42 protein-coding genes, 1 tRNA gene and 1 pseudogene are annotated in these 57,166 nt (G+C 39.5%); 20 read left to right on the plus strand and 24 right to left on the minus strand.

The features are described 5' to 3' along the window. Positions 1-224 precede the first annotated feature (224 nt). The 7 genes and pseudogenes from QX565_RS00980 to QX565_RS01010 all read right to left on the minus strand — a co-directional run bounded on the left by QX565_RS00980 (position 225) and on the right by QX565_RS01010 (position 10,809). A complete protein-coding gene (locus QX565_RS00980; protein WP_289290728.1) occupies positions 225-485 on the minus strand; it encodes a hypothetical protein in 261 nt (86 codons plus the stop codon). Between the two features lie 815 nt (positions 486-1,300). After that, positions 1,301-1,603, minus strand: a pseudogene (locus QX565_RS20575) (DDE transposase); the annotation flags it as partial. Between the two features lie 260 nt (positions 1,604-1,863). Further along, positions 1,864-2,298, minus strand: a complete 435-nt coding sequence (locus QX565_RS00990; RefSeq protein ID WP_289290732.1) for a DUF5958 family protein — start codon at positions 2,296-2,298, stop codon at positions 1,864-1,866. 61 nt (positions 2,299-2,359) lie between these two features. After that, complete coding sequence (locus tag QX565_RS00995) at positions 2,360-2,896, minus strand: hypothetical protein (RefSeq protein WP_289290734.1); 537 nt, start codon at positions 2,894-2,896, stop codon at positions 2,360-2,362. A 27-nt stretch (positions 2,897-2,923) separates the two neighbouring features. Further along, entirely contained in the window at positions 2,924-6,091 is a 3,168-nt protein-coding gene (locus QX565_RS01000; protein ID WP_289290736.1) for a DUF6443 domain-containing protein, read from the minus strand. Between the two features lie 98 nt (positions 6,092-6,189). Continuing rightward, the gene (locus tag QX565_RS01005) at positions 6,190-7,374 is read right to left on the minus strand and encodes a T9SS type A sorting domain-containing protein (protein WP_289290737.1); all 1,185 of its coding nucleotides are present in this window, start codon (positions 7,372-7,374) and stop codon (positions 6,190-6,192) included. Positions 7,375-7,911: 537 nt separating this feature from the next. Then, positions 7,912-10,809, minus strand: coding sequence for a glycoside hydrolase family 38 C-terminal domain-containing protein (locus QX565_RS01010; protein WP_221649168.1), 2,898 nt, complete (start codon positions 10,807-10,809; stop codon positions 7,912-7,914). 752 nt (positions 10,810-11,561) lie between these two features. Between QX565_RS01010 and QX565_RS01015 the strand changes: the two genes are divergently transcribed. The 7 genes from QX565_RS01015 (at position 11,562) to QX565_RS01045 (ending at position 16,353) form a co-directional block, all read left to right on the plus strand. Beyond that, complete coding sequence (locus QX565_RS01015) at positions 11,562-12,713, plus strand: DUF4934 domain-containing protein (RefSeq protein ID WP_289290740.1); 1,152 nt, start codon at positions 11,562-11,564, stop codon at positions 12,711-12,713. A 264-nt stretch (positions 12,714-12,977) separates the two neighbouring features. Then, entirely contained in the window at positions 12,978-13,484 is a 507-nt protein-coding gene (locus QX565_RS01020) for a DUF3836 domain-containing protein (RefSeq protein ID WP_221649170.1), read from the plus strand. A 37-nt stretch (positions 13,485-13,521) separates the two neighbouring features. After that, positions 13,522-14,340: a CPBP family intramembrane glutamic endopeptidase gene (locus QX565_RS01025; RefSeq protein ID WP_289290743.1), complete on the plus strand. Its 819-nt coding sequence runs from the start codon at positions 13,522-13,524 to the stop codon at positions 14,338-14,340. A gap of 5 nt (positions 14,341-14,345) precedes the next feature. Continuing rightward, positions 14,346-14,996: a DUF2975 domain-containing protein gene (locus tag QX565_RS01030; protein WP_289290745.1), complete on the plus strand. Its 651-nt coding sequence runs from the start codon at positions 14,346-14,348 to the stop codon at positions 14,994-14,996. A 14-nt stretch (positions 14,997-15,010) separates the two neighbouring features. Then, positions 15,011-15,472, plus strand: coding sequence for a DUF2975 domain-containing protein (locus QX565_RS01035; RefSeq protein ID WP_002558175.1), 462 nt, complete (start codon positions 15,011-15,013; stop codon positions 15,470-15,472). Positions 15,473-15,496: 24 nt separating this feature from the next. Continuing rightward, a complete protein-coding gene (locus tag QX565_RS01040; protein ID WP_221649171.1) occupies positions 15,497-16,117 on the plus strand; it encodes a DUF2975 domain-containing protein in 621 nt (206 codons plus the stop codon). A gap of 23 nt (positions 16,118-16,140) precedes the next feature. Continuing rightward, entirely contained in the window at positions 16,141-16,353 is a 213-nt protein-coding gene (locus QX565_RS01045; protein WP_002558173.1) for a helix-turn-helix domain-containing protein, read from the plus strand. A gap of 3 nt (positions 16,354-16,356) precedes the next feature. Here the strand turns inward: QX565_RS01045 and QX565_RS01050 are convergent, their stop codons facing one another. Further along, positions 16,357-17,670, minus strand: a complete 1,314-nt coding sequence (locus tag QX565_RS01050; RefSeq protein WP_289290748.1) for a cytidylate kinase family protein — start codon at positions 17,668-17,670, stop codon at positions 16,357-16,359. A gap of 91 nt (positions 17,671-17,761) precedes the next feature. Between QX565_RS01050 and QX565_RS01055 the strand changes: the two genes are divergently transcribed. Further along, positions 17,762-18,622: a helix-turn-helix domain-containing protein gene (locus QX565_RS01055; RefSeq protein ID WP_289290750.1), complete on the plus strand. Its 861-nt coding sequence runs from the start codon at positions 17,762-17,764 to the stop codon at positions 18,620-18,622. A 171-nt stretch (positions 18,623-18,793) separates the two neighbouring features. On the opposite strand, the gene QX565_RS01060 is transcribed toward QX565_RS01055, so the two are convergent. The 8 genes from QX565_RS01060 to QX565_RS01095 form a co-directional block, all read right to left on the minus strand. Further along, positions 18,794-21,196: a glycoside hydrolase family 95 protein gene (locus tag QX565_RS01060; RefSeq protein ID WP_289290752.1), complete on the minus strand. Its 2,403-nt coding sequence runs from the start codon at positions 21,194-21,196 to the stop codon at positions 18,794-18,796. Positions 21,197-21,224: 28 nt separating this feature from the next. After that, on the minus strand, positions 21,225-22,991 hold the full coding sequence (locus QX565_RS01065; protein ID WP_289290753.1) for a right-handed parallel beta-helix repeat-containing protein: 1,767 nt from the start codon (positions 22,989-22,991) through the stop codon (positions 21,225-21,227). Between the two features lie 11 nt (positions 22,992-23,002). Then, a complete protein-coding gene (locus QX565_RS01070; RefSeq protein ID WP_289290755.1) occupies positions 23,003-25,207 on the minus strand; it encodes a GH92 family glycosyl hydrolase in 2,205 nt (734 codons plus the stop codon). 57 nt (positions 25,208-25,264) lie between these two features. Further along, a complete protein-coding gene (locus QX565_RS01075; RefSeq protein WP_289290757.1) occupies positions 25,265-27,421 on the minus strand; it encodes an alpha-galactosidase in 2,157 nt (718 codons plus the stop codon). Between the two features lie 113 nt (positions 27,422-27,534). After that, the gene (locus tag QX565_RS01080) at positions 27,535-29,484 is read right to left on the minus strand and encodes a sialate O-acetylesterase (RefSeq protein ID WP_289290759.1); all 1,950 of its coding nucleotides are present in this window, start codon (positions 29,482-29,484) and stop codon (positions 27,535-27,537) included. A 240-nt stretch (positions 29,485-29,724) separates the two neighbouring features. After that, positions 29,725-31,365, minus strand: a complete 1,641-nt coding sequence (locus tag QX565_RS01085) for a KGGVGR-motif variant AAA ATPase (RefSeq protein WP_289290762.1) — start codon at positions 31,363-31,365, stop codon at positions 29,725-29,727. A 2-nt stretch (positions 31,366-31,367) separates the two neighbouring features. Then, positions 31,368-31,886 carry a helix-turn-helix domain-containing protein gene (locus tag QX565_RS01090; protein ID WP_221649179.1) on the minus strand — a complete coding sequence of 173 codons (519 nt, stop codon included), beginning with the start codon at positions 31,884-31,886 and terminating at the stop codon, positions 31,368-31,370. A 5-nt stretch (positions 31,887-31,891) separates the two neighbouring features. After that, on the minus strand, positions 31,892-32,326 hold the full coding sequence (locus QX565_RS01095; protein WP_122201767.1) for a DUF6932 family protein: 435 nt from the start codon (positions 32,324-32,326) through the stop codon (positions 31,892-31,894). Positions 32,327-32,731: 405 nt separating this feature from the next. On the opposite strand from QX565_RS01095, the gene QX565_RS01100 reads away from it, so the two are divergent. Continuing rightward, positions 32,732-34,183, plus strand: a complete 1,452-nt coding sequence (locus tag QX565_RS01100; protein ID WP_289290766.1) for a hypothetical protein — start codon at positions 32,732-32,734, stop codon at positions 34,181-34,183. A gap of 9 nt (positions 34,184-34,192) precedes the next feature. Here the strand turns inward: QX565_RS01100 and QX565_RS01105 are convergent, their stop codons facing one another. The 4 genes from QX565_RS01105 to QX565_RS01120 form a co-directional block, all read right to left on the minus strand. Continuing rightward, positions 34,193-36,244 (minus strand): alpha-galactosidase, encoded by a 2,052-nt coding sequence (locus tag QX565_RS01105; RefSeq protein WP_255585449.1) that lies wholly within the window; start codon positions 36,242-36,244, stop codon positions 34,193-34,195. A gap of 59 nt (positions 36,245-36,303) precedes the next feature. Further along, positions 36,304-36,735 (minus strand): SufE family protein, encoded by a 432-nt coding sequence (locus QX565_RS01110; protein ID WP_221649182.1) that lies wholly within the window; start codon positions 36,733-36,735, stop codon positions 36,304-36,306. A gap of 35 nt (positions 36,736-36,770) precedes the next feature. Beyond that, positions 36,771-37,772, minus strand: coding sequence for a M20 family metallopeptidase (locus QX565_RS01115; RefSeq protein WP_221649183.1), 1,002 nt, complete (start codon positions 37,770-37,772; stop codon positions 36,771-36,773). A 74-nt stretch (positions 37,773-37,846) separates the two neighbouring features. Further along, positions 37,847-38,758, minus strand: coding sequence for a S66 peptidase family protein (locus QX565_RS01120; RefSeq protein WP_289290770.1), 912 nt, complete (start codon positions 38,756-38,758; stop codon positions 37,847-37,849). A 167-nt stretch (positions 38,759-38,925) separates the two neighbouring features. Here QX565_RS01120 and QX565_RS01125 point away from each other — a divergent pair, with 167 nt between their 5' ends. Continuing rightward, positions 38,926-39,834, plus strand: a complete 909-nt coding sequence (locus QX565_RS01125) for a phosphate acyltransferase (protein WP_221649185.1) — start codon at positions 38,926-38,928, stop codon at positions 39,832-39,834. A gap of 8 nt (positions 39,835-39,842) precedes the next feature. Beyond that, the gene (gene buk, locus QX565_RS01130; protein WP_289290773.1) at positions 39,843-40,904 is read left to right on the plus strand and encodes a butyrate kinase; all 1,062 of its coding nucleotides are present in this window, start codon (positions 39,843-39,845) and stop codon (positions 40,902-40,904) included. 968 nt (positions 40,905-41,872) lie between these two features. Here the strand turns inward: buk and pnp are convergent. Then, positions 41,873-43,999, minus strand: a complete 2,127-nt coding sequence (gene pnp / locus QX565_RS01135; protein ID WP_195350132.1) for a polyribonucleotide nucleotidyltransferase — start codon at positions 43,997-43,999, stop codon at positions 41,873-41,875. 196 nt (positions 44,000-44,195) lie between these two features. Here pnp and QX565_RS01140 point away from each other — a divergent pair, with 196 nt between their 5' ends. The 3 genes from QX565_RS01140 (at position 44,196) to QX565_RS01150 (ending at position 46,441) form a co-directional block, all read left to right on the plus strand. Beyond that, the gene (locus QX565_RS01140) at positions 44,196-45,347 is read left to right on the plus strand and encodes a thioredoxin-like domain-containing protein (protein WP_221649188.1); all 1,152 of its coding nucleotides are present in this window, start codon (positions 44,196-44,198) and stop codon (positions 45,345-45,347) included. A gap of 180 nt (positions 45,348-45,527) precedes the next feature. Further along, positions 45,528-45,992 carry a transcription elongation factor GreA gene (gene greA / locus QX565_RS01145; RefSeq protein ID WP_007487469.1) on the plus strand — a complete coding sequence of 155 codons (465 nt, stop codon included), beginning with the start codon at positions 45,528-45,530 and terminating at the stop codon, positions 45,990-45,992. A gap of 50 nt (positions 45,993-46,042) precedes the next feature. Continuing rightward, a complete protein-coding gene (locus tag QX565_RS01150) occupies positions 46,043-46,441 on the plus strand; it encodes an HIT family protein (protein WP_221649189.1) in 399 nt (132 codons plus the stop codon). 64 nt (positions 46,442-46,505) lie between these two features. Here the strand turns inward: QX565_RS01150 and QX565_RS01155 are convergent, their stop codons facing one another. Together QX565_RS01155 and QX565_RS01160 are read right to left on the minus strand one after the other, a co-directional pair. Continuing rightward, complete coding sequence (locus tag QX565_RS01155; RefSeq protein ID WP_289290777.1) at positions 46,506-47,681, minus strand: DUF418 domain-containing protein; 1,176 nt, start codon at positions 47,679-47,681, stop codon at positions 46,506-46,508. A 162-nt stretch (positions 47,682-47,843) separates the two neighbouring features. After that, complete coding sequence (locus QX565_RS01160; RefSeq protein ID WP_289290778.1) at positions 47,844-48,926, minus strand: mannose-1-phosphate guanylyltransferase; 1,083 nt, start codon at positions 48,924-48,926, stop codon at positions 47,844-47,846. Between the two features lie 158 nt (positions 48,927-49,084). Here QX565_RS01160 and QX565_RS01165 point away from each other — a divergent pair. Beyond that, positions 49,085-49,168 (plus strand) — tRNA-Leu (locus QX565_RS01165). 74 nt (positions 49,169-49,242) lie between these two features. After that, entirely contained in the window at positions 49,243-49,617 is a 375-nt protein-coding gene (locus QX565_RS01170) for an ASCH domain-containing protein (RefSeq protein ID WP_289290779.1), read from the plus strand. Positions 49,618-49,687: 70 nt separating this feature from the next. On the opposite strand, the gene QX565_RS01175 is transcribed toward QX565_RS01170, so the two are convergent. Further along, the gene (locus QX565_RS01175; RefSeq protein WP_255585459.1) at positions 49,688-51,238 is read right to left on the minus strand and encodes an alpha-galactosidase; all 1,551 of its coding nucleotides are present in this window, start codon (positions 51,236-51,238) and stop codon (positions 49,688-49,690) included. A 381-nt stretch (positions 51,239-51,619) separates the two neighbouring features. On the opposite strand from QX565_RS01175, the gene QX565_RS01180 reads away from it, so the two are divergent. The 4 genes from QX565_RS01180 (at position 51,620) to QX565_RS01195 (ending at position 56,987) form a co-directional block, all read left to right on the plus strand. Beyond that, positions 51,620-52,939 (plus strand): TolC family protein, encoded by a 1,320-nt coding sequence (locus QX565_RS01180; protein WP_221649193.1) that lies wholly within the window; start codon positions 51,620-51,622, stop codon positions 52,937-52,939. An 11-nt stretch (positions 52,940-52,950) separates the two neighbouring features. Further along, on the plus strand, positions 52,951-53,985 hold the full coding sequence (locus QX565_RS01185; RefSeq protein WP_221649194.1) for an HlyD family secretion protein: 1,035 nt from the start codon (positions 52,951-52,953) through the stop codon (positions 53,983-53,985). A gap of 3 nt (positions 53,986-53,988) precedes the next feature. After that, positions 53,989-55,575: an efflux MFS transporter permease gene (locus tag QX565_RS01190; RefSeq protein ID WP_289290782.1), complete on the plus strand. Its 1,587-nt coding sequence runs from the start codon at positions 53,989-53,991 to the stop codon at positions 55,573-55,575. Between the two features lie 401 nt (positions 55,576-55,976). Further along, positions 55,977-56,987 carry an IS110 family RNA-guided transposase gene (locus tag QX565_RS01195; protein WP_289290783.1) on the plus strand — a complete coding sequence of 337 codons (1,011 nt, stop codon included), beginning with the start codon at positions 55,977-55,979 and terminating at the stop codon, positions 56,985-56,987. The last annotated feature ends 179 nt before the right edge of the window (positions 56,988-57,166 follow it).

Raw genomic sequence — 57,166 nt, forward strand, 5'->3', positions numbered from 1 at the left:
CTGAAGGTGTAAAGTGAAACAGTAAAACAATCAAGAAACTGTGAAGGAAAACAGTAGATATTAACCAAAATGTGTAAAGTGAATACAGGCATAGTCAGAATGTACACTTTTGCATTGTAAGAGTGTACATTTTTGATACATAAGAATGTACATTCTTGTTATAGAGAAGTGTACACTCTTGCAATTCTTTATTATCGTATTCATTTTCTTGAATAAATATTCTCTTAAAGGAAACGTTTCACTACTCTTTCTCTGCATCGATATAGGCGGATCAGTTCTGTAACGGTACATATATAATGCTCTTGTTCGATAGAAAATAGAATACTGTCGAGTAGACACAGGCAGCATAGTAATTCTTGTTTGGGCAGCGCTTCAATGTATCCGGGAGATTCAATACCGGGGTAATACTCTTTAAGAAAGGAGATCTTATCAACCGATTGCTCCAGATCGGTTTTCATAAGACAAGGGCAGGAATAATCGTTCATATATTTGTGTGTTTTAACCGATTGAAAGGCTTCCGTGCATGTATAAAAAGGCGTGGAAGCTATATACTATAATTATCCTATTGAGGCTCTGGTAAGGCCGTTCCCGAATAATAAGCAATAGCTCCACGCCCAGATGATATATAACAAAGTTATATGTACCTTGGACGTGGAGAACCTCACCTATTATCTGCGAGAATAAAATTTACCAGATTTCAATAGCAGATAACAATAAGATTTCTCCGTCGTTTAACAAAAAAACGGTGCACCCATTTCTTGGTTGCATTGCAAAGATAGGAATAATTTGACAATCCGGTAGTTTTCCTTGATAAAAATAATTGTCTGCTTAATTATTCAGGGCTGAATACTAATGAGTTAAAAACTAAATTATTCAATATCTCTATCTTTACGCTTTTGTGTTTCTTGTCTCTTAATTCGTTTCCTGAATTAAAATATATCATATCGGGAATTATAATCAAAATACGGAACTGTACATAAGAAGATAAAATAACACCTTTATTAATAATTCCAAACTCTACTTATTGGGTAAATTTAGGCACTTTTTAATTATAAGGTATTGGATCTTTAATCTCATTTTTAAATCTTAAGATACAAATCTCCTGCATTCCTTCTGAATTATAGTACTGTGATTTTCGGCCATCCCAAATAGGAGCTTCCTTTAATGCATAGTCTACCTCTCTATTTCCATTAGGGATTATCCCATACTCTTCTTCATTTGAAAAAGTGCCATCTTGAAGTTCTATTACTATGGTTGATGTAGTTGTTAAATGATCAATATCTGAAACTGAATATTTATAAAGCTTAACAGGACATGGATCAGTAACTTCTTCATTACCGTTCAAATGTTCGATCAACTGTGAATCGGAAAAGTTGGTATAAGACTTCAGGACCATTAAAGCTATTTTACCTTCGGGAGAAAAATAACTTTTACGACCCAAGGGAGAGGACTTCAAATGCATTTGTCGGGCCAGTTCCGAGAAAGGGAATAGAGACGACCTAATTCACTCGTTGCAAAACTTTGACGATATTTTTTTAAGTATATCGAACTCAGTAAAACCTAAACAAGGTTCGATTTCGGAGATTTTTTGTATCTTTACCATGCGTTTTTATTTTTAATTACCCCCGTTTTGGCCGTCAAACCGTTTTTGGGGGGTATGCTTAAAGATACAAAAAAACAACTAGCTCGCAATGAGTTAGTTGCCTTAAATTTTGTTGTTTTAGGAATATCCCTATTTAAGGTACTAATATTTGATATATTTTATAAAAGTACGAAAAAACCAAGGGTGTTATTATTTATTTTGTAACTTTTTTAAACTGGTTAAATCAGCAAAACAATTTATACAAGTTTTTCCTGTTAGAATTATATTTCATACTGCTTCAGAATTAATTCTATATTTTTTTCATTTGACAAATCTGAATACCACCATTTACTATATTGATTTTTCTCTTTTTCAAGTCTCCTTTGGTAGGCGACTTTAAATAGATTTAGGAAAAGAACTAATGATTTTGATCGTTCAGAATAAGGCAAATCTGCGATTTTTTTTAAGTTATTATATTTAAGACCATTACGTAGTAATAATACACATGGAGTATATTTTGAACGTAATAGGCTATATTTTATAGCAATTTCAATATCACTCTCCTCTGGTTTGGACTGTAATATTAGTTCGATGAGATTTGATAAGTATTCTTTTTGTTGAATATCTGTCAAATTTCCAAAATAAATAGAAATTACGTTTTCATCCACCAAAGATTGCCCATATTGATTTATTAATATTTCTTCTTTGATCTGCATGAGTTATAACTTTTGAGGTACAGCGTAGGTTTGGATCTCTATTTTGGATAGATTCCTGTAGTTAATGTCCTCTAAGTTTAAATTCTCCGCGCTCAAAATGTTCAATCACAGTAGGCGTTGTATAACTGATACCAAAATTATCCGGTCCAAAGTCATATTTTACTAAGAAATGTTTTTTGAAATCCCGATAGATTTTCATAGCCCACTTTACATACTCTTCATCTTTCTTGATAAAATTCCAAGCAGGTCTATCAAAATATTGTTTGGTAAAATAAAAGCGAGATGGAGGGAGTAATTGGTCTTTTGTGATTTTCCTAAAATCAAATTGAATTATAAGTTCTTTATCACAGTTTGCATAGTATGTAAGTTCACCTGCAGAATCTAAATGGCCATTATATTCAAATAGTCCAACCCATTTAGGTAAGGTTAAAAAGACTTGGCCATGGTTTGATATATATTCAGCATTAAGCTTCACTATGATATGATCTAAATCAGAACTATATGCTTTTACACATACAATATCACGTTCTTCTAACCATTGCTGTATACCAGATAATTCTTCTGGTAATACATAAAAATTAATTTGTGATGATAACATGTTATATTTTTTATTATGAATATTATTTTAATTATAAGGAATAAATATAGGCCGTTGCTCCGTTGCCTTTTCAATATCATCAAGGGCTCTCTTTTCTCGCGCAACCGGAGTACCGTTTTTGTTCTGGCGCCCTACTTGTATATCTTTAACCTCACCAGTAGTAGGATTTATACCTCTTACATCCACAGCACGTCTACTTTTCTCTCCACCCGGAGTTTTAATAGTCTGTTCGGTTAAAATCTCTTTAAAACCATCACTAGTCAATTGTTTTATTGCTTCTGCAACTTTATCTTGATGTGCCTGACCTCCTTTTCTTCCAAATGGATTCGGAACAAATTTACCGACTTTTTCTCTGACTTCTGAGGTAACGGTTTTACGAACAATCTTTTCTACTGGCTCTTGTATAAAAACACGGGTAGAAACTGCTTCTATTTTTGCTCCGGGGATAAAATTAGAAAGCACACCTTCATTATAACTATTCCAGGCTGCTTCCATATTACGGGCATTACTTACCCTATTTAAGGTGGGAGCATTCACTGGTTGCGATTCAAATAGCAAGCTAAGAAAAATAGGAATGGCTGGCCAAGGGAACTTGCCATCTGGATCGATATGTCCCAACGGATTATTCAAACAATATGCATATGGACTGATTGAATAATATTTCTCACATAACGGGTCTACAGACATGAAGCGATCCAAAGCCGGGTCATAAAAGCGGGCGTGAGAATCATACAGATTCAATCTCATCAATGTCTCAAATTCTTTCCCTCCAAATCTGTATCTCTGCGGGGTTTCCTCCCATTTGCTATCTTTTATGGGCATTCCAAAAGGAAAATAGTCGTCCATCGCTTTCACCTGGCCGGTTGAATTAGTGGTAGCGCGGTTATTTCCTATATGGTCTTTGATATAAAAATAGTAATTCCCATCTTTGATATATCCATTGTCAATGAGTATTCTATCAAGGAGCATTGTTCCATCGCTTAACATTAATTTATATATGATATTTCCACAATAGAATGTCAGCTCTGATCGATCTGTAGATGTATCCATTGATGCTCCTCCGGCGATTTCGGATGGATTAAATGAATGCCTTAAGGATACAGAACTCAAACTCAATAATTTTTCTCCTGTTGCTAAGTATTGGTATTCGATTGACCCGGATACCAAAGGATTGTCAACCACTATTCGCTGAGGCAGATTGAGATAATTATTTTCAATGGTCGCGCACCTATAAGGGTCTTTGGTAACTGCCCCATTTAGATCATATTCATAAGATTGAAGTTTACCGACTCCTGCCATATCTCTGAAATCATATGAATTGTATTTATTTGATTCATATGAGTTATTATCTATCACTGTCTGTACTTGATTACCCAAATGGGCTATCGACAGCATATCATAAGTTTCAGTTGGGCTTTTTCTGAGTAAGGTTTTAATATTTCCATGCTTATCATACATAAATCGAGTATCCGGTGCTCCAGATTCCCCACCCTTATTTGCATACTCGGTTATTCGTGAAAGGGCATCATACCGTATTGATGCATCCCACTTACTTGAACCACTCCTTAAGGTGTTATAATCACTAATGGATGTAATATTTCCAATTTTATCATATCCAAGTTGTTCTTTATATACGCTATTATCTATATTTGTTTTCCAAGATCGAATATTGTATGAATAATTCGTTTTTAAAGCATTTTGATTGTTTATTTGTGTTGATATTAATTGTCCCAATTCATTATATGTGTTTTGGGATATAATAATTTCACTTCCTTCATTCAGCTTATGTCTTGTTTCTATTAGACGTCCTGCATGATCATAGTCATAGCTGTATATTTCATTAGTTTGATCTGAAGTAATGAATGAGTATTCATGTAACTTTTTCACGGGTTGTCCTTGGAAATTATAAGCAATATACTCATTGTCGAATCCAAGTTCATAGAATCTGCACTTTTTGGTTTGGACAATTCGGCCATGGTTATCATAATATAAAGCGGAATATTCATCAAACTCATTTTCATAACTCGGAATTGCTGTGTTTACATAAGTACCAGTAAGTAGTCCTTTCGCGGAATAACTATCAATATTATATTGTTTACCATATCCTTGGCGTTCCTCGTATTCAAGCATAGTACGCCTTTCCTGCTTCATGTCCAGAAGAAAGTCATAATTATCGTAATAATTTATGGTAAGTACTCTTGCATCTTCAGGGCTAAAGTTTGAAAAGGAGTAACCGGAGTTACCTTCATAAGTTCCGACAACCAGCTTGTCCTTATAATTATCATTTGATATGTTTGTGTTATGGCAGATACCGGTTTGTACAATACGTCCGAATTCATCAGGAACAGAGTATAGCCATTCACTGTTTTTACGTTGTTCTCCATTCTGGGTGAAGATTAATCGGTCGGCTTTATCATACACATAGTAAATCCATTCACATCCGGGTAGACGTTTTTTTACACATCGGTTTCGCTCGTCATACTTATAAATATATGCGTATTGTCTTATTTCCAGGCTGTTGTCTGTTGTTGACTTATTTTCTTTAAGAATTTTATCCGCCAATATGGGAGGAATGACATAGGATAAATTGCCAAAGTCATCATATACATAATAAGTATCGTATGCTTCGTTGAAATCCATTTGCCGGGTAAGAATTACTTGCCCTTGTTGGTTCTTGAATTCATAAGAAATACTGCCTGCTTCATTTTGTGTTTGAGTCACGTATAATACCCCTGGTTTAAATACTTCTGATTTTGCAAGCGAGGTATTCAAACCACTACCGTTAATTTTAAAATACATGCAAGCCAAATTACCAGTACTTTCATTGGTTAGATAACCTGTTTTAATTGAAGAGTTGCTGTTGTGCCAATTGGCTCCCGGACCATATTGTTCCAAAATTCTGTTTAATGGAGAAGCTTCGTAGATTGTTTTTGAATAGGGTTTGGAGTCATTTATGCTAGAAGCGATTGCTGCTGATTTCACTTCAGGACTTCCTATGAAAGCACCATCTTTTCCTGAAATTACCGCAGGAAGCCAAGTCGCAACATTTCTTCCGCACGCATCATATTCTTGTAGGGTCACCAAGCTATTGTGCTCGGGGGTGATACCGACTTGGACTGTTTGTACAGGACGTCCTAATCCATCGAAATATTGTATACTTTCTATAAATTTAGTTGGATCTGTCTCATCTGTCATCGTTTTGGTTCTTATATAATTTTGATCCTGACTTTGAGACATTGCACAGACGCAGTATACTATATAAGCTATAAATAATATAGAGTGTTTCATGGGAGTTATTTTTTCAAGACAATATTAGACACGGATTCATTTCTGACATCGAACTTAATAATGTATGCACCGGGGAAGAGAACGGAACAGTCTATTGCTTCCTTATACAACCCTTTCTCTCTATGTTTTGGAGCGATTACTTTCACAACTCCATATACAGAACTATATAAGGTAATGGCTACTATGGCTTCATCTTCCAATTTGTATTCTATGTTAAGTGGGGTAGATACAGGATTGGGCCAATAGTTATAAGAAAAGTTTTTGCTAATCCAACTTGTATTTGTATCTGTTTTATTGTTATTTAAACTATCCAAAACTGCCAGATTTTCAGGATCATCGTCAAGGTAATAATGGTCTATCGGTGGATAAAAATAGGCGGTTGTAAAAGTTTCGTTTTTGAGGCTATCTACCACTTCGAATGCTTGAACAGTTTCAAAGATAGGGTAACGATAACCTTTGGCATACCAACTATATGTGTTTGCTTCTATCTGCTTGTGGCATTTGACTGGATTTTGCTTTTGTTGCCTGCTAAGTAATATTTTAGCTATGTCACCAGGGCTGGGTTTGTTTTTTTTGATGTTAGAAGTATCATTTATAATTTGTACAGTTTTAATTCGGAGAATATTATTTAGTGTATCACCCGAAGGTAATATCATTTTTCCATAAGCGTCTGATTCAACGCTTATATTTCCATAAGTATTGGTTCTTTTTAATGAAGTATGCAATCCTTCTGATTCAAATTTTTGTTCAATTTTTCGTTTGTAATTAAAGGGAAAAACCATCAATGGAAGTGGAATCTTATGATGCATAAGCGTTACAGGATTTTCATGGCCCAAACAAAACATCGTGTCTCCTTTTATCTGATAATAATACATCGTGGAGTGTTCCTCACCAATGATCAAATGATTTATATCGGAGTCTTTTTTGAGTAGTGTATCTCGTCCCATGATATAAATGCTGTCATTGATAAGTTCCGGAGCACGAAAAGTCAATTTGTATTTAGGGTTGACAGCTTTCAGCATACTGAAATCCCATATTACATTTTCACCGGCTCTTCCCGGATCTTTATATTGCATCTGTTGTTTTATGATTTCGTCTCCATTACGGACGGAATTATTTTCACGGGTTATCTGTCCGGAGATTGATAAACAAAAAGAACCTGATAATAATAGCAGTAGTGTTTTTTTCATAGTGATTGTATTTGACTATAAGTTGATATGTTTAGTTGACTGTGTTTTTAGGTGTATCAGCAAATTTATATATTATTTAGTACTATTCCAAAGATAATGGTTCAATATTTCTTTTTTGTGAAAAATACTTTCTTAAAAAGTGTTTTAGAATCATTCAATCTGTATAATTTACCTATTTATACATTTAATATGTTTTTATATAAGCTTTAAATGTTTGAGATATCTATGAAAATATCAATGAATTTTTTGGTCCTCTAATAAAAATGATTGTTTTTTCTCGATCATATTGTAATGATAGACATGATTTTATTTGAAGTTTCCTTCTGATAAAACAGCTATTGATTTTTTATTTACACTTGAACAGAAAAGAATAAAATTCATCGCAACATAACACAGAGTATTGCGTTTTTTATTCTTGACAATAAACTCTGTGTTGTTGTGAGACCTATCTGTAACTACGTATAAATAAACCTTTTACGGCAACAGATATATGAAGCATATCTGTTACTGTAATTGTATAAAACAATTGATGTTCATTTATAACTCTAATTTCAATGTAACCTGCCCATAAGGTTTCATAACCAGATCTCCGCTAACCTCTTCACTGGCTATCTCTTCCAGATCGCAAAGAGAAACTCGTTTAGGACTTTTCTGAGGGAATGATAATTTCACACTCTCTTCTTTATCCGATAAAGAACGAAGGCGAACAACCATCATCTGATCTTTATCCAAAGACTTGAGGATGGTCGGATAGATTTTTGGATTGTCAATTGCAATCAGTGGTTTCACTTCCGGATCTTTATCTGCCGTTACATAAACCAATGGCTGAGACTGTTCCAATCCAAATCGGTTTGCTTCGACTACATCATATTTGCCGTGGGGCAGAATGCGGTACCGGAATGTAACAGGTCCATCCTGTGTTAATGGGAAATTTGTATGCCAATGATTGTTCATCACCCACGAAAAGATTGTAGAACTGGGTTCCAGCTTAGTGACCCAATTGCCTCTTCCTCCCCATCCCATTGAAATGTTGGCATATCTGTCACCATATTCAAACAGAGGAGCATCCAGAGAACACCAGGTGATGCCATGTGTCTCGTTGGAAACATCCAGCCATCTTTGCAATGCAAGCCAATTCCGGTTTCCCTGTGGCCATTGGTCTTTTTCTACTTCCATAATCCCCCAAGGAATATCGACACGGGTTTTAGAATCGGGGATATTGAAATTGAATCCAAAATGTATACCGTCTTTCTCCGTTAATGGTAACTTATCGACCACATTCGTTATTTCTGCCCAGGGCTGGTCGGCCAATAAACGGATGGAGCGGGATATGCTGCGGCATCCTTTTGCTTGGGATGTTATGCATATCTCGACAGCCAATGGTCCTTTTTCTGTGACAGTAATAGAAGTCACCGTATCTGCCAAAGGGCGATTTTCATTTGCAGGAAGCCAGGCGAAAGTATTGGCTCCCTCATTTTTTACATAATCATAGCCGGATTTCTTATTGATAAAACGGACTATATTACCGGTTGCAGGATCTATCCGAAGCTTTAAAAAGTCATTCTCCAGGTTTGTTCCGTCCGTCTTGCATCCTCCGTCCAAGGTGCAATTACCTTCAACCACCCGATAGTGGCAGGAACTTAGAGCCGGAACCTCTGCCGCAACAAATAATAACTCACCGGTAGATAGCCGTTGGGAAAGAACCTCTTTTCCATCGGGACCTATAACTTTATTTCCTTTCAGGCTTTCTGCTTCTGACAAAGTGATGATGCCGGTATGGGGCCATGTGTGTGTATTAATAACAGCAATGCCACCATTAGAGGGACCTTCTTTGGGGCCTAACGCTCCATTGGATTTATCTGTAATCGGAGCCAGAGACTCGGCCAACATGTCTATTGACCGGTTCTCGGCTTCATGAAAATAAGATTGTTTGACTTTCCATATGGCATCCTGAAAATAAGGCTCAGTAGGATTCTCAAAGCACCAGGTGTGTTCCGATCCTAAAAGAATATATCTCCATCCTTCGTCGAAATCTGTCCGGGGAGCTTTCTTTCCTTCTCCTAACAGTGACCAGATGGTTTCCGCCTGCACTAACCTCTCTTTGGCATTTCGGTTTTTCGATGTTAATCCTGCTGCTGTTCCTATACCATCTGTCCAGTATTCCGTATAATCTCCGGTTACTACAGGCAGTTGTTTACCGTATTTCTCTTCAATCATTGACATGATCTCGTGTCCTCCGCTGATAATGATTTTAGGATAAGCATACTTTTCATTCCAGGCTTTCACAGCGAAGGGTATGTCGGCATCTAACGGGCTATTATCCCACAAAGTCCAGGAAAGAACGGTAAAGTCATAGGGATAATTATTGTTTTCCAATTCAATCAGTTTATTTGTAAAATCTACATTTGCGCTTCCGGTTCTGATTTCCAAAGGAACTTTTTTCGGATCACGTTGTCCGAACCAGGGACGTCCCGTAGTGGCTCCCTTCTGCATACTCCCACTATTGGCATAGCATCCGGGCTGCAAGAATAATACTTTGGACTTTCCATCCGGACCAATCCACCAGAAAGGCTTACCGTCCATACCATGTGTATGTGCGTTTCCGGCACGGTCTGTATTGGGCCATGACATTACATACTTAATGCCTTCTTGTGCCATGACTGGAATAAGCCCCCAGGAAATGCCCGGTATATCGAATTGCTGAAAAACATCAGACGGTTGTCCGCTCAGTTTTTGTATGTTTCGTGTGAATTTGAACACATGAAATAATTCTTCATCAGAACAAATACTTGTATTCAGATTCAGGTAACTGGCATCCACACTTAGCTGTCCTTTTTTTATGGCATTGATAAGGTCTTCTCTTTTTTCCGGATTAGATTGCCACAGGCGTTCCAATGGCCAGCTAACCTCCGGGTTCCATACATATTGTGCTCCTTCCCGGAAATCTTTTGTCTCTTCCGCCAACTTGATACCTTCTATTATGTTGTTCTTATGAAGTTGCTCTATGTTTTTATGGGTATTCGTATAACCTATATCTACATGGGAGTGGTTGTATAAATAAACATTCCAGTGTCGCATAGGGCTTATACTTAGCTTTTTCTTATACTTTTCTCCTGCATAAGTAAGAGTTACAGTTACTTCTGATTTTTTCCCGACAGGAAGTGTTGAAGGTAACAGAAGTTCTATATGCGTGGAGTCTTTCGCGTTCAGTGCAAAACTGTTTTTTTCTTTGCAGCCTTTTGCTACTACGTCAATCAGGCAGTCACCTTGCAACTTCTCGCCTTTCAATTTGATTTCTACAATACGTCCGGGCGTTCCATCTGCCCTGTATCCGTAAACAGGCTGGATGTTATAATCAACAGTGATCAGGCCATCTGCCTGAGCGTAGGATGAAAACACCAAAAAACAAGAATATAAAACTACTTTTTTCCACATAATGTAATAGATTAAGCTTATTCCACTAACAAATAAAGAACTGCCGGATACAAATCATAGGTAAACAACTATTTTATTATTCATCGGGATTATAGCGGGAGAATAGATCATTTTGTCTGTCTTATCAGTTTGACTGGTAAACGGTCGCAATTTATAGAAAATATTCCGGATAGCAAAGGTTGTAAATGGAAATATTTATTTACGGTATGTATATTGTATTTCCGCCAGTAAAATTAATATTTTCCGGTACGGTTATCAATTAAATGATCATATGATTGATGATGATTATTTTATTACAATATGGAAACTGATTATTTCTTCTTCTTTTATTTTTTGTAATGTCTTATGAATTTTCTGCTTGTTGGTCGTAGAGAATCGTCCTGTTGGTCGTAGAGAAACGGGATGTTTCTCTACGAGTTTCATCTTGTTTCTCTACGAATAAAAAATGTAATATTTAATACATTGATAATGAGGCACTTGCGTTTTGATTTATTTGTACGAATATTTTAATGCAAAAAGCGTTCAATTTTTCCTTTCTGTAGTTTCTTTTCTTTTCTGAATAATTACAAAATGGCAAGGTGCGCTCAAAGTCTGGTTAAAATGTATGTGTTTATTCTTGCCTAATTTGTATCTTTTCAATTATATAACAGGTTTGAATACCTATTTGGCAGAGATAGACATGTGTGTGTTTATAACTCCTTTTATCTTTGTAGTAATACTTATATAAATTCTAAAAAATACAATTAATGCCTATGAAGCCAACCATTTTCGTACTGTGTTTTATATTATTTACCTGTTGCAAAAACTCAAATGCGAGAGATCATAATATACCAGATGTAAAAACATTCACTTTTAAAGAAGCTGGGGGAGTATTAGAAGATACTGTTTTCTTTAAATCGAAGAAAATAATACCTCTGGAAACAAATGATCTGGCATTAATTGGGCAAATAGGTCGTATTTGTATGGCAGAAGATACTCTTTTTGTTCTTGATCAGCAATCTAACAGTGTTATTGTTTACGATAAAGACGGGAAGTATATAAATAGAATAAGAAATGTAGGGAAAGGTCCGAAGGAATATATTAATATAGGTGATATCTGTGTGGATAATCTGAATAAAGAACTTGTAGTATTATGTGCGCATCCCTCTAAAGTACAGTTCTATTCCTATCAAGGCAAGTTTCTTAGGGAGGAATCTTTAGGCGAACGGTACTATAGTCATTTAGGTACAGATGGGCGATATATTTATTTTCATGACAACACAAATGTGAATAAAAAGAAAGAAGTAGCTGTTTATGATCGGCAATTGAATCACAAAGCAGACGTATTGGAGCATGGAAAGGTATTTGAAAATAATGAATTGGGCACTGTAACCCTTTTTGGTCATGGGAATTCTATGACAGAAGACTCTTCTATCCATATTGTGAGAGGATTTGATAATACTATATATGAAGCTAAATATGGGAAGGTTTATCCCAAATATCAATTGGATTTCAAAGAATGCACATTGCCTGAAAGCTTATTAGAAAGCAAGATGAAACCTTTTGAATTCCTGGATCTTTGTAGGGAGAAACATTATGTAGTATCTTTAGAAGAAGTGATAGAGAATTCCAGACTTGTATTATTTACGACTAATATTGGCCTTTTTGTATGCGATAAACAAAGTGGGGAGATGACACGGCATCTTTTTCTTTTAGACTCAACAGTGGATGTGGGAAGTAGCAATGTACAGGTAATTGGGAATACGAATAAGATAGTTGTTGCCTGGCCGGTTGCTCGTTTAAAAAATATGATAGATGTATCTTTAGAGCATTCCTCCCAAAATAAGCTCAAAATGGAATTTATAAATAAATTGAATGCCATGGATGGTGAAAATAATCCTATTCTGTTTATCTATGAGCTTTAGTTTGTGCTTCTAAAAATGATAGTATGTAGTTTTTTTGTTGACACTATTGGGAGCATTAAATGTTGATTGGAATTATATAGAGGTAGAAAAGAAGAAATAGATCATACTCAGTAATTGAGTAAATAAGCCGCAAAAAAACTTTTTTTTTATTGTTTATCGATAAATTTTTATCGTTTTTCTTTGGTAGATGAAAAATAATGTTTTCCTTTGCATATCGAAAAACGATAAATAATCATTGAATAACAATTAAAAATACATAGTCTTATGAAAAAGTCATTTATGAGTATCTCGATGCTGGTTGTATCTATCTCAATGTTAGCCTTATTTTTGTGTAGTTCTGCAGTTAGTGCACAGACTTCTTCTAAATTCGTTTATAATAAGAGCGAGAATGCTGAAACGGTATACTCTCTTGATAAAAGCGGAAAGTATCTTACTCCGAAACTGAAATATGAATATAGCAAAGACGCTCAGGGGAAGGGCGGAGTAAAGAAAGCCTATCGTTGGAGCGCGGGAGAACAGAAATGGGTACCTTATTATTTGATCAGCATGTCCGAATCCGGAAATAATTCAATAGTAGAGTATGCTGCATGGGATAGCAAAACGCAAGACTTCTCGCTGAATCCGCAAAAGGCTGTTTATAGCAAAGGACTTGAAAATGAAATTCTGTCATACGTGCTTTATAAATGGAATCAGAACGAAGAAAGTTGGGAAGCAAACCAGTATTTACTGTGCGGGGATTATCTCGCAATGGAGGCCGATAGTCTGAATTAAAACAATTATCTTTGCACCCCTTTAATATAAAAATGAAATGAAAACTGCGATAAAACTGGTTCTTATTTACTTTGCAATTTTACAGATTCTGTCACCTATTTTGATAACAGTTCCCTGTGCTATTTATTTGTTTGCCACTACCGGTGGGATAGACAAAGAGGCGCTGATGCAGATGATAATGATTCCGGCACAGATGACCGGTATCCTGTTAATGCTTTTCTACCTTTGGAAAGCAGGTTATATCAGTAATGAAAAAGTAATCTGGTCTACACTATCCCCTTCTTATCTGGTGCTGAGTGTGGTTAGCCTTCTCTCTTGCTCGTGGCTGGCTTCTACATTGATATCTCACATGAAGTGGTTACCCAATATAATGGAACAGGCTTTCGATATTTTGCAATCCGGTTGGGGAGGAATTGTTGCCATAGCTGTTGTGGGGCCTATCCTTGAAGAGTTGTTATTCCGTGGCGCTATCACCAAGGCTTTGTTGAAACAATATAATCCTGCAAAAGCTATTTTTATTTCGGCTTTGATATTTGGGATATTCCATATTAATCCGGTGCAGGTGGTGCCCGCATTTCTTATCGGCCTTCTTTTAGCATGGGTTTATTACAAAACAGCGAGTCTGATACCTTGTATTCTGATGCACATATTAAATAATAGCATATCGGTTTATATTAATATAAAATATCCTGGTGTGGAGGATATGGATGCTCTTGTTGGTGGTACGGCCAATCTGATAATCACTTGTGTGGCAGCTGTATTGCTGGTAGGGTGTTATTGGTTGATGAAACGAACGACAGTAGCTTATCCCTGGAAAAAAGATAATAACATAGAAATATTGACTGAAAACAATTGATTGTCATGAAAAGGAGATTGAATATACTTTGTTTATTGGTAATGCTGGTATTTTGTTACTCGGTGTTTGAGTCTGCTTACTATTTTAGTAATGCATTTATGGCCGGTTTCCGGGTGGGAATGAATGCAGAGCATGATAAAGAACAATTGAAGCGAACACACGATATGAAATCCATCTCTTTGTTTCCGGATGATTTTGTTGATCTGAAAGATTCAGTGTATAATGAGAAATCGGGAAAATTTGTTCCAGCTATTTATGGCAAATTGATAGTGAGTGTGAATACACCGATTAATCTGTGGTTTAAGTTTACCTCAATGTTGTGCAATTTTATTGGCATTTTCACCATGATCTTCTCTGTGGTCTTCTTCTTTAAATTGATAGTAGCTATTAATAAATCGAATATTTTCAGTTGGAAGAATGTCCGCCGCCTTCGCTGGTTGGGAGCTATTCTCATTCTTAATTTTATTTGCGATGCTCTTCCTGCTTATATTTCGGCTTATGAACTATCGGATGCATTCTCAATACCGGGATATTCTTTGAATTTATCTGGTCTTGTATCCAAGTTGACTTTAACCTTAGGGTTGGTAGCCTTGATTATAGGTGAGATTTTTGCCATCGGATTAAGAATGAAAGAAGAGCAGGATTTAACTATTTAAGAAAGGAAACAAGTATGAAAAGTTTGTTTAGCAAAGATCCGAAACAAGAGTTGGAAGTGGTGATGACATGCTTGATGTTTATCTGTTTCTGCTGCTTGCTGATTAGCTTTATTCAAAATGCGATGTTGTGTTTTGATTTAGGGAAAGATGACACCGACGATTTCTTGTGGATTATGCTTCCTCAAAGTGTTACTCTATTGGCAATGGCTGTATGTAGTATTCTTATCTTCTGCCTGCTTCGTAATGTGAAACGTAAAGAGGTATTTACGAAGGAGAACTCTACTCTGATTGTGGCTATTGGAGGAATTGTCGAACTGAATGGGTTACTGCAAGGCTTTTTCGGAACTTTTGTCTCTGTGAGCAATCTCCGGCAGACTTATCTGATTTATATTTTGCTTGGAGTATTTATTTTATTTATCGGATGTGTATTCAAGATTGGTGTCCGTATGAAAGAGGAGCAGGAACTCACTATTTAATAATTTGTGTCTGAAAGGATATTTATGGGAAAGATGAAAGCTGTAAAAATATTGGGGATATTGGTTTTTGTTATGTTTATGGTAACTGCATTGAAAGATGCTGTGCCAGGTTTTATAGATGGCTGGAATGAAGCAGGTGATTCGAGAGAGTATATTGGTGAGAAAGGTACATATACTACCGATTTCTCTGTGAAGGCAAAGTCGGTTGCTGAAGACTCGTTGTTGAACAAAACTTTTGATAAAAAGGTGCCTTACTCCGTTGCTTGTATACACACCGTTGTGAAAACTCCTTCCTGGTATACGATGTATCAGTGTTGTACTGTACCGTTTATTATTTTATGTATATACGGTATTTATTGTCTGGTCCGGGTTGTTTTTTCTGCTATTCGTGGTGATGTATTTACACGGAAAAATGTAAAGCGTATGCGTTACTTTATTTACTCTGTCATTCTGTTGGGAGTTTGTATGGAGGGCGGAAATTACTTCTTGTATAGCGACTGGACTTCGCAAATACTTTTGGAAGGGTATGAGGTGGAAAGTTACTCCATAAAATATCCATGGATGATGTTCTCTATTCTTGCTTTGTTTATTGAAATTTTTGCAGTAGGAGTGAAATTAAAAGAAGAACAGGAACTTACCATTTGACCTAAACTGAAAAAAGAGAAATTATGGCTATAATAGTAAACCTTGATATAATGATGGCCCGGAGAAAAATATCTCTGGGAGAATTGGCGGAAAAAATAGATATTACACCGGCCAATCTGTCTATATTGAAAACCGGAAAGGCAAAAGCAATCCGGTTCTCAACACTTGAAGCGATTTGTAAAGAGCTGGATTGCCAGCCGGGAGATATTCTGGAATATAGAGAAGGAGAGGAGTAGTTGCTATGAGACTGTTATGGGAGCTTTATCCTTTCTTTCCAGGTATATTTTTGCAGTCTTCTCAATGATTTTGCATGCTTCGTCTATACCCAAAATGCTGGTGTTGAGGCACAAATCGTAATTTTTAGAGTCATTCCACGTACGGCCGGTGTAGGCTTTGTAGTGGTTGGCTCTTGCTTTGTTTATTCGTCTCAGTTTACTTTCTGCCTTGTCTGCAGGCTCTCCGTATTCATTAATAATTCTTTTGAGTTTACTGTCCCAATCTGCATGTAGAAATATATTAAAGCATCGTTCATAATCCTGTAAGACGTAATTAGCGCACCGACCTACTATTACACAAGAATGCTGGCTTGCTACCTTGCGGATTACTTTACTTTGGGCAACAAACAGAGCATCGTCAGAAGAGAGACTTTTCTCAATGGGTACAGTGAAATCCTGCATGATGAATTCGTAGAGTAGTTGGCTTGAAATATTCTGCTCATGTTGTTCTACATATCCTGGCGTGAGATTATTTTCGGTTGCTACCATATTAATCAGTTCCTCATCATAAAATGCAATACCTAAGTCACTGGCTATTTTTCGTCCTATTTCTCGTCCACCACTACCAAACTCACGTGCTATGGTGATGACGAATTGTGTTCTACGAGGAACTTCGACAGTGACAGGAGCTGTCCGGTCACTGAGCATTGTATTCAGGAAAATCAACCGATGATTGAAAAAGCGTGCGAATACCCCGACAAGTAATGCCGCAATAATAGTTCCTTCGCGTACGCCTGCAATCTCTCCGAATAGTATCAGAGATAAGGTACAGGCCAAAATCATCAATGTACAATCAAAGCCTATTTTCACCCAGCCAAACTCTTTTTTCTTCTTTTGTGAGATGGCATGTACGAATGCTTCTCCCGATAGCATAACTACATTGGCTATTACTTCCAGGCTGACTCCCAGCCCGAGAATCATGCAACCCAGGAGTAAAGTAACAATTTTCCAGGGGTAGAATTCCGGCATTACCCAAGCCAGCATCAACATGGAGAGGTCTATGAAAAAACCGAAAAGGATGGAGACGGGGAGTTGTAACCATTGGATCTTCTTAAAATCCTTTTTTAGTAACACAATCTGTCCTGCTATGAGAAGAAGGTTCAAAATAAAAGTCAGTGTCCCCAAAGTGACAGGAAATCCGAGACTGATAGTGTAAGGAAGGCTGGATATAGGGGATGAACCAAGTCCTGCCTTGATAATCAGACTGATTCCTATTGCGTTGATAAATAAACCGGTGATAAATAAAATGTATCTTCTTGTCGTTTCTTTTTTTGACATACTTCTTTGTTTTATTTCAGGTTGCAAAATTAAGCGGTTTAATCTTATCGGACTTGTCGCTAAGTTGCAAAATTAGTTGTCTGTAAGAGTCATGTTGATTATCTTTGCCGCTATGAATCATCAACGTGAGTTTCGGAAATCCGAAGAGCCTTTTTATTTTGTGTGCTATGATAAACCGGCACAGAAGGAATTGTATGAGCGTAATTATAAACTGATAAAAGTGGCGGAGGGAATGATTGCGTTGTCTAGTTCCGGAGAACATATTACAGCGAGATCAGGTGATTACTTCTTTGTCAACCGTGGTGGGTTCTCGAAGATAAAGATAACACCTGGTAAGAATGGATATTGCCGTTTACTTTGTCTGAACCTTACGGAGAAGTTTTTAAAGTCTTATGCACAGAATAATCTGGTACCGGTGTGTACGAGCTATACTTCATTCTATTTTAAGAAGATAAACGAGAATACATTTTTGAAAGCTTTGTTTGCTTCGCTTGCTGTTTATTCGGATGAGGGAGCTTATCCGGATAGAAGATTGATTGAACTTAAATTGGAAGAATGCCTTCATTTGCTGACTTTAACAGATAAGGAAATTGTTGCTTCTTTGTTTAGTAACCCATTGGTTCAGAAAGATCTGGTTGAGTTTATGAATGCCAACTATATGTTTAATGCCCCTTTGGAGCATTTTGCAGAGTTTTCGGGCAGGAGCCTTTCTACGTTTCGCCGGGAGTTTATCCGACTATTTGGCACGACGCCTAATAAGTGGTTGATTGACAAACGTCTGGAGGTTGCTTACCATAAGATAACAGAAGAGCATCAGAGGCCTTCGGATATTTACTGGGAGTTGGGGTTTGAAACTCTGGCACACTTCTCCCGGAAGTTTAAGGAGAAGTATCATATGGCACCGTCACAGTTAAAGGGGGATGACTTAGATGCAGATGTCCCGGCTTTATAAAAAAAGGGGGGTAAAAGTAAAATCAGCCATTATTAAAACGCAGATTAACGCAAATTAGCGCAAATATTAAATTGTATTTGCGCTAATTTGCGTTAATCTGCGTTTCTAAAGTTACATATTGGTAGCTTTATCTGCTTTTGACACACCCTCTCTTTTCATATGGTATGAATCTTATTTGATTTCCAGCAAATCCTGAGCTTTCATTTCAACAGTGATTAATCCCTTGCTATCGGTTTTGGCCGAGACTTCTTTTCCGTTCAAGGTTACCGTATACTTCTTTTCGGTAGGAAGTTTTACAGTAAATGTGTTGTCGGCCGTAGCTTTTAGCGATGCATGTTGGATCACAGCATTTTCCCATTGTGCCGAAACCTCAGCTCCTCCACGAATACATAAACCTTTGAATTGACCATCCTTCCATGCTGCTGGTAAGCAAGGCAAGAATTCAACATATCCTTCGTGGTTTTGTATTAACATCTCCGCCATTCCGGCAGCTCCTGCGGGATTTCCGTCGAATGAATAAATGTCATTCGGGGCTCCGGCTATGCCGCCTGGTGAAACGGTTAACAGGTTTTCGCGTGATAACATTCCCTGGAGGGTCTTTACGCTTTTATAAGCTTCTTCCGCATCCTTCAGGCGGGCATAAAAGCAGATCATGTTGGCACGACTCCATTCGGTATCTTCCCAGTTTTCTGCAGCAAGACGTGCTTCTATCGTTTTACGGGCTGCTGCTGCGAGTTCGGGTGTTTTCTCTAAAGTGATTTGTGAGAAAGGATATAAAGCCAATAAGTGCGAGGTATGACGATGGTTCGGGTGTGCTTCTTCATAATCTTCAAACCACTCGCGGATGGCTCCGTTCACACGCAGTTGTATAGGAGGAAGTTTGCTTAAAGCCGTTTGCAGATTATCACTGAATGCTTTGTCAATGCCTAAAATATCAGCAGCCTGGATACAAGAAGTAAAGATCTCGCAAACCAGTTCACGGTCGCAGGTAGGCATCATAGAAGCTACCATTTCCTGTCCGTCTGCTGTTTTGAACCAGTTTTCCGGTGAGATACTTGGACCTGTCATCAAATAACCATTAGCAGGATTTTCTGCCATGTAGTCAAGTATGAATTCGGCATTACCTTTCAGCAAAGGATAAGCTACTTCTGCCAGATACTTTTTATCCTGTGTATATTCATACTGCGTCCATAAATGCGTAGCTATCCATGAACCGGCAAGGGGAAATAGTCCCCAGATGACACTTCCGGATGCCGGGGTATACCCCCAGATATTGGCAGTTGTATTGGCTGTCCAACCTTTGCAGCCATATACAACTTCAGCAGTTTTGGCTCCATGTACGGATAAATCTTTGATGTAATTGAAGAGCGGAGTATTACACTCTGCCAAATTTCCGACATTGGATACCCAGTAGTTTTGTTGCGTGTTTATATCAAGATGATAGTCGTTTGTCCATCCCATGTTACAAGCCTGATTATCATTAAAGAAACCTTGTAAAGCAATTGGCAACGGGGAATTCTCACGTGAGCTGGCAATTGTCAGGTAGCGTCCGTACTGAAAGTACAAAGCATCGAAACTTGTATCTGTTTTTCCTGATCGTATTTGTTTCCAGCGGATATCTGTAGGTATGGTGTCGTTGGAATCTTTACCTAAGCTCAGTTCTACCCGGTTGAATAAATCTGAATAATCTTTTATATGCGTCAGTTTCAGTGCTTCGTAGGGTTTCATACCGGCCTCCTCAACTGTTGTTGCGCACAAAGCTTTATAATCCGGATTTTTATAATCGGTACGTACGTCTACGATCATTGTCACCGCATCAGCATTGCTTACACTGATACCCGCTTTATCCATTTTTACTTCGCCATTATCGGCCAATACGGCTATTCTTCCTTCAAAATTCACACCACCCGGACCGTGTAACGGAAAGTCTACTTTACCAGTAAAGATCAACTGATTATCTTCGACGGTAAATTCTGACTGACGCATTAGATCCAGAGCCATATCCATGGTAACAGACTTTGGCTTATCTGCTGATAAGCGAAGGACAAGTACATTATCGGGATTCGTAGCAAAATATTCACGTTTATAATTTACCCCACCTGCACTAAAAGAAATACTGCTGATCGCTTCGTTTAAACTTAGTGAACGGCGATAATTTGTAATATCTCCTTCGGGATAAGTAAACTTCATTTTCAGATCGCCTATAGGAAGATGGGTGCCAAAAGACGTTTGCACACCATTCAGGTTATCACCGGCTATATGATTTCCTTCCCACAATTTTCCTTCGAAAAATAACTTTCTTAAATTATCGAGCTTAGCACGACCAAAAGGCTTATTCTGATTCTCATTGAACTGCCCCGACCACATGGAAGATTCATTCAAGGCCAGTGTTTCTTCTTCGATTCCACCATAAGTCATGGCACCCAACCGCCCATTACCGATAGGTAGGGATTCCATCCATTCTTTTGCTGGTTGGGCATACCACAACTCTGCGGTTTCACCAGCATTATTTGCACTTTGACATCCTGTAAGCGCCAAGGTTACTACTGCTAAATAAGTTTTTAAATGTGTCATATTTTTCATGATTAATAGTACTACTTAATTAAAATCCTGAGGAACGTTGGTAAAATTGATTATCCCGAACGTTTACCTTTTCGCATTGCTCAATGATAACAACAGATTTCTTCTTGTTTTCGTCCGGCAGTCCAATCAGGTTGCCGGCAATTGTTACCCCATCAGTACAACGTGCTTTGACGGCTGTTTCTCCTTTTAATTGGAAATGATTCTTGGTAACAGATATATTGTGATGTACTGCACCTGCATATACATTGTTCTCGGGTGCTACATTGATTACGGGTTCTCCGCATTCTATAAATTTGTTTCTACGGATAGTTACATCAGTCACTGGACCGGATTCGAACCAGCTGCGGGCATCATCAGCTATCAGTATTGCACTCATTTGCATACGGTAGAAGGTATTGTCTTCAATGACGACCTTTTTTCGCGTAGTGACTAATATTCCTCGTGTTGGTATTCTGGAGAAATAATTATTACGAATAACGACTTCAGGGGTCCAGGTTAAATTTTCTACTGCTACCAGTTCTGTACTTCTGACTGTTTCAGGGAGTTGACGGTCAATTTCTACAATAACATGGCGGTCATCTACGCGTGTCACCTTTTTTACTTTTGCTTCAACAACCGGTAAAAGTGTATTTGAATTAATAAAAGCTACTTCATCACCGGGAAAGAAAGCGTGAAAACCGAAAGTCTGAGGATGCATAAAGCCCAGTTTGACTTTTCTGTCAGAAAGATACTCTACGACTTGCAGGTGAGTACCGTGCACGTTGATCGGATCATCATGTGCACCGGTAAAACGGCAATTCTGAATCTGTACTTTTCCTTTACATCCCGAAACTTGTAGAAAATCGGCAAAGCCGGTATTGGTTCTACCGCTACCCGGTTCGGGTTCAAAATACAATTGTTCAAATGCCAGGTTTTCACTATACTGGCTTACAATACCAAAGTTACCGGCATAATAAATACGAATATTCTCCAAACGAATATCGCGGCTATATTGTATTAGTCCGCATACCTCATCACGGATGGCATCCCTCATTTGAAATACCATTCCCGGAGGTGTATCCGGCTTTTCTTGATAATTCATCCAAAGCAAACCGGGTTGTAACTCTACAGTACTCTTTAATCCGTCCAGTGGACACCAGCTTCTCCAGGTGACATCCTCTTTACGGTCATAAGTCTGTGCTATTCCCTCAGAAAAGGACCATCCATTACCTTGCCATATCAGCTTTTCATTTTCTATTTTATAATGAGAGGTCGGATGTACTTTTGCCAGAAGATGATTCTTTCCTTGTTCTATTATTTCAATTTCAGTCTGGGTAGGAATTACAAAATCGAGATAGAAATTTTTTAACGTAATATTACGACAGGAGTCTATAATGAAGGAGGTCATTTCTCCATCCATCAGTAGAGTTGATCCACCGCCATCTATGGTAATATTTTTCAATCCTTTTAGTAGCAGGGCGATATGCTTTATCTGATCCGGATCTTCGCTTTCAGAAGCGGTATTGGAGATTAAGTACCTTTGATGGATGGACTCGTCACGTCCGAAAACATAGCGCCCCAACTGTAGTAGAATCGTAGTAGGGCGTCCTTTCGCTTTGGCTGCCTCTTCAAATGCCCTGAGAATTACAGAATTACAATATCCTTTCTCCGGTGGGGTTACAAGGATAACCTTTCCCTGTTTATGCTCGGATTTACCGGCCTTATCAATTGTTACTGCTTTCTGAGCCCAAGTGTTTATAACATTTGGACTCAGAAATAGCAGAAATATGAATAACAGTCTTTTCATGAACATCCGGATTATTTCTTTTGTGGTGTAGCACTCATAACAAATTCCAGGGTACCGCCATTTAATATATCCTGATGTGTGATATAATTTTTTGTATGCTTCTTACCATTTAGCTTTATGGAGCGGATATAAATCTCATTTCCTTTTTTGCGGGGAGCTTTTATTGCAAAAGTCTTTCCGTCGGGCAGATGTATAGTTGCTTCTTCCAGCATCGGAGTGCCGATTATATATTCACCACTCGCCGGGTTGACCGGGTAGAAACCAAGTGCTCCGAAGATGTACCAGGCAGACATCTCACCGCAATCATCGTTTCCGGCATATCCCGAAGAAGTATCATTGTACAGGTTATTCATGATGTGCGCTACATACTTCTGTGTTTTCCAGGGTTCTCCTGCACAGGTATACAGGTAAGCTACGTGATGGCTGGGTTCATTTCCATGGGCATATTGGCCAACAAAGCCGGAGGCATTATCGTTTAGTTCACCGCTTTGATGATTGACGGTGAAGAAAGTATCCAGTTTTGCTGTGAAAGCTTTATTTCCTCCTGTCAATGTAATGAGGTCGGGTATGTTTTGTGGTACATACCAAAAGTATTGCCAGGCATTTCCTTCTGTGAAAGGATAACCGCCATTGGCTCCGTATTTATAGGGATCAAATGGCTCTATCCATTCGCCCTTATCATTTTTCGATTGAAAGAATCCGGTCTCCGGATTGAATAAATTACGATAGAAAGCCGAGCGTTTCATAAAACGTTCGTAGTCATCGTTCTTTCCTAATTTTTTTGCTAACTGTGCTACACACCAGTCATCAAAAGCTTGCTCCAGAGTAATGGAAACTGATTGAGTCTGTATATTTTCGGGCATATATCCATATTTTTCCCATACCTCAAAAGGTGAGTTGGGATGAGAAATTACCGAACTGTTGTATACGGCTTCATAAGCTTTTTCTATATCAATTCCGGGTATTCCTTTCAGGATAGCATCTACAATGACGGGAATAGAGTGGTTACCTATCATGCAGTAGTTGTCTTGTCCCCATAATTGCCAGATAGGCAGATAGCCATAATACTCATATTGACGTATCATGCTTTTTACGAAATCTGTGACACGATCCGCGTTGAGTAATGTATAAAGCGGATGAGCACCTCTGAATGTATCCCAAAGAGAGAACGTAGTGTAGTGTGTTTCGTTTGCAGACAGTTGCCGGGTGGTGTAATCGGCTGCCATATATTCTCCGTTTACATCACTTATTGTATTGGGTTGTATCAGGGTGTGGTATAAAGCCGTATAGAATATTGTTTTTTGCAAATCGGTACCTTGGATATTGATTTTTTCCAGTTCTTTTTCCCATAATCGATCGGCATCAGTGGTGTACTGGTTAAAGTCCCAGTGTGAGGCTTCCTGCTTTAGATTTAACCGGGCATTATCCGTAGATACCGGAGATAAAGCTACTTTGCAAATCAACGGTTTTTCATTAAGCTTTCCAAAACGCAACATGGCATGCAGATTACTGCCATTGATGACGGGGGTGTTTTCGTATTGGCGGTCACCGTCTCTCAACGACGAGGAGAGAATAGGACTGGAAAACTCTATGTAGAAATATACTTTTCGTAGTTTGGCCCAACCTGTAATGATGCGGTATCCTTCGATAGCATGATCATTAACGATACGGATCTGAGAATTTATGATGCGGCGGTTCCAGCTTCCTTTATTGGCTGAATGATCTAAGTCAATGATGAGTTGTGCTTCTTTTCCGTTAGGGTAGCTATACCGGTGGATTCCTGTTCGTGTGGTTGCCGTCAATTCAGCATTGATTCCTTCGTCTGCCAACATCACCTGGTAGTATCCGGGCTGAGCCTTTTCTGCTGTGTGGGAGAAATTCGAAGAAGTACGCCCCTCGCTTGTCGGTAAAAGTAAGAGGTCTATCAAGTCTGACGCTCCTGTTCCGCTGAGGCGGGTGTGACTGAATCCATAGATGGTCTGGTCATTGTAATCATATCCCGATGCTTGTGCCCAGTCGGGAGCTTCGCGGGTATCGGGGCTTAACTGTATCATTCCGAAAGGAACGGTGGCACCCGGGTAGTTATTACCGGACAAGCTGCCGTGCACGGCTCCTGTTCCGATAAAAGGGTTTACGTATTGTGTGTGTTCACCGGCTTTTATAGTACCGGTAATCAGCATAAATGTAAAGATGCTGCTTAATAGTATTCGATTCATTGTGTTATGGTATAAAGAGGAGATGGAATCTCTTTCCATCTCCTCGTGATTCTGTTCTTACTGTGCTATGATTTCAATAATGCGGCTGTTTAATTTATAACCAGTGAAGAGGTCAAGGCCTACATTCATCAGATATTCACCCGAGAAAGTCTGTCCGTTTCCGTTTACTGAAGAAGAAGCACCTGGCATCAGATTAATTTCTTTCACCTGATACATTTTGTTGGCTTCCAATCCTTGTAAACGTACAGGCAGGATATGTTCGCCGTAGCGTGGGTAAACATCAAATGCGAATACGATGGCTTGATTCTTATCCTTGTTCACATACATACTTGAAGTATGGTTACTTCCGTAAGGCGAAACAAGACGATAGAGATCACCTTCCAGTATAACCGGTTTCAAGCGGTTGTATTCTGTTACAGCCTGACGACAATACACTTGTTCGTTTGGGGTAAGATCACTCATCTTGATATCAAATCCCAGTTTGCACATCATTGCTACATCCGTACGGAACTTGATGCTGGCATCTTTGTTCCAGGTAGTAACGTGGGCACACAAAGTCTTACTGGGGAATACTTGTGAGAATCCCCATTGGATAAACAGACGTTCGATAGGATCTGTGTTATCGCTGGGCCAGAATTCAGTGAAGTATTTCAATGCTTCATAATCAGAGCGTCCGCTGCCACCGGCGCATAACATCATAGGCAGATTCGGGTATTTGGCTTTTATGCGGTCGAGCACTTTGTATAAGCCTTTTACGTAGTCAATATATAGATGTGTTTGTTTTCCTTTCAAGTATGGCGAATAGATATTAGTGATAGGGCTGTTACAATCCCATTTGAAGAAAGCAAGATCCGGGTATTTAGTCATTAACTGATCCACAACACCGAATACATGATCCTGTACGGCCGGATTACTAAGATCTAATACCATTTGGTTACGGAAATAATATTCTTCACGGTTAGGCAGATGAATTACCCAATCTTTGTGTTTCTCGTAAAGTTCACTTTTGGGATTTACCATTTCAGGTTCGATCCAGATACCAAACTTAATACCGTGTTTTTTTGCTTCTGCTGTCAGACGTCCTATGCCATTAGGCAATTTATCAGCTGTTTCTATCCAGTCACCCAGTCCTTGATGGTCACTGCTGCGGGGGTACTTGTTAGCAAACCAGCCGTCGTCCAGCAGGAACATGTCCACACCTAATTTCTTGGCTTCGTCCATCAAACCGATCAGTTTCTCTTCGTCGAAATCAAAATAAGTAGCTTCCCAGTTGTTTAGTAGGGTCATGCGGGTTTGGTCACCGTCTTTTACCTGATAGCGACGTGCCCAATCATGGAAATTGCGGCTGGCTTGTCCTTTTCCGTTCATACTATATGTGAAGTAGAAATCCGGTGTACGGAATATCTCGCCGGAAGGAAGGCTATACTCTGACGCGTAAGGATTGATACCGCTGATGATGCGCAACTGGTTCTTGTTGTCTACTTCAAAGGTGAAGTTGAAATTGCCTGTCCATCCCAATGTACCTACTAATACTTCGCCTGCATTCTCTTCGGAGGGTTGGTCTATGGCCAACTGGAAGAAAGGAGAAACAAACATATTGGCACGTGCTCCCAATTTGGTATCAATGACTTTTTTTCCGAAAGCCAGTTCTCGTTCCATGACGTTAGCTTCGTGTGACCAATCTCCGGCAAACTCTGTGAGGAAGTATTTGTCATGATTGAGGTGCAACAGTGAAGAAGCATACTTATGAAGCATTACCGGCTTCTTTTCACGGTGACTGATTTCGGTAAATGTTTTGATAATGTCTTCATTAGCATAAGCCACGTAGTGTAACTTCACAGTTACCGGATATTGGTCGTCAGCTAATGTAATGACAGTTTCGTTTACACCATCTGAGAGGTTCCGACTGTCGTGTGATACATATTTTAATAAGGTAGAAGGATTGCCGTCATTGTGTACAATGTGTAGTGCTGGTTCAAAGTAGTCTTCCATACCGTGGGTGAGATAGGCTTCGGTTCCTTGCGGCAGATGGTTAATGTCTGCTTCATGGTTGAGCCGTTTGCCCAAATATGACTGGTAAAGACGTCCATTGTCACCTACACGGTAGATGAGGCTGGTGTTTCCGGTCTCAATTTTTATTACCGGTTTTTCGATGGCGTGGGCTATGCCTGCAAGACATAATAAACCTGCCAATAGGGTCGTTTTTAAATTCATGGTACTAAGTAGTCTTTAAATTTATGAATGAATTACGAATTAGTCTCGTCTGCAAAGTAACCCGGATTTATCCTGTTAAGGAATAGATAAAATTACTTAGAATATGGATAATCTTACTTTTGTGCCTTTTCGCATGTTCCTTTGTCCGTTCGGAAGGGTGGAACCGGGAGGTTGGAGTTGGCACTGTAAAGATTACCATCCGGACAATCGGCCCAGTTATAGCGGGCAGCTATAGGGATTGCCACATCCGGAGATTCAAGTACGATGTTTGTTTTTCCTGTTAAGGTTGCCGTTGCCGGATGGAACACTCCATCCGGTCCGGCCAGGATAAATCCTTTTATTATTTTTTCTTGTGCTTGTATTTCTGTGTTGAATGTTAGTGTTAATTTCTTTCCGGAGATGTTATAAGACTGGCAGGCTGGCATTTTGTATTCTCCCTGATGGTAAGTATTTGCCAGTGCTAAAGTAGCAAAGCGTTTAGCCACTTCTTGTTTGTTTTTAGGGTGAATGTCGTAGGATACTCCCAGATCTATGGCTACTACCATTCCCGTATTATCTACATGCAGGGCTTCTGCCTGTGCTTCCCGGAGAGCGGCCCATTGAGAGTCTGGCTGAACTTCTTGTGGTTTCAGAAAGTTTGCCAGTTGAACAAAGTAGAATGGAAAGTCCGTATTCCATTGTTTTCTCCAATCGGCAATCAGTGACTGGAATAGGGGAGTATATTGTTTATCTCTTCCTACATTAGCTTCTCCCTGATACCAGATAACTCCTTTGATTGGGAATATAGTAAACGGGTGTACCATAGCATTGTACAAGACAGAAGGATAACTTGAACTTTCTAATGACATCGGTGCCGGAGGGAGATCTCCCAGAGCTATACCTATCCGGTAATTCCATATTCCTTCCAGCTTGATTTTCTGCCCGTTGGCTTCTGCAAACATATCTTTTCCTTCTCCGTGTATACCGCCTTCTCCGCCAGAGTCGGACACTCGTATAGTGATGACTCCTTTTCCTGCTTTAACCAGTTCTGCCGGGACGGTATAGTGGCGAGGAGTTGAGTATCCATATCCTTTGGCTATTTCTTTTCCATTATAATAAGTGACGTCTTCGTCGTCTATCATGCCGAGATTTAATGTTATTTCCTTGCCTTCCCAGCTTGAAGGAATCTCTATTTCCCGTTGGAACCATACTATGCCGTCTACTCCGTTTAGTCCTTTCTGTTCCCAATACCCCGGAAGTTCCATAGTCTTCCATGCCGGATCGGTCTGAAGAGAGGAGATCCACATTGGAATTCCTTTATTGAGGCCGGCATCCTTGGTTACTAATAGCTTCTGCCACTCTTTTATCTCTTGCTGATAAGCTGCGATGGCCTCTGAGTTTTCTATTTTACTTGCTTGTATCTCGAAACCTGGCACTTGTTTTAGGGAACCGATACTTGTCCATGCTTCGGCGGGAGTTCCCCCCCAGGTACAATCAATCACACCAATGGGTACATTCAGTTCTTTCCATAGTTCGCGTGCATAGAAATATGCTATGGCCGAGAATTCCGGAATGGTAGAAGAATTGCATTCCTGCCAACCTCCCATGTTCATCTCTACATTTTCTGCAGGAGTCACTGAAGTTGTTTTTTTAACTTGCAGTAAACGGATAGAAGGGTATTTTGCTTCTGCTACTTCCTGTTCATAGTTCATCACCTTTCCCCATCCGGCTACAGGCATTTCCATGTTAGATTGTCCTGAACAGAACCACACTTCTCCCGCCAGTACATTTTTTAATGTCAGGGTTTCTCCGTCAGAGATTGTTATGGTATAAGGTCCTCCTGCAGCAGGAGTGGGTATTTCTATTCTGAAAGAACCGTCAGTAGTTGCTTTTGTCGTGAACTTATTGTCATTCCAGCTGGCTTTTACTGTAACATTCTTGCCCGCTTTGGCTTTACCTGGAAGCGTTAATGTGCTGTTTTGCTGTACCACCATATTGTCGGTGAAGAATGCTGGTAATGTAACTTTTGCTTGTGCAAAACCAGTCATGCTCAAGGCCAATAAAATCAGTTTATATTTGTTCATCTCTACTTTGAGTTTTAATCGTTTGCTCAAAAGTAGGCAAAGGCAGACTATTAATAGTAGACAAACAAACCAAAAAATGAAACATTTACGGCATAGAGTACTTTTTGAGTGGTTTCGTATACATTTCTACTGTTTTTGGCTTCATTTGTGATAGTTTTAGAGGCCTTTGGGGATTATCCGGATGTTTGTTCTATCTCTTTTTACCGAAATATTTAAGGGAAAAAACAGATGTTCCTGTTTCTACAATGTTTTCAATAATTCAATTTCTTCCTCTTTTCCATAGCGTTTCAAAAGAGAGATAAACTTCTCGTCATTCTTGAATTTTGAATAAACACGAGGTACAGTCGATATTGCATTCTTTATATCAGCCCCTTTACTTAATGCCATATCTATATTCATATAAAATAGAGGAATATCGTTCTGATTTGCTTTTATTTCGGCTAAAGTAGTATAAAACACAGGCCTGTTTTTGTCTTGTTCGATGGCACTGTATATTGCTTTTTCAGCTTCTTTATAATTTCCAATTTCGTTTTGATAACAAGCAATCAGGTTATCCACTTCCGGAGATAAATAGTTCATCTCTTTCAATTCATTCAAATCCTGTAAAACTTCATTTTCTGAAAAACCGCCTATAGTAACTTTCGCTAAACAATATTGATAAAAAGCTTGAGGTGAAATATGTCTTATTGGCAATATTACTTTATAAGCCTCTTCTTGCTCTCCTTTATTGTAGAGTAACCCTGCTTTTAGTATCAGATAATAGGGTAAAGGAAGTAGTTTGATAGCTTGATTTATAGCTCTAATCCCTTTCTCTTCCATCTCGGCTTTCAAGCATTTAAGAGCAAGTAAATAATAAAACTGATCTGCTTTCGGATATTTTTTTATTGCTTCTTCTGCCAGTTGTACGCCTTCTATGGCATTTTCTGTCTGACTTATTTTATTATAAAGTCGGGCTATTTCTTTCTCATTATCAAACTTCTCTATTTCCTCTTTTGTTAAATCACCTGCTGTAATTCGGGCAAATAAATCCAGATATTCGTTTGCAATGATTTCTGATGGGCCTTTTGTCTCTTTTTCAAAACCAATTTTAAAAGTTTCGCTACACTCCAGATCTCTGTCTGAATGAATCACTACCGGAGTACTGTTCAGTTCCTTGCCGGAAGCGTAAGTCAATCCCTCAAAGTGTTTTTTAAAGTTGGCGATTAAGCTCTCTTCCCGCAGGCATTCTGTAGGAGTAGAAGGATAAGGTATTCTCGTAAGAGTCAAAATAATCTCTTTTTCCTTTTCCAACATATTATTTTTTTGATTCAATACGCTGCGTACAATTCGTTGGCAACCTTCGAGATTTTCTTGATTATTGGCAGATAGAATAACTAACCGGTCAGCAAGTAAAGAGATCGTGAGGCTGGATATATCAGTTATTCCTGTACGTGTATCAATCAAAAAGTAGTCTGGCCTATATTTTTTCTCTATTTTTACCTTTAGATCCAGGAAGAAAGCGATACCTGTTGCATGCTCGCCATAAAGTAATTCATACCAGTTAATGGCAGATAGTTTTCGCCAGTACTCCGAAAATTTGGGATTGCCAGCCGGAATTAAATCTAACGAGGAAGACAAATCTTCCAAGTGATATGCATACGGTGTTATTTTTGCCGGAATTTTGTGATTAACTGCATATTCGTAGATATAATCTACAATGCCACTCTCAACCTTTCTGTCCCATTGAAAATTAGAGAACTTGGTATGTAGCCCCGGAGCTTCAAGATCGAGGTCAAGCATGATCACTTTTTTTCCAAAATCGGCGAGCCTCCTTGCTATATTCGAAAGAGCTAATGTTCTGCCAACCCCTCCTTTATACGAGTAAAACGCGATTGTTTTCATAATTATTCTTCTCCTGCTATTTGCAATATACTTCCTCTTTTCCGTATCTCATCACTTAGTTCCCACACATTCGCAGGAGTTGTCTTAAAAGCGTCCTTTTTAAAATCTTTTCGCAGTATCATACGTATCTCCAGTGCTTCCAGCAGCTGTAGAATACGCTCAAAACTGGCGCTTAAGTAGTCTGATTGTTCATAACGCTGTATTTGCTGCTCCTGGATAAACATTTCTGACGCTAACTTTTTCTGACTGATATCTGAGGCGATACGAAAACTTATGATAGCTTTGTTCATGTCATCCTTAAAAGAGTCAAATTCCAGCCATGACAAAGATTTAGAAGTTAGCTTTTCATACTCCTCCAGTTCTTTTTGTAATTTAACTAATCCTCTTTCAAAAGTGCCTAATTGCAGACGAAGTGGTATGTTATTCTCTTTTTGCAATATCTCTTTTATGTCCCATATGTTTGTGAGCAACTCTTCCAGTTGCTTCTTCATCATTGTGTATTGCTTCTTGTTTTTAATCATAATGCTTACAATTTAATCATTACAATACCCTTATCTTCATATTGCTTTGTTTTCTGGAAGTATTCTAGAATAGTTAATTCGGGCAATAAAATAGCTTTTGAGAAAGCTGAATATATTTCTCCGCCGAAATACTCTTTCTGTACCTCCGAATTACTTTCTAACAAAGACTCCAAGACATTGTTCAGAACCTGTTCCCGGTTCTCTGCTGTTGTATCCCAGCAGGCATCGTAATCGCTTGGATTTAACTTTTTAGTAACAAAACTTCCATCTAAATACAGAATATCACAATGTAGTATTCTACATTGCTCCAGTAAGAAAGACATTCCCTGCAACAATTTCTGTCGCTTCCTACTAAATCCAAACCTGTTCTTTACCTCCTCAAAAGAGGCCTCATATATACCTGGTGGCAAATAACCGTCTTCATTAAACTCTGGAATCATTCTTTTTCAGTTGAGTTACTGCAAATATACAACAAATTTGTTTGGTATCATGCATTTGAATATTTATTTTTCATAAACTATACCTGTTAATAAAACCATGACTCTCAATAAAATTACTCAGAAAATAGGCGTGGTAGGGAGTCGCTTTGGAATGAGGTAATGTATAACTACTTTAATTGTTGAATTATTTTTGATCTGATTTTCATTTCAAATGGGCAGAGATTATATGAATCCGAATAAAAGATTCTTTTTAAAACTGATTTATTAAAAGAGTGTAAGCGTTATATTATCTACTTTTTAGGAACTATGGACATTAGAACTAGTAAATGGTTTATTTACGACTGGTCTTTTCTTAGAGGTATGCTATATTTGCCGGAAACTTTGATAACTTAAAATGTTTTTATTATGATTCGATTAATGACAAAGTATGGTATGCTGGCGATAATCCTTCTGTCGGCTAGTGCTTTCCGGCAGCCTCAGAAACAAGAACTCTCTTTTATGACTTCTGACTCCCGTTTACAACAGACATTTGACTGGGCAAAAAAGATGGCTCTTGGTTATGTGGGAGCGTCGACCGACCCTGTGGGCCCCTGGTATGAAGCATCATTACCTCAGCGTGAGGCATTTTGTATGCGTGATGTATCACATCAGTGTGGTGGAGCTGAGGTGTTAGGATTAACCAAAGAAAACTTCAATATGCTGGCCAAATTTGCGCAAAACATATCAGAATCAAAAGATTGGTGTACCTATTGGGAAATTAATCGTTATGACAAACCGGCCCCGATAGATTATCGTAATGATGAAGAATTCTGGTATAACCTGAATGCTAATTTTGATGTACTGGACGCTTGTTATCGTACCTATTTATGGACGGGTGATTCGCGTTATATTAATGATAAGGCATTCCTGACATTTTATGAGAAAACTATGACTGCTTACATGGAAAGATGGCAGTTACAGGCAGATAAAATTATGGACCGTCCCCGGTTCATGAATTCTCCGGTGCCGTTTAATGCCGAAGATAACTATCATAAATGTAGAGGATTGGCATCTTATGTGGAGAATTTTGAGGGGTTGACTGTGAGTGCTGATTTACTGGCTGCAATTTATCGCGGATGTGTTTCGTATTCGAAGTTATTAAAACTGAAAGGCGATGTGAAAGCCAGTAAACGATATGCTATAATGGCTGAGGATTATGTTACATTGCTTGAAAATAAGTGGTGGGACGATTCCTGCAATTTATACAATACCTTCTTTACCGGGCTGAAAGAATTTCATAAAGGTGAAGGTGAGACGTTTATTTTATGGTTTGATATTGCTAAAGATGCAGCACGTATTCGGGCTACATTGACACATTTATTGTCGAAAGAGTGGAATGTTGAGAATTTATCTTATTTTTCTAAAATACTCTATTCTTATGCTTATAACAAGGAAGCATACAGCCGGATTACCGCGTTACCGACTATGGAACGAAGTGATTATCCGGAAGTATCTTATGGTGTAATGGAGGGTATCGTTTCCGGTATGGCAGGAATACAGGCTGATGCAAGTAAACAGCAGATACGTACATTGCCCCGGTTGACAACTGAAACAGAATGGATGCATCTGCAATATTTACCTGTTTTGGGAGGAAGCATCTCGGTACGGCATGATCATACGAATAAAACGACATTTAAGAGCCATATTGCTCAACCTGTCACTTGGAAGGCGGTTTTCCCAGGATCTTATACCAGCATTTCCTGTAATGGAAAAAGGCGACCGGCAACTATGGAAACAGATGTATTAGGAAATGTATACTCATACGTTACGTTAGAGGTAAAACCGGAAACACAAGTTGTAGCTATCTGTGAAAAATAGAAATATCTTTTATTTCTTCTTTTTCTCAAGGCAATATACCCTTACGTCACCGGCGGGAATCTCACATTTCAATTCATTTCCTGTGGGGCTTACAGAAGTGTCGGTCCATAATTCCTTGATGCGTTTTACGTTGGCCACATTGACTCCCAGTCTGGTTAGGCTGATTGTCTCTGTGGCTTCTTTCGATGCATTATAATTGAATACAGCAAGGTAAAGCGCATTTTCTGTGTCAAGCATAAAGAACTTCTCTACACCATAAGTGCCGCTTCCCGTACTAAAGTTAACAGGCATATTACCTTCTACCGGACGAAATGAACGTCCTAATTGTGCTAATGCATTGATGCCGGCATTAAGCACTACCTTTTCCGCCTGGTCACGAACCGTCTGATTGCCTGGATAGGAGCCTTTCAAACTAAAATTGTCACCTAATAACATGGTTCCTGTCATAGCTCCTGTAGTGACGCGAATACGGCTGGCTCCTTCAGAATTACCATTCAGTACCAAATGATCGGGGTCATTGTATGGATATACACGATCCAGCCACCAACCAAACGAAAGGCTATTGAGCATATACTGGCTGTTGTCTATACTTCCCCAGGCATCGCATGAAATGCGGCGGGCGTGACCATATTGCGACGGAAATACGGGAGCAATAGAGAGATCAATAAAGAGATCATTACCACAAGCTTTGGCGAAGTAATTCATACCATAGTTGTAGGCTTGTATGCCGGTGGTAATGTCCGGATTATAAAACTTATCGGCTTCCAATGCTGCGTTGTTGATAAAGTCTATTTTTACGTACTTGTAACCCCAGTCTTTGAAACGTTTTATTTGCCAGTCTATACGGGCCAGCGTACCGGGATGCGTGGGGTCAAGTGCATAAGATTCTATTTTGCGACGTTTGCCGCTGGCAGTAATGATGATATCGCCATATTTGTATTTACCGTTTGTGCCTTCCACATCCCAGTTGTCTTTCTCACCTCCCCAAAAGGAGAAGGGTGTCCAGTAAATACCCGGAATCTGCCCGTTGGCTTTGCAATGAGATACGAAGTCTTTGAGCTGTTGTTCATTAAAGTTATCCCAAAAGGAATCGAGTATCATATATACCTCTCCGTTTTCATTATGAAATCCGGCAGGTTGCAATTTATTTCTGAAATAATCTGAGATATCAATAGCACCGGTATAATTCACTTTATCGGCCATACCTCCCCAACTTTGCCAGGCAAAAATTGTCCCTTCCTGCCAGGGTAGTGGTGGAGTGATAAGAGCTGTAGCTTCACCGATGCTCTCCATACCGGTACGCCAGTCTTTGAAAAAGCCAACGAGGATTTTGGGTGATTTGATGCGTGTACCATACAATTTTCCATGTTTATGGATAGCAGGCCCTTTTTCCGGGCGAATGTCATTAGTGCGGGCATCTGCCAGTCCGCCAAATACGGAGAGACTTTGTAGGCGGTTATTGTCCGAACTACTGTAGGTTATGCCGGTTTTCCAGTTGTCATGCTCTATCGAACCCAGGCAGAGTCCCTGGCGGCTGGTGGCATCATAGAAGGCTGTTACTTCACAAGAAACAGAACTGGTGTTCCAGGGATTGGCGGAGTAACCACGGAAACTATCATTGTCGAAGGGGACATCCAACAGCCGATTGTCACCATCGGCAGGCAGGAATGTGCTACTGGTATTACTCATAATCGGAGCTATCCAGTTACAGCTTGTTCGTTGATCTGATGTGAGATAGGCTTCTGTCAACAGATAATTGCGTGTGGGATAAAAGTAGAACACTTGTTCCAGGTTTTCTTTACCAGGTCGGCCGGAATAGACATATGTATATTTTTTGCCTTTACCGAATGTGTCCGAGATATTCTCCCGTTTCAAAGTAGCAATGGGATAATCGGAACTTTTCAAGACCTCTCCACTGGCATTGATTGCCTGTACGAAGGCCTCCTTTAGCAGTGTTGTTTCCTGGTAGAGATAATCTACTGTTTGTGTGTGTTTATTGAATGTAATTCTCCACTTTCCGTTCTTGATATCAAGATTTCCTGCAAGCAAAGTTTGTGCCATAAGGCACAAGCTGCTTGCAAGTAGAAAGCATTTAAATCCGCAGATTTTCATTTTGATTCTTATTTTTTACTCTCGTCTTTGGCTTTAAATGCCAATGCATAAAGCCGCATTTGCTTTACCATTGAGAGTAAACCGTTGCTACGAGTGGGCGATAGATGTTCTTTTAAGCCTATTTTATCGATAAAATAAAGGTCTGCATTTAAAATTTCATCCGGTGTATGTCCCGAAAGAACTTTTATAAGCAGAGCAATGATACCTTTTACAATCAGCGCGTCACTTTCCGCTTTGAATATCATTTTACCATTTACTTCATCAGCTTGTAGCCATACGCGGCTTTGGCAACCTTCAATCAGATTCTGTTCCGTTTTGTATTTCTCTTCAAGCGGTTCTTGTTCATTTCCTAAATCGATAAGCAACTGGTAACGATCCATCCAGTCATCGAAGTCGCTGAATTCAGCTATCACTTCGTCTTGTAATTCATTAATTGACATGAGTATATCTATTTACATGGCACGTTGTGCACATATTATTTTTCGTTATAAATTACTTCCATCACTGTTTGCCCTACGGCTTTGAGAGTGTTACGGTTGATGTTGTCCATGTCATCTTTCAATGTGTGCCACGTCGGGTCAAAAGAGTATTCTCCTTCCGGGTCACAGGGAACGATGTCAATTGTTTTGATTCCTGCTATTTTATTGATAAACAGATGATCGTCCGTTGCTCCACCGTTAACTTCATTGATAAAAAACTTTCCATATCCCAGTGCATTGGCTTTTTTCCATACTTTCTGATTAATGTCTTTGGCGTATTTTTCAGAATAAGCTTCGCGGTAGAAAGTGGGTTGTTGTCCGCCTACCATGTCAAGTAGAATTCCGAAACGGGCGTTGTAACCCTGTACGTGAGGATTGTGTGCCCAATATTGTGCACCCAGGCACCAGGCATCTTCTTTGTGGGCGCCCGTATAAGATTGATGTGTACCGTAGTCTTCAGCATCAAGGAAGATAATGTCGACTCCCAGTTCCGGCTGTTGTTTCTGCATCTGACGGGCTATTTCGAGTAATACTCCTACACCGCTGGCACCATCGTTTGCTCCCAGAATGGGGGTGTGATGATTCTTGGGGTCCGGGTCATTGTCAGCCCAGGGACGGCTGTCCCAATGTGCAAAGAGAGCTATACGTTTTTTACTTTCCGGTTTGTAGGCCCCAATGATATTACGGGCTTTTAGCAATGTACCGTCATAGGCGATAAGATCGGCATATTGGCTGGTTACTTTGGCTCCGAATTTTTCCAGTTGTGATGCAAGGTAGTTACCACAGGCAACGTGTTCTTTACTGTTGGGCACACGTGGTCCGAAGTCAACCTGTGATTTTACGTATTGATAGGCGCTGTCTGCATCAAACTGAGGCGTCTGGACTGCTGCAACTTCCTCAACCGTTTCACTTGCCTTATTCTTGTTTCCGCAAGAAGAAAGAGAAAGAGTGGAAAAGAGTAATAGACCGGCCAGTAACATGGTATAATTCCTTTTCATTTTAGATAACTGTTTTTATTGTACAGGCAAAAGTAATGATTTTCACTATAGCTTGCTCCGGAAGCCATGGTTTATTAACAAATGAACTTCAATTCAACTGATTTTTTACCTACTGTAAACTCTACTTCTGCCCCATTGATCAGTGGCAGGTTATTGGTAACATGCCCCACCGGGAAATTGAAACAGACCGGGTAGTCATATTCCTGTACGAGATCGGCCAGCGCGGCATATAGTACTTTTCCCAGTGAACGGTCTTCTTCATATTCGGTGAATTGTCCGATAATAAGTCCGGAAAGTTTTTCGAGCACTCCGCCCAACTTCAGATTGTACATCATACGCTCTATGGCATGAGGACGTTCGCTGACATCTTCAATAAAAAGAATTGTTCCTTCTGCCGGTATATCATAAGGTGTACCCCGTAAACCATGAAAAACAGCCATATTGCCCCCACGGAGAACACCGCGTGCTGTTCCTAACTTATTCAGTACATGCCTTCTGTTGCAATATTCAGGTAGTTTGCCGCTAAGAATATTTTTCAGATGTAATGTGCAGGGATCATCCTCCGGTTCTACAGTAAGATGACGTGCCATCGGCGCGTGCAAAGAAGCAAAACCATTGAATTGTATAAGATTGTGGAGTGCAGTAATGTCACTGAACCCTATTACCCATTTGGGATGTTCACGAAAAAGAGTAAAGTCGAGTTTCTCAATGAGATGTATAGCCCCGTATCCACCCCGACTGCAAAGAATAGCTTTTATTTCCGGATTGTCTATCGATTCCTGAAAATCTTTTAATCGTTGTTTGATGGTTCCTGCGTATCTACCCGACGAAGCCCCTGCATATTTACCTGTTACAACTTTTAATCCCCAGGATTCCAACCGTTTTTTGGCTCCTTTAAGGAACGACTTATCTATTTTACTTGATGGAGATACGATGGCGACTTTGTCACCTTCACTTAAATAAGGAGGTAGAATCAGGCTATTCATACGCATTTGTTGTTTTTTGCAAATGTACATATTCAACACATTGTAGCATAAAGTTTAACGAATTTTATTCCCTGCGTGACAAAATGTTACGCGTATACGTTATTTTTATACTTTACTATGCTGTATTTTTCAATCATTTTTCTGATATTTGCTAAAAATCTAACGTTATGGAACCTATTAGAAATTTCGATCAGCTGACATCTCATTTGAAAACGTTGAATAGACGGAAGAGGATTGCAGTAGTTTGTGCCAATGATGCCAATACAGAATATGCTATAGCCCGTGCTCTTGAAGAAGGAATTGCTGAATTTCTGATGATCGGAGATTCGGCGATACTTGAGAAGTATCCTACTTTAAAGAAATATCCCGAATTGGTAAAAACCATCCATGTTGAAAATTCGGATGAGGCTGCCCGTGAGGCTGTACGTATTGTTCGTGAAGGTGGAGCAGATATTCTGATGAAAGGGATTATTAATACGGATAACCTACTTCATGCCATTCTCGACAAGGAAAAAGGACTGTTGCCTAAAGGGAAAGTATTGACTCATCTTGCTGTGATGCAGATTCCGACCTATAATAAATTACTGTTTTTTTCTGATGCGGCCGTTATTCCCCGTCCTACTTTGCAACAACGTATTGAAATGATCTGGTATGCCATTCATACTTGTCATTCTTTTGGGATTGAACAGCCACGTATCTCTCTTATCCATTGTACGGAGAAAGTCAGTGCCAAGTTTCCCCATTCGTTAGATTATGTGAATATTGTGGAGTTGGCAGAGGCCGGTGAGTTCGGTAATGTTATTATTGATGGTCCGTTGGATGTCCGTACTTCCTGTGAACAGGCAAGTGGTAATATAAAGGGGATTGTTTCACCTATCAACGGGCAGGCAGATGTTTTGATATTCCCTAATATTGAGTCTGGTAATACTTTTTATAAGTCAGTGTCTCTTTTTGCCAATGCAGATATGGCAGGTTTGCTGCAAGGTCCTGTTTGTCCGGTGGTATTGCCTTCACGCAGTGATTCCGGTTTGTCAAAATATTATAGCATGGCTATGGCATGCCTTACTTGTAAATAAGATGTATTATGAAGATACTCGCCATTAATCCCGGTTCTACTTCGACGAAAATTGCCGTTTTTGAGGATGAAACTCCGTTGTTGGTTCGTAACATTCGTCATACGGTAGACGAGTTGGCTACCTTTCCACTGGTGACCGATCAGTTTGATTTTCGTAAATCTCTTGTACTTACGGAACTGGAGAAGGAAGGAATTCCTTTCCAGTTTGATGCCATTATCGGCCGTGGAGGACTGGTAAAACCAATTCCCGGAGGTGTATACGAAGTTAATGAGGCTATGCGGCTTGATACTCTTCATGCTATGCGTACGCATGCCTGCAACCTGGGATGTCTTATTGCGGCAGAGTTGGCTTCTATGCTTCCCGGTTGTCGTGCTTTCATTGCTGATCCCGGTGTGGTGGACGAAATGGATGAAATACCTCATATCACAGGATCGCCTCTTATGCCTCGTGTTACGATCTGGCATGCATTGAACCAGCGTGCTATTGCCCGTCGCTATGCCCGCGAACACGATACGAGATACGAAAATCTGAATCTTGTTATTTGTCATCTGGGCGGAGGTATTTCTATTGGTGCCCACGATCATGGGCGTGCTATAGACGTAAATAATGCGCTTGATGGTGAAGGACCGTTTTCGCCTGAGCGTGCAGGAACTCTTCCGGCCGGGCAATTGATAGACTTATGTTATAGTGGACGTTTTACGAAAGATGAATTAAAAAAACGTATCTCTGGTCGTGCCGGTCTGACAGCACATTTGGGTACGACGGATGTTCCTGCTATTGTAGCTTCTATAGAGAATGGAGATAAGAAGGCGGAGTTGATATTGAATGCAATGATTTATCAGGTGGCCAAGAGTATTGGTGCGGCTGCCGTAGCTCTTTATGGTAAAGTAGATGCAATACTATTGACGGGAGGGATTGCCCATTCCGATTATGTCGTTTCCCGTTTGAAAGAACGTATCTCTTTTCTTGCTCCAGTGTATGTCTATCCGGGTGAAGATGAACTGGAAGCTCTGGCGCAGAATGCATTAGGAGCTTTGCGAGGAGAATTGCCTATTGCTGAATATAAATGATACAGGTTGGGCGTATAGAGAACAGCGATATTTTATTGTAATAATAGTATAGAATACTTTGCTTAAGATATGAAGTTTGCTATGAAAACATCCGGATGTTGTGCATCACAACATCCGGATGTTTTATATAAGAACATGGGGATGTTTTTGTTGTAAAAGTGTACTTTTATCTACAATAAGAAAGTACGGTAATGATTAGAAGCATTACCGTGGTTTGTTCTATTGATCCGTAGTATAACTTGTAGGCTAAGCCTATGAGAAGTACTCTAACTTATTATAGAATAAGGAGCAAAGTATTCCCAGCTTTACTCTCTGTAATCTTCTTTTTTCAATTTAAGCTAATTAGTATAGCTTTGGGAGGCTTCGATATTGTTTTATTATTAGCATCAACCGTTATGGTGTGTCTGAGACTTACGTATTCTTATTATAAATAAACAGGAATTCGGCCTGTGATTCTACTTCTGAGAATAATAGGCTCATTATCAGATTATAACAAGGAATACTAACATTGTACGTTGTGATTAGTTATTTTCGCTGTAAACTTGAAATATAATGAACAAAAGAAGGAAAAGAGTAATCTTTATAGTAGGTAATATTTGCTTGAATGCTAAACTTTTTAGGCATAAATATCCTTTCAAAGAAATTTTTCTCATATCTTTGTAATGTGTTAAGTTAATAAATTGATTAAGGTCGATTTTTGACTGTTTCGAATCGGAAAGTATGGGGGTACTTTCCGATTCTCTTTTTCAGAGAGAATCGGACTTTCTATAATATTTCATGTACGCTCTGATTGTTGATTTGATAAGTAAGCCAGTAGTTTTTCTGAATGATTTATTAATGGAAATGCCGGAATTTTCGGTTATTATTCTTTGGGAAGTGTTTTTAGAGAAAAACAAACTTATTAATAAAAAAATGGCTGAACTTATTGTAGTTCAGCCATTTTTTATCTTATAAAAAGCAATGCTTTGTTATTTCTTTTCCGGTTTTGGAAGTAATACTTTTCTGGACAGCTTAAATTTGCCAGTTTTAGGATCAACATCCATTAGTTTCACTTCAATCTCGTCACCTTCTTTGATTCCGGCTTCTTCTACTGTTTCCAGACGTTTCCAGTCGATTTCAGAGATGTGGAGCAATCCGTCTTTACCCGGTAGGAATTCAACGAATGCACCATAAGGCATAATAGAACGAACTTTACCTTTGTATACTTCACCAACTTCGGGTACAGCAACGATGCCTTTGATGATACGCATAGCGTCGTCAATGCTTTTCTTGTTTGTTCCGGCTATTTCGATACGGCCTACTCCGTCTGTTTCTTCGATGGTGATAGTAGCACCTGTATCTTCCTGCATACCCTGAATGATCTTTCCGCCCGGGCCAATGATAGCTCCGATGAATTCTTTTGGAATAGTCATTGTTTCAATACGTGGAGCATGGTCTTTCAGCTCAGTGCGAGGTTCGTCAATAGTCTCAAGCATTTTGCCGAGGATATGCATACGTCCTTCTTTTGCCTGATTCAATGCACGTTCAAGGATATCAAATGACAAACCGTCTACTTTAATATCCATCTGCGTAGCAGTGATACCGTTTTCAGTTCCGGTTACTTTGAAGTCCATATCTCCCAAGTGGTCTTCATCACCAAGGATATCCGAAAGTACTGCATATTTGTCTTCACCTGCATTCTTGATTAATCCCATAGCGATACCAGATACCGGTTTTTTGATCTTTACACCAGCGTCCATCAGTGCCAATGTTCCGGCACAAACAGTAGCCATGGAAGAAGAACCGTTGGATTCGAGGATATCAGAAACGACACGAACTACGTAAGGATAATCTGTAGGGATCATACCTTTTAATGCACGCCATGCCAAGTGTCCGTGACCAATTTCACGACGTCCTACACCACGCTGTGCTTTTGCTTCTCCTGTAGAGAAAGGAGGGAAATTATAATGCAATAAGAAACGCTCTTTTCCGTGAACCAGTACATCGTCTATAGTTTTTTCATCGAGTTTGGTTCCAAGTGTAACAGATGTCAGTGACTGAGTTTCTCCACGAGTAAAGATAGCTGATCCGTGAGGTCCCGGCAATGGATTGACTTCGCTCCAGATAGGGCGAATCTCGTTTGTCTTACGTCCGTCCAGACGTTTACCTTCGTCCAGAATGCAACGACGCATAGCTTCTTTTTCTACATCATGGTAGTAACGGTCGATCAATGCGCTTTTCTCAGCCAGTTCTTCTTCAGTAAACTGAGCTTTGAATTCGTCACGGATAGCATCGAAAGCTTCCTGACGTTCGTGCTTGTTTCTGTTTCCGGAAGCTGCAATAGCATATGATTTGTCATAGCAAGCCTCGCGAACAGCTTTACGAAGTTCTTCATCGTTTTCTTCGTGTGAGTATTCACGTTTTACAGTTTTACCAACTTCTTGAGTTAGTTCCATCTGTGCTTTACAATGAATCTTAATAGCTTCGTGAGCTACTTTCATTGCTTCCAGCAGTTCAGCTTCTGATACTTCGTGCATTTCGCCTTCTACCATCATGATGTTTTCATAAGTAGCGGCAACCATGAGGTCCATATCTGCTTGTTCAAGCTGGTCGAAAGTAGGATTGATAACGAACTTACCATCAATACGTGCTACACGTACTTCTGAAATCGGTCCGTTGAATGGAATATCTGATACAGCAAGTGCTGCTGAAGCGGCAAGTCCTGCCAATGCATCGGGCATGTCAACACCATCTGCTGAGAACAGGATAATATTTACATAAACTTCTGCGTGATAATTATCGGGGAATAGGGGGCGGAGAGCACGGTCTACTAAGCGGCAAGTAAGAATCTCATAATCGGAAGCTCTTCCTTCTCTTTTTGTAAAACCACCAGGAAAGCGGCCAAATGCTGCAAATTTTTCTTTGTACTCTACCTGAAGCGGCATAAAATCTGTTCCGGGAACTGCATCTTTAGCGGCACAAACAGTAGCAAGTAACATGGTGTTACCCATGCGAAGCATTACAGAACCGTCTGCCTGTTTTGCCAGCTTTCCCGTTTCGAGCGTGATGGTTCTGCCATCTCCCAGCTCGATCGTCTTAACAATTGGGTTGATCATAAAAATTGTTTTATCTATATTTTCTTTCAAAATTCCTGCAAAGATATATATTTATCGTTCTAATATCGTGGGAATGAGATAAAAAGTTATTGCTTATTTGGTTTTTTTTCAAAAAAAGGGTGAAGAACAGAACAAAATGCTTTGACGAGTCTCGAAAAGAACTATATTTGCAGTTCGAAAAATAACATGCATAGATATGAAAAAAATAACTTTTGTAGCACTTGCTGCCTTAGCTTTGAGCTCTTGTAATTCCGGCCCCCAGTTTAAAGTGAATGGGGTGGTTTCGGATGCCAATGGTAAAATGCTTTATCTGGAATCATCAGCTCTTGAGGGTATTATACCTTTGGATTCAGTGAAGTTGAAGGGGAATGGTTCGTTCAGTTTTCGGCAAGCTCGTCCGGAATCTCCTGAGTTTTACCGGTTGCGTGTAGACGACAAAGTTATTAATTTTTCAGTTGATTCAACAGAGACCATTGAGATAAAGGCGCCTTATGTTGATTTTGCTGCTTCCTATACGGTAGAAGGCTCTGAAAACAGTCAGAAAATTAAAGAGTTAAGTTTGAAGCAGGCTCATTTGCAGAATCAAGTGAATGTGTTACTGGCAGCTGCCCGTTCCAATAAATTGGGGCATGATGTTTTTGAAGATAGTTTGTCTGTGTTGCTCAAGAATTATAAGGACGACGTGAAAGTAAACTATATTTTTGCTGCTCCCAATACAGCTGCTGCTTATTTTGCATTGTTTCAGAAGTTGAATGACTATCTTATTTTCGATCCATTGAATAGTAAAGACGATATTAAGTGTTTTGCGGCGGTGGCTACCAGTTTGAATAATTCCTATCCTCATGCTATCCGTTCCAAGAATCTGTATAACATTGTTATAAAGGGCATGAAGAATACGCGTGCTCCTAAGCAGAAAACGATTGAAATACCTGAGGATAAGATAGCCGAAACCGGCGTAATTGATATTAGTTTGCGGGATATAAAAGGAAATGTTCGTAAACTCAGCGAACTAAAGGGGAAGGTTGTCTTGCTGGATTTTTCTGTTTATCAGACTCAGGCAGGTGCTCCCCACAATCTGATGTTGCGTGAGCTTTATAATAAATATGCAAATCAGGGATTTGAAATTTATCAGGTGTCTTTGGATGCAGATGAGCATTTCTGGAAAACATCAGCCGACAATCTGCCTTGGGTTTGTGTGCGTGACGGTAATGGAATATATTCCAGTGTTGCTGCGTTATACAATGTTCGTCAGGTGCCTGCTCTCTTTCTTGTGAACCGGAATAATGAACTGAGTGCACGTGGTGAAGATGTAAAAGACCTGGATAGTGCGATCAAATCATTGCTTTAAGTTGTTATAAATTAGAAGTTTTCATTTAAATATGTTACATAGCATTGGTTTTTGCTTGACGCGTATCATTTAAAAGCCTATCTTTGCAAAAGAAATAATGAAAAGAGGGTTCCAGCATGGCTCATGTTGGAATTCTTTTTTGTTTTATATGACCGTTTAAATTAAAGGAGGAAAAACATCATGGCTTATATGTCAGAAGAAGGTTACAAGAAATTAATGGCAGAACTAAAAGAGCTGGAAACAGTAGAGCGCCCTAAGATTTCTGCGGCAATAGCCGAAGCACGTGATAAAGGTGACTTGTCAGAAAATGCAGAGTATGATGCTGCAAAAGAGGCGCAAGGTATGCTTGAGATGAAAATCAATAAGCTGAAGGCAATTATTGCAGACGCGAAGATTATTGATGAGTCAAAACTGAAAACAGATTCAGTACAGATTTTGAATAAAGTAGAACTGAAGAATACAAAGAATGGTATGAAGATGACTTATACCATTGTATCCGAAAGTGAAGCTAACCTGAAAGAAGGAAAGATTTCCGTAAGTACCCCAATTGCTCAGGGATTACTTGGCAAGAAAGTGGGGGATGTTGCTGAGATTCAGGTGCCACAAGGTAAAATCAGTCTGGAGGTAGTAAACATTTCATTTTAACACTAAGGCAGGTCCGTTATAAGGGCTTGCCTTATTTTATATATTAGGTTATGGCAACAATATTCAGTAGAATTATCGCAGGTGAAATTCCCTGTTATAAGGTGGCAGAAGATGAACGTTTTTTTGCTTTCCTTGATATCAATCCGCTGGTGAAAGGGCATACGTTGGTTATCCCCAAGCAAGAGATTGATTATATTTTCGATTTGAGTGATGATGACCTGGCAGCCATGCATGTCTTTGCCAAATCGGTAGCTCGTGCTATAGAGAAAGCTGTTCCTTGTAAACGTGTGGGGGTAGCTGTTATGGGTTTGGAGGTTCCTCATGCTCATATTCATCTTATTCCTATCAATAAGGAATCGGATATGATAATCTCCAATCCGAAACTAAAATTATCTGATGAAGAGTTTAAGGAAATAGCCGGAAGCATTCATCAGGCATGGGTGAAATAAATACCTTCTTCTTCTAAATAATGGAAAAGCGCATTGTCCGGGTGGATAGTGCGCTTTGTTGTTTTTATATCTTTATCCATGTACCTTTGCGCCATAAAAACTCAAGTGGTCCTTGTTTATGGTGTTCCAGCCAGTAGCGACTGAACATCAGCTGGATCGTAAATATGAATAATCCGATGAATAGCGTTGCGGTTGCTCCGGTAGATGCATAAAGTCCTAATCCAAAACCATAATAAATACAAACGCCTATGATGGACTGTGAGATATAGTTAGTCAGGCTCATTCGTCCATAGGGAATAACTATCTGCTGCCATTTATATCCGTCGCCTTTCTTAAACCATAACAATGTAAATGCAGAGATTAAAATAAGCATGAAAGTAAAGTTTGCCAGCGATGGAATGGCTATGTTGAAGGGCGTTAGTACAGACTGATTATGGATGTATGCCGGAGCAAAAACACGAAGGATATGTAGTGGAATAAAAGTGATGATAGATAGTTTGAGTATATGCTTCCAGGTACGGATTGTAGATGTACTTTTGATAAAGTATTTCCTGCGTCCCAGTAACATCCCGAACATAAATAAAGCGGCTGTTTGGAATAGACGTCCATTTTCTACCTGCCAGATATTACTGTATAATTGTCCGTTCCATATATTATTGTTTAAAACCTCAAGAAAAGTTCCGTGACTGGTAGCCTCTTTGGCAAGTAGGGCATAAGGCATGAACTTATCTGCGCTTATTATGTAATCGGGGGTTAATAGTGCATAGATCATTCGTCCCCATTCAAAAGGTTGGAGTAGCAGAATCAGTGCAATCCAGAAGACCGTTTTATCTTTTAGTCTGCAAACGGGAATCAATGTGAGTCCAACGATGGAGTAAAGCAATAAGATGTCGCCATTATAAAATAGTGCATGCAATTGTGAAAACAAGAATAGCAAGATCATGCGCCAGGCAAAACGTCCACGGAAATCTATTCCCCGCTTTTCGGCATTGTGGTATTGAATGTAGAAACTAAATCCAAAAAGGAGTGAGAATGTTGCATAGGCTTTTCCTGCAAATATGAAGAACAGAGTATTCCATATCCCTTTGTCCAGCGTTTGTAGCCAGTCGGGTTGAACTTCGGGAATAAAATAAATATTGTAATGCTCTAAGTTGTGCAATAATACAATAGCCAATAAGGCAAAACCACGTAGTGCATCTACTACATTGAGTCTGTGAGAGTTTTGAAGAGTTTTGTCCATTTCTCAGTTGGTGTTATTCTATAAACCGGACATATCCGGAATGGTAAGAGATTTTTCGACAAAGATAAAGGAATAGTTGTTAATATCTATATATCTTTTGCCAAAACTGAGATAGAGTATATACTTGATAAAAAAAAGGGGCTTTTTAGCCCCTTCCTTTATTTAGATATAGTTATCTCCCATTTTTATCTGGGCGTCATTGACATATTTTCGTATAGCATGTTCTTCGTCTTTTTTGCAGATGAGCAATACGTTTTCTGATTCAGCAACCAGGAAACCTTCAAGTCCTTCAATGACTGCCAGTTTTCCTTCAGGCAAGACAACTATATTGTTTTTGCTGTTATATATTAATGATTCGCTTTTCAAAGTGACATTGTTGTTCTCGTCTTTCGGAGAGAGGTCATACAATGATCCCCATGTTCCTAAATCCGACCAACCAAAGTCCCCAAGTGACACATAAACATTATCTGCTTTTTCCATTACCCCAAAGTCAATAGATACATTGGGACAAGCAGGGAAGTTCTCTTCAATAAAAGAAGTTTCTTCGGGAGTTCCGTAGAAATCTTTTCCTGCTCCCAGCTTTGATGCTAATTCGGGTAATAATATTTCGCTGGCTTTGATAATGGTATTAACGTTCCACATGAATAATCCGGAGTTCCAATAAAACTCACCACTTTCTACAAAAACTTTAGCCAGTTCGAGTTCTGGTTTTTCTGTAAAAGTTTTTACTTTGTAGAAATTCTCTCCATCCTGTTCGGCTATCTGAATATATCCGTAACCTGTTTCCGGTCGGTTCGGTTTAATGCCTAATGTGAGTAGTTTGTCTGAATGTGCTACAAAGTCGAGTCCTTTTTCAATTGCTTCCAGAAACTCACCTTCTTTTAGTATCAAATGGTCTGAAGGAGCTACTACTATGTTAGCATTTGGGTTTAATGCACGAATATGATAGGAAGCCCACGCGATACAGGGAGCGGTATTTCTTCTTGCCGGTTCAAGTAAAATTTGATCCGGATTCAATTCAGGAAGCTGTTCTTTCACCAGGTCCGCATACATTGCATTGGTTACGATGAGTATATTTTCCGTGGGGATTACTTTGTTAAAGCGGTCAAAAGTTTGTTGTAACAAAGAGCGTCCGGTACCAAAGAAATCCAGAAATTGTTTAGGCAGAGTTTTGCGACTAAATGGCCAGAAGCGGCTGCCAATGCCACCTCCCATAATTACACAATAATTATCTTTACCTGTCATGATATTGACTGTTTTTAAAAGTTTCTGCTAATTTACGGTTTATTCTTTGAACAGAGAAGTGTTTAAGGGATGTTTTATAATTTTTTCCTCCTTTTTTTATCAAAAAGCTTGTAGGTTTAGAAAAAAGACGTATCTTTGCACCGCAATTGAAACCAAATGCCCAGATGGCGGAATCGGTAGACGCGCTGGTCTCAAACACCAGTGGATTCACTTCCATCCCGGTTCGACCCCGGGTCTGGGTACTGAAGCGGAGAAAGTTGAAAAACTTTCTCTGCTTTTCTTTTCTACCCCTTCGTAATATTTAGTGCTTTTAGAAGTGGAAATAAAACATAAGATACAATTTGGTGGTAATACAGATGAATTAGCAGGAAAGGTATTGTCAGGAGAAAAAATTGCTACCTCGTCTTTATATGCTTATTACCGTATGAATTTAAAGGAAATGAGCAAAGTGGGTGACTATGTTTCCATATTAGATTCATCTGGGAATGAAGAATGTGTTGTGAGGATAGAGAGAATGGAAATAGTACAATTTCAAAATATAACGGAAGCATTTGCTATTGAAGAGGAGGACAGTAGTTTGTGCAATTGGTTGACTATTCACACCGAATATTATTCTACACAATCTGAGAAGCTTGGTGAAAAGTTTACGGGAGAAACCGAATTGGTATGTGAGTGGTTCAGGGTAGTTTAAAAGAAGCACAAGGATTTTTTCCTTTAAATTATGGAATAATCCTTGATGCTATTTTACGGTTTAATCCTGTTTAGATGTCTTTCTCTAGCGTGAAACAATCTATATCCGGTGCCCAGCAGTAGGGACTGCACATACGTATTACATTATTTCCGGCTTTTAATTCTACAGGTAATGTGATGATTGCCATACCTTTTGACTCATCGGTTTGTAGATCCTTTAGCATCGTTTTTTTGCCATTTACTTCGACTTCCAGTTTGCGGTCTGTACCCGGGACATAAGAAATATGTAATTTATACCGGCCACCTTTTTCACTGTATACTTCGTTCCATTCGGCATAATTCTCTGCCTGTCCGCCCAGATAACGTACAATCATACCTCCTGATGCTTCTTTGAATGGTGCATATAGGATGTTCCTTGGATGCGTTGCCAGATCGTTATAGCATGGCAGATATGCCCATTCCGCCTCATAACGGGTGGGTTCCAGGCGTTGTTCGGCTTCCAGACGAAGTATTTTCACACTATGAGGAGGCAGCTCGTATATCAACTTATTGGTAATGGTACCGGCTGATTGACATTTTATTAAATCACGTACTTTTATTTTTCCGCCCAATTCGAGCAATGCCGTCGGTATCGAGAAAGAGCAAATTGTGTCAGAAGGATTATAGAATGCTACTGCACGTACCTTGCCCCGCTTTTGTTCAATATCTTTCGTCAGTATATACCCCCCATTCTGATGCTGCACTACATAGGCTTGCAAACCTAACGGATCCTGATTGAGTGCAATGAGTTCTCTGTTTTTCAATAATTCCAGAGAAGATTCGGGGATTGTTGTTAGGTCACAACCGATAAGTAGCGGTGAACTCATGATACACCACATACCGAAGTGTACCTCCTCCTCTTCCGGTTTCAGCCCGCGACCAATTTCCAGCATATCCATATCGTTGTAATGTCCGCCTCCGGCATACGCAGATAAATACAGGTTTTTGCCGATAATATATTTGATGGATTCCCATTTGGGATTGATATCTGCACTGATACGCCACGAGCGGGCAAGGTCTTTGGCCCATGTACCGGGAAATGCCCAGCGACAGATATTTAATGAAATATTCCGGTTGCAAACCGCATCAATAGCCTGCCGAATTTCGGTATAGCGCTTCTGTTCTTCCAGTGCCAACGACTGTCCTGCACCACAGTAGTCTATTTTAATAAAATCGAAACCCCATTCGTTGAAGAACAGGTCAGCATCCTGTTTTTCGTGTCCATACAATCCTACACCAACACCATTGGGGTCTTTGTCCCAAATAGAACCACAGGTATTGCTTCCGGCATCGGAATAAATGCCCGCCTTTAAACCTTTGGCGTGAATATAGTCGGCTACACACTTTAAGCCATTGGGGAAACGTTCGGGATGTGTTTGTAACTTTCCGTTTTCATCACGCCAGCCAAAGAAACCATCGTCTACATTTACATACAGATAGCCGGCTTCTTTCAGGCCTTGGCTGACCATTGCATCGGCCTGTTTCTTGATCAACGCTTCGTTGATATGAATACGATAGGTGTTCCATGAACTCCAACCCATAACTGGTGGATCCAATTGGTTGATCTGGGCCATAGCCCCCATCGTTATGGTACTTAGCAAGAAGAGTGATAAGCTACTGATGTGTAGGAATTTCATAGATACATTCATTTATTATTGCCAATGCTTACATTATCTGCAAAGTTACTATTTTTTTGTTTTGTCATTGTTGAACTGCTATTTTCTTTTTAATGTCATTTTTTAAGTTTCGTCTTTTTTTGTACCTTTGCACCTGGATGGGATATAAAGTTCCACGTAATAAATGAAACAGCAATTTAAAACGCCGCATTCATCTTTTCTTAATGATGTATTAATCAAGCTTGCACTTTTCCACAAGTGGGGAAGAGAAAATTCCGATTAAGTAATCCCTTTACTTAATTTCCCTTTTTTTATTTTTCATATTTTAAATTCATAAGTAATACACGTATGAGCAAATTTTCTTTGTTCATAATGGCGTTATGTACGCCGTTATGTTCTATGGGTACGTATGCCCAGGAAGAGGTCAGGCAGGTGATATCCATTGATGAAATGTTTTCACTGGCCGACCAGAATAGTAAATCGTTGCGTCCGTATGCCACCGGAATAAATGAGGCACGTGAAGGGGTTCGAGTCGCAAAAAATGCCCGTCTACCGGAGATTGACGCCTCTTTATCTTTTAGTTATCTGGGTGATGGGCGTATGATGGACCGTGATTTCTCTAACGGTTTTAATGCACCAATGCCACATTATGGTAATAACTTTGCAATCGAAGCTTCCCAAGCTATTTATACGGGTGGTGCCATCTCCAATGGGATAGCTATTGCACGTTTGCAGGAAGAAAATGCTAATTTGAGTCTGGAATCCAATCGTAATAACGTTCACTTTTTGTTGGTGGGATATTATCTGGACTTGTTTAAGCAACAAAATATGTTGCAGGTATATGAAAAGAATATAGAACAGACCAAGCAGGTACTTAAAGATCTCCATGTGAAAGAGAGTGAGGGAATTGTCCTGAAAAATGATATAACGCGGTATGAATTGTTATTGTCCAATCTGCAACTTACCCATACACAAATTCAGAATACAATAACAATTTTGAATAATAACCTGACTACGACTTTGGGCTTACCCTCTGCTATCAGAGTAAGTCCGGATACTACTATTTTATCGCGTGTACTTCCGGTGGAGAGTACAGAGAGCTGGACTGCTACTGCCTGTGTTAATTCTCCCACGTTGAAACAAATGTCACTTGCCATGCAGATAACCCAACGTCAGGATAAAATAATAAGATCTGAGCGAATTCCCAAAATCGCTTTGTTTGCTGGCAATCGTTTTGATGGACCTATCATCATTGAAGTACCACCTATCAATAAGAACTTCAATTATTGGTACGTGGGGGTAGGAGTGAAGTATAACTTTGCTTCTCTATATAAAACGAATAAATCGGTATCCCGTAGTAAATATTCTGTTCAGCGCGTTCGTGAGCAATACGAAGATGCCAAAGAACAAACCGAGTTGGCGGTAAAGGCTGATCATGTCAAGTATCTGGAGTCTTATGTAGAGCTGAATACTCAGCAAAAGAGCGTAGAACTGGCCCTCCAGAATTATGCGGTAGTCAGTAACCGATACAAAAATGATATGGCACTCATTACCGATATGCTGGATGCCAGTAATGCAAAACTGGCGGCTGAATTACAGCTGGTGAATGCTCAGATTAATATCGTTTTCAACTATTACAAACTTCTTTATATTTCCGGAACTCTCTAAAAAATGTGATTATGAATAAGAAAACTAAAAAGCTGACTTTTAATGTTGTTGTTATCGTTCTGTTAATAATCGGGCTTGTATGGGTTTGTGCCCGTTTTGTACATCTGGGTAATGTAGAATTTACCGATAATGCCCAAGTGCGTCAACACATTGTACCGGTCAATAGCCGGGTGCAGGGGTTTATTAAGAAAATCTATTTCACAGAATACCAGACCGTGCACAAAGGTGATACATTGGTTGTGATTGAAGATTCTGAATTCCGTTTCAGACTGGCACAGGCAGAAGCCGATTACCAGAATGCTTTATCCGGAAAGACGGTAGTGACTTCGACTATACATACTACTCAGAATAATATTGCTGTATCCGACGCCAGTGTTCAGGAAGCTAAAATACGGTTGGACAACGCCGGGCGGGAATACAATCGTTATAAGAATTTGCTGGCGCAGGATGCTGTAACCCGTCAGCAGTATGATGCCATTCAGACAGAATATGCAGCCTCAAAGGCGCGTTATGAACTTTTGCTCCGTCAGAAACAATCTACTGCACTTGTTAATCAGGAACAAACCCGTCGTTTGGAGCAGACCGATGCCGGTATTAAAGTAGCAGAAGCTGCCTTGAATCTGGCCCGGCTGAATCTTTCATATACTGTGATTCTGGCACCTTGTGACGGGACAACCGGGCGGAAGGAGATACAGGAAGGACAATTGGTACAGCCGGGACAAACGCTGGTAGATCTGGTAGATGAAAAGGACAAATGGGTGGTAGCAAATTATAAAGAAACACAGACAGCACATATTAACGAAGGATACAAAGTCGATATTGAAGTAGATGCCATACCGGGCATTGTATTCAAAGGTTTGGTGAAATCTGTTTCACAGGCTACTGGAGCCAGTTTTTCTCTTATTCCGCAAGACAACTCAGCCGGTAATTTTGTAAAAGTAGAACAACGGATTCCGGTTCGTATCGAATTTTCCAAAGACAACAGGCCGGAGGATATGAAGCGTCTACGCGCTGGTATGAATGTAGAATGTATTGTTAACTATTAATCTATGCACGAAACAGGTCCTTTTTCTATTCCGGCTATTCGTGACTTCGTTCCGGAGAAGCTGAAACCGTGGATTATTATTGTTTTCGTTATCATCTTCCAGTTTTCCGGTGGAGTTTATCTGGCAGCTGTTAGCGAGATGGTCGGTTCTACGGCTTTGATGCAACAAGATATAATGATGGCAGGATATGCTTCTTTGGTGGGGATGGGATTGACATTCAACATCATGTTCCGGCTGAAATTTCGTTTTCCTTCTAAAACGGCTTTTCTTACCTGTTGCATTGTTATCATTATCTGCAATTTGATATGTATGCATACACATAGTGTTCCATTGCTTGTTTTTGTCTGTTTTATTGCGGGTATATTCAGAATGTGGGCAACGTTTGAGTGTAACTCTACCATCCAGCTTTGGCTTACCCCTAAGCGTGATCTTTCTGTCTTTTTCTGTTTTATCTATCTGTTGGTACAAGGATGCATGCAACTCTCGGGGTTGTTAACTGTTTATACAGCATTCTGGGCTAAGTGGGAGTATATGCATTGGGTGGTGATCGCACTACTTTTGTTGATAATGTTAATAACCATGGTTATCTTTCGCAATTTTCGTTCCATGCCTAAACTTCCTCTTTATGGCATCGACTGGCTGGGTGCTATTATGTGGGGGAGCATTGTGCTGTGTATCATTTTTGTATGTGTGTATGGTGAGTATTATGATTGGTATGAATCCGTTTATATACGGGCGGCTACAGGGGCAGGTGTTGTGCTTTTGCTGTTAAATCTGTTTCGTGCTTCTTTCATACGTCATCCGTTCATTGCTCTGGCAACCTGGCGATATAAAGTTGTGTATATGACTTTTCTGTTTTATATCATTGTTGATGTATTGCTGGCACCCTCTCATCTATTTGAGCATATTTATATGGAAGCGGTACTTGGTTATGACTCGTTAAATGTTATTTCACTCAACTGGGTGCTTCTTTTGGGAACTGTTGCAGGCAGTGTATTTACTTTTTACACCTTTTCGCGTAACAAATGGTGTTATAGGACGATGACGGTCATTGCCTTTATGGCTATTACCGGTTATTTGATGATTTTATATTTTACGATTGATTATAATCTGCCTAAAGAGGCTCTGATAATGCCTTTGTTTTTGCGTAGTTTCGGCTACGTTATTATAGCCATATGTTTTCTTACTGCCTTGTCTCGCGTACCTTTTCAGAACTTCTTTCAGGCAATTACGATACAGAGTTTTGTCAGTGCGGGGTTTGGCGGAGTGTTGGGTACGGCTATCCTTGGGCACGCTTTGAATGTGGTATTGAAAAAAAATGCAATGTTACTGGGGACTACCTTAGACCGTGTCAACCCTTTAGCCAATCAGTTACCGGCAGGGGAACTTTATGGAGCATTACAGCAACAGGCGTTAATGGTTTCAATGAAAGAACTATATGGATGGCTTACGATGATAAGCTTGCTTTGCCTCTTTCTTTTCTGGATCAGTGAGAATTCTGTTCGTCCGCTTCATGTGTTGCATCCGCGCTATCGGGTTATCCGTAGATTCATAAAACATGAGCTGAGAACGAGTGGAATGTGGAGGTAATGTATTGTGACAAATTGTAATAAAATGAGCGGTTTTGTAACAGGTTGATATATAGCGTATTATTAGCTCTTATTTTTCTCCGTAGAGAAACAGGTCGTTTCTCTACGGAGATCGCCTCGTTCCTCGTAGAGAAACGACCTGTTCTTCTACCATTATCTTTGCCATGGAAAACATAGTTCTTTATGAACGTTAATAAGAATAAATTTCTTAATATTGTCTCGTAAACAAGAAAGCCTCCATATGTCGCGTTAGCTTACTTCCTCTATTAATCTTTTAGATTATTCCTCGTATTAAGCACGACATATTTATTGAACCTAAGCCAGAGAGTATTTCGGGAGTTGGATCCCATTATCATGGTAGTAGCCGTTCAATATCGGAGCCCTTCACTAAATAAAAATGTTATGGTACAAATTTATGGAATTGATTTGGGAATGTCAAGCTTTGAGGTTAGTTTTTTGAGTGAATCGGGCAGTGTCCGTCATTTATCCGGTGTAAAGAACACGGTTCATGGGATCAGCAAGTTTCTTCTCTCCTTGCCTTCCTCTGCCGTTCTTTGTGCGGAACATACAGGCGTTTATGGCGACCTACTGCTTCGTCTGTGTACTTTAAACCGGATATGCCTGTGTTTTGTTCCGGGTTATCAGATAAAGCATAGTCTGGGGCTTCAGCGTGGTAAATCCGATCCTCTGGATGCCTGTCGTATCCGTGAATATGCCGAACGTTTTTATGACCTTCTCAGACCTTGTTTCTATGCTGGGGAAGAGATGTCTGAACTTCAGGAATTGTATCGTACACGCTCTCTGCTGGTGGAATCTCGTAAGCGCCTGGACACTTTAAACATAGGTGATAATTGTAAATCTTCTGTTTCCCTGGCGGCCGTCCATGCACGGAGAGCTGTCCTTGCGGAGTTAAATACCCAAATATCCGGGCTTGACCATGAGATAGAAGCCCTCATACAAAACTCTTCCGAATTCAGCAGGAATTATCAGATTCTTACCTCCATTGTCGGTGTAGGACCTGTGACCAGTTGTGAGCTGATAATAAAGACAGAGAATTTTAGAAAATTAGACACGGCTAAAAAATGTGCTGCTTACGCAGGTATCGCTCCTTATCCAAAAGAATCGGGAAAGATGAAATGCGGACATAAAATATCGCCAATGGGTGACAAACAATTGAAAACACTGCTTTTCTTATGTGCACGTTCGGCAAAGGAGCATAATAAAGAAATAAGATTATACTTCCTAAAAAAGCATAAAGTGGAAAAGAAGCACTTTTTCGTAGCGATGAATAACATTGCCAATAAGTTATTGCGGCTGATTTACAGTCTGATTCACAAGCAACAGACCTATGACAGGGATTATATACAAAGAGACCCGAGATGTGTTGTGATTTCAGATACACATAAATGCTGAAAAAGGAACAAATGGACCGTTTAGGTAGTAAATATTCAAAACAAGTAGACGGTTTTATAATACATTGATAATTAATACATTATATGAGAGATTATTTTCTCGTAGAGAATCGACTCGTTTCTCTACGACAAACGCTTCGATTCTCTACGAGAAACGGGGCATTTATCACCGAGAAATAA

The sequence above is a fragment of the Bacteroides sp. 41_26 genome, assembly GCF_949740115.1.
Lineage (GTDB): Bacteria > Bacteroidota > Bacteroidia > Bacteroidales > Bacteroidaceae > Bacteroides > Bacteroides nordii.

Bases quoted from the DNA above. Each gene is read 5' to 3' on its own strand.
- greA (WP_007487469.1), top strand. From the start codon at position 45,528: ATGGCTTATATGTCAGAAGAAGGTTACAAGAAATTAATGGCAGAACTA.
- QX565_RS01090 (WP_221649179.1), bottom strand. From the start codon at position 31,886: ATGATTAAAAACAAGAAGCAATACACAATGATGAAGAAGCAACTGGAA.
- QX565_RS01175 (WP_255585459.1), bottom strand. From the start codon at position 51,238: ATGGGGGCTATGGCCCAGATCAACCAATTGGATCCACCAGTTATGGGT.
- QX565_RS01045 (WP_002558173.1), top strand. From the start codon at position 16,141: ATGGCTATAATAGTAAACCTTGATATAATGATGGCCCGGAGAAAAATA.
- QX565_RS01060 (WP_289290752.1), bottom strand. From the start codon at position 21,196: ATGACACATTTAAAAACTTATTTAGCAGTAGTAACCTTGGCGCTTACA.
- QX565_RS01055 (WP_289290750.1), top strand. From the start codon at position 17,762: ATGTTGATTATCTTTGCCGCTATGAATCATCAACGTGAGTTTCGGAAA.
- QX565_RS00980 (WP_289290728.1), bottom strand. From the start codon at position 485: ATGAACGATTATTCCTGCCCTTGTCTTATGAAAACCGATCTGGAGCAA.
- QX565_RS01010 (WP_221649168.1), bottom strand. From the start codon at position 10,809: ATGTGGAAAAAAGTAGTTTTATATTCTTGTTTTTTGGTGTTTTCATCC.
- QX565_RS01120 (WP_289290770.1), bottom strand. From the start codon at position 38,758: ATGAATAGCCTGATTCTACCTCCTTATTTAAGTGAAGGTGACAAAGTC.
- QX565_RS00990 (WP_289290732.1), bottom strand. From the start codon at position 2,298: ATGCAGATCAAAGAAGAAATATTAATAAATCAATATGGGCAATCTTTG.
- QX565_RS01155 (WP_289290777.1), bottom strand. From the start codon at position 47,681: ATGGACAAAACTCTTCAAAACTCTCACAGACTCAATGTAGTAGATGCA.
- QX565_RS00995 (WP_289290734.1), bottom strand. From the start codon at position 2,896: ATGTTATCATCACAAATTAATTTTTATGTATTACCAGAAGAATTATCT.
- QX565_RS01140 (WP_221649188.1), top strand. From the start codon at position 44,196: ATGAAAAAAATAACTTTTGTAGCACTTGCTGCCTTAGCTTTGAGCTCT.
- QX565_RS01020 (WP_221649170.1), top strand. From the start codon at position 12,978: ATGAAAAAGTCATTTATGAGTATCTCGATGCTGGTTGTATCTATCTCA.
- QX565_RS01095 (WP_122201767.1), bottom strand. From the start codon at position 32,326: ATGATTCCAGAGTTTAATGAAGACGGTTATTTGCCACCAGGTATATAT.
- QX565_RS01100 (WP_289290766.1), top strand. From the start codon at position 32,732: ATGATTCGATTAATGACAAAGTATGGTATGCTGGCGATAATCCTTCTG.
- QX565_RS01030 (WP_289290745.1), top strand. From the start codon at position 14,346: ATGAAAAGGAGATTGAATATACTTTGTTTATTGGTAATGCTGGTATTT.
- QX565_RS01070 (WP_289290755.1), bottom strand. From the start codon at position 25,207: ATGAATCGAATACTATTAAGCAGCATCTTTACATTTATGCTGATTACC.
- QX565_RS01015 (WP_289290740.1), top strand. From the start codon at position 11,562: ATGAAGCCAACCATTTTCGTACTGTGTTTTATATTATTTACCTGTTGC.
- QX565_RS01040 (WP_221649171.1), top strand. From the start codon at position 15,497: ATGGGAAAGATGAAAGCTGTAAAAATATTGGGGATATTGGTTTTTGTT.
- pnp (WP_195350132.1), bottom strand. From the start codon at position 43,999: ATGATCAACCCAATTGTTAAGACGATCGAGCTGGGAGATGGCAGAACC.
- QX565_RS01025 (WP_289290743.1), top strand. From the start codon at position 13,522: ATGAAAACTGCGATAAAACTGGTTCTTATTTACTTTGCAATTTTACAG.
- QX565_RS01125 (WP_221649185.1), top strand. From the start codon at position 38,926: ATGGAACCTATTAGAAATTTCGATCAGCTGACATCTCATTTGAAAACG.
- QX565_RS01065 (WP_289290753.1), bottom strand. From the start codon at position 22,991: ATGAAAAGACTGTTATTCATATTTCTGCTATTTCTGAGTCCAAATGTT.
- QX565_RS01075 (WP_289290757.1), bottom strand. From the start codon at position 27,421: ATGAATTTAAAAACGACCCTATTGGCAGGTTTATTATGTCTTGCAGGC.
- QX565_RS01000 (WP_289290736.1), bottom strand. From the start codon at position 6,091: ATGACAGATGAGACAGATCCAACTAAATTTATAGAAAGTATACAATAT.
- QX565_RS01160 (WP_289290778.1), bottom strand. From the start codon at position 48,926: ATGACAGGTAAAGATAATTATTGTGTAATTATGGGAGGTGGCATTGGC.
- QX565_RS01110 (WP_221649182.1), bottom strand. From the start codon at position 36,735: ATGTCAATTAATGAATTACAAGACGAAGTGATAGCTGAATTCAGCGAC.
- QX565_RS01195 (WP_289290783.1), top strand. From the start codon at position 55,977: ATGGTACAAATTTATGGAATTGATTTGGGAATGTCAAGCTTTGAGGTT.
- QX565_RS01080 (WP_289290759.1), bottom strand. From the start codon at position 29,484: ATGAACAAATATAAACTGATTTTATTGGCCTTGAGCATGACTGGTTTT.
- QX565_RS01050 (WP_289290748.1), bottom strand. From the start codon at position 17,670: ATGTCAAAAAAAGAAACGACAAGAAGATACATTTTATTTATCACCGGT.
- QX565_RS01005 (WP_289290737.1), bottom strand. From the start codon at position 7,374: ATGAAAAAAACACTACTGCTATTATTATCAGGTTCTTTTTGTTTATCA.
- buk (WP_289290773.1), top strand. From the start codon at position 39,843: ATGAAGATACTCGCCATTAATCCCGGTTCTACTTCGACGAAAATTGCC.
- QX565_RS01185 (WP_221649194.1), top strand. From the start codon at position 52,951: ATGAATAAGAAAACTAAAAAGCTGACTTTTAATGTTGTTGTTATCGTT.
- QX565_RS01115 (WP_221649183.1), bottom strand. From the start codon at position 37,772: ATGAAAAGGAATTATACCATGTTACTGGCCGGTCTATTACTCTTTTCC.
- QX565_RS01190 (WP_289290782.1), top strand. From the start codon at position 53,989: ATGCACGAAACAGGTCCTTTTTCTATTCCGGCTATTCGTGACTTCGTT.
- QX565_RS01180 (WP_221649193.1), top strand. From the start codon at position 51,620: ATGAGCAAATTTTCTTTGTTCATAATGGCGTTATGTACGCCGTTATGT.
- QX565_RS01105 (WP_255585449.1), bottom strand. From the start codon at position 36,244: ATGGCACAAACTTTGCTTGCAGGAAATCTTGATATCAAGAACGGAAAG.
- QX565_RS01035 (WP_002558175.1), top strand. From the start codon at position 15,011: ATGAAAAGTTTGTTTAGCAAAGATCCGAAACAAGAGTTGGAAGTGGTG.
- QX565_RS01150 (WP_221649189.1), top strand. From the start codon at position 46,043: ATGGCAACAATATTCAGTAGAATTATCGCAGGTGAAATTCCCTGTTAT.
- QX565_RS01085 (WP_289290762.1), bottom strand. From the start codon at position 31,365: ATGAAAACAATCGCGTTTTACTCGTATAAAGGAGGGGTTGGCAGAACA.